The organism is Amycolatopsis sp. NPDC003865, from assembly GCF_053605345.1.
This window is the reverse complement of the sequence record NZ_JBSGJA010000001.1, coordinates 744,886-801,726: the sequence shown is the minus strand read 5'-3', so window position 1 is coordinate 801,726 and position 56,841 is coordinate 744,886. Positions and strand designations below refer to the sequence as shown.

The following is a 56,841-nucleotide window of genomic DNA, read 5'->3' as shown; positions in this document are numbered from 1 at the left end:
GGATGGTTCTGCAGTCCGATCTACCGCGTGAGGTTTTCGACGGCGTCGAGCAGGTTTCATCGGGTACGGCTCCGCTGTCGCCCGACGACGCGGATCGGTTCACGGCCCGCTTCGGCGTGCCGGTGCTGTCGGTCTACGGCGCGACCGAGTTCGCCGGCGCGATCGCGGGGTGGGATCTGGCGTTGCACCAGAGCTGGTGGGCCGCGAAGCGCGGCAGCGCCGGACGCGCGTTCCGCGGCAACTCGTTACGGGTGGTCGACCCTTCGACAGGTGCACCGGTGCCCGCCGGCACGATCGGCATCCTGGAGGCCGAGGGGCCGCAGTTGCCGGTTGAGGGCTGGGTACGCACGACCGACCTGGCGAGCATCGACGAAGACGGGTTCCTGTTCATCCACGGCCGGGCGGACGACGCGATCAACCGCGGCGGGTTCAAGATCGTGCCGAGCGTGATCGAGGAAGCGCTCCGGGCACACCCGGCGGTGCGCGACGCGTCCGCCGTGGGGATTTCCGACGAGCGACTCGGCGAGGTTCCGGTGGCCGCCGTGACACTTCGAGGTGAGTGTGGGGTGGCCGAGCTGCGGGAGTGGCTCGTTCAGCGGCTGGCTCGGTATCAGGTGCCCACGGAGGTCAAGGTCGTCGAGGAGCTGCCCCGGACGCCGTCGATGAAGGTCAGCAGGCCGGACGTGCGCGCGCTCTTCGGCGCAACTGACTGAGACCGCCGTTTCCGGCGTCGCATCCGTAACAGTAGAGGAACACCACCCGATTATTGGCGTTATTGATGCTGCACGCCGGGCCGGATGAGTCTCGGCGGCCCTGCCTCATTCGTCACGGAGTTCCCAGTGGATTCGATTCCCAAGACGACCGGTTGGAGAAGTCCGATCTGGCCGTGGATGGCGGCAAGATATCTCTTCGGACCTCAACCTCCGCATGGTGCGGACGAAAGTGATCCGGTGGCACGTGCGCGGTCGATCCTGGGCTTCGCGATCACGGTATGGGCTTTCACGGGCTTCGGCGCCAAGAAGAACCTCGTCCTGACGGACGAGCTGACCAGCAATGCTGAAGTGGCCCTCGGCCCATCGGTCGGAGCGACTGTCATCGTCGGCAGTATTCTGCTGATCCATCAGCGCTGCTTTTCGCTCGAGTCTTGTTGGCCAGTGTTTCGTGCCTTGGCGGCACTGGAAACGATGCTGTTCGCCATCGTCGACGATAAATTCTACGCGACCCCGGGGTTGATCGGTTTCGCGGCCACCCTCGCCGCGGTGTGGTGCCGACCGTTCGAGCTGTCCTGTCTGGTCTTCTGGTACTGGTACCCGTTCGGCTCATCGCGCCACGTGCCGTTGCTGAGTCCCGTGGTCACCGGCATAACCGTTGAGATCGGAGTGACGGTTTCGCTGCTCGGGGGCACGAAGCAGCCGGTGCCCTATCTCCTTTGGCTGGTGGTTACCGTCAGCGGCGCGGTGAGCTCGCTCGCGCTCGTCGGATGGGAGGTAATCCGCTTACCCGACCACCATGCGTAGACAGGGGCTTGCCTCAACGCGGTGCCATCCGGATGGCCCCGTCCAGCCGCACGGTCTGGCCGTTCAGATAAGGGTTCTCCAGCATCTCGACCGCCAGTCTCGCGTAGTCGTCCGGGTCGCCGAGACGCTTCGGATGCGGCACCGAGGCGGCCAGGCTCTCCCGGATGTCCTCCCGGAGCCTGCCCAGCATCGGGGTGTCCATGATCCCCGGCGCGATCGTGTTCACCCGGATCTGCTGGCTCGCCAGGTCGCGTGCCGCCACCAGCGTCATCCCATGCACCCCAGCCTTGGCCGCGCTGTAGGACGTCTGGCCGATCTGGCCGTCGAACGCTGCCACCGAGGCCGTGAGCACGATCGCGCCGCGATCGCCGTTGACCGGCGGGTTCTTCGCGATCTCCGCCGCCGCCAGGCGCAGCACGTTGTACGTTCCGATCAGGTTCACGCGCACCACTTCGGCGAACGTGGCCAGGTCGGCCGGGGCGCCGTCCTTGCCGAGGATCCGGGTGCGGTCGCCGCCGCGGCCGGCGCAGTGGACGACGAACCGCAGCGGGCCGGCTGCCGCCATCGCGGACGCCATCGCCTCCGGATCCGTGACGTCCGCCCGCACGAAACGCGCACCGAGGTCCGCGGCCGCTTTGGTGCCCATTTCCTCGGAGAGGTCGGCCAGCACCACCTGGCCACCGCGTTCCACGATGCGGCGGGCCGTGGCCAGCCCGAGCCCGGACGCGCCCCCGGTGACCAGCGCCGACGATCCCTCGATCTGCATGCGAAACCCCTTACAGGTCCATGGATTTGCTGATGATGGTCTTCATGACCTCGCTGGTGCCGCCGTAGATCCGGCTGACCCGTGCGTCGGCGTACAGCCGGGCGATCGGGTACTCGAGGATGTAACCGTAGCCGCCGTGCAACTGCAGGCACCGGTCGACCGTGCGCCCCTGCGCCTCGGTGCAGAACAACTTGACTTTGGCCGCGTCGACCGGCGTCAGTTCACCGGCCACGTGCGCGGTGATCGCCGTGTCGAGCATCGCCTGCGCCGCCTCCAGCTCGGTCGCCATCGCGGCCAGCTCGAACTTCGTGTTCTGGAAGAACGACACCGGCTTGCCGAACACCTTCCGCGCGCGCACGTAAGCGGTCGTGACGTCGATCGCCGCGCGGGTCTGGGCGACCGCTCCGACGGCGATCGCGAGCCGTTCCTGGGCCAGGTTGCGCCCCAGCGCCGCGAACGCGTCGCCTTCCTCGCCGAGCAGGTTCGCCACCGGCACCCGCACGTCGGCGAACGACAGCTCGACCGTGTCCTGCACGGACAACCCCAGCTTGTCCAGCTTGCGCCCGACCGTGAACCCGGGCATCCCCTTCTCCAGCACCAGCAAGGAGAGGCCCCGGCGCCGGTCGCCGGGGTCTGCCGACGTCCGGGCGACGACGATGACGAGGTCGGCGTGGTAGCCGCCGGTGATGAACGTTTTCGCGCCGTTGACGACGTAGTGGTCGCCGCGGCGGAGTGCTTTCGTCGTGACGCCGGCGAGGTCGGAGCCCGTTCCGGGCTCGCTCATGGCGATCGCGGTGTAGAGCTCGCCCGTGGCCAGCCCGGGGAACCACCGGGCGCGCTGCCCGTCGTTGGCGAGACCGAGGAAGTACGGCAGTACGACGTCCAGATGAGTGCGCAACCCGCCGAGCGTGACGGTCACGCGCGCGCACTCCTCCTGCAGGACGACGTTGAAGCGGTAGTCGTCGAGGCCGCCACCGCCGTACTCCTCCGGGACCGCGGTGCCGAGCACGCCGAGCTTGCCCAGCGAGGTGAACAGCTCGCGGGGCACCAGGCCCGCCTGCCGCCAGTCGTCGTAGACCGGAACCACTTCGCGGGCCAGGAAGTCACGAACCAGGAGGCGGAAGTCTTCGTGGTCCCGGTCGAAGAGCGTGCGGCGCATGAATTGAGTATACGCATTAGGATGCCGTGGACACAGCAGAGATGTGAGGAGTGAACGTGCCGGACGAAGTCCTCGTCGAGCGCCGCGGCGCCGTGCAGGTCATCACGATCAATCGGCCCGCGGCGAAGAACGCGCTGACCGCGAAGGTTGCCGGAACCGTGGCCGCGGCCGTTGACGAGCTGGACGCGACCGGCGAACTGCGGGTAGGCGTGTTGACCGGCGCCGGCGGCACGTTCTCCGCCGGGATGGACCTCAAAGCGTTCCTGGTGGGGGAGAGCCCGTCGATCGAGGGGCGCGGTCTCTGCGGAATCACGATGACACCGCCGAAGAAGCCGCTGATCGCCGCGGTCGAAGGGTGGGCGCTCGCCGGCGGGTTCGAGCTGCTCCTCGCCTGCGACCTGGTGGTCGCCGCGCGAACGGCGAAGTTCGGCCTGCCGGAGGTCAAGCGGGCGCTCGTGGCCCGGGCCGGCGGGGCGTTGCTGTTGCCTCAGCGCGTCCCGCCGGCTGTCGCGTTGGAACTGCTGCTGACCGGCGATCCGGTCGACGCTTCCCGGGCCGCGGAGATCGGTCTGGTCAACCGGCTCGTCGAGGAGGGTGGTGCGCTGGCCGGCGCGCTCGAACTCGCGGAGAAGATCGCGGCCAACGGGCCGCTGGCCGTGGCTGCCACGAAGCGGGTCGCGCGGGCCGCCTGGTCTCCGGAGGAGGCGTGGCGGAACCAGGCCGCGGTCGTCGAACCCGTTTTCGCTTCCGAAGACGCGCGCGAAGGCGCCACAGCGTTCCGTGAGAAGCGGGCACCCGTGTGGCAGGGGCGATGAGCATCACCCAAAAAGAGTGTCAGCTATTGCTAACTTGAACCAGTCGCCGTCATGAGGAGGTCCCAGGATGACCACAGGCCCGTTGGCGGGGTGCCGGGTGCTGGAACTCGGTGGCATCGGCCCCGGGCCGTTCGCCGGGATGATGCTCGCCGACCTCGGCGCCGAGGTCGTGCGGATCGACCGGCCCGGCCATGACGAACCCGGCCGCGGCGGACCGGCGGACGTGCTCAACCGCGGCAAGCGTTCGATCGTGCTCGACCTCAAGCGTGACTCGGGCCGAGCCACCGCTCTCGATCTGGCCGAACGCGCCGACGTGCTGATCGAGGGGTTCCGGCCGGGCGTCACCGAGCGTCTGGGCATCGGCCCGGACGCGTGCCTCGCGCGCAACCCGCGGCTGGTCTACGGGCGGATGACCGGTTGGGGGCAGGACGGTCCGCTCGCTGCGGTCGCCGGGCACGACATCACCTACATCGCCCTCACCGGCGCACTGGGGGCCATCGGGCCGGCCGGTGGGCCGCCACAGATCCCGCTGAACCTCGTCGGCGACTTCGGTGGTGGCGGCTGCTACCTCGTCATCGGCGTCTTGGCCGCGCTGCACGCCGCCGAGCACTGTGGCCGGGGCCAGGTCGTCGATGCTGCCATCGTCGACGGCACCACGAACCTGCTGGCCAGCACGTTCGGCAAGCTCGGCCGTGGCGCCTGGACAGACGAACGCGGGGTCAACCAATTCGACGGCGGAGCCCCTTTCTACGCGGTCTACGAGACGCGGGACGGCGGACACGTCGCCGTCGGCGCGCTGGAACCGAAGTTCTACCGGCGGCTGCTCGACCTGCTCGAACTCGACGTCGATCCGGAACGCCAGCACGATCGCGAGACGTGGCCGGAGCTGCGCGAGGTGCTGGCGAAGCGGTTTGCCGAACGCACCCGCGACGAATGGGCGACGGTGTTCGAAGGCACCGACGCATGTGTCGCCCCGGTGCTGAGCCTCAGCGAATCCGCCCGGCATCCACACCTGGCCGCGCGGGGCAGTGTGGTGCTCCAGGACGGCATCGTGCAGCCTGCCGCGGCTCCGCGGTTCTCCCTGACCCCGTCGAATTCCGGCGCGGCGGCTTCGACCGTCGGCGCCGACACCCAAGCTGTCCTCCGCGACTGGGGACTCACCCCGCCGCCGAGCGAAAGGAACCGACCATGAGGGACGCGGTCATCATCGATGCCGTCCGCACGCCGATCGGCAAGCGTGACGGCACCTTGTCCGGGGTGCATGCTGCCGACCTGTCGGCTCGGGTACTCACCGCGCTGGTCGAGCGGACCGGAATCGATCCGGCCGCCGTCGACGATGTGCTGTGGGGCTGCGTCACGCAGGTCGGCGACCAGTCGAGCAACATCGGCCGGTTCGCCGTGCTCGCCGCCGGCTGGCCCGAGCAGGTGCCGGGCGTGACGATCAACCGGGCGTGCGGCTCCAGCCAGCAAGCGGTCGATTCGGCCGCGCACGCGGTCATGGCGGGTCAGTACGACCTGGTGGTCGCGGGCGGCGTGGAGACGATGAGCCGGGTACCGCTCGGGGCGCACCGCACCACCGGGCAGCCGTACGGGCCCGCGGTCCTGGCGCGGTACGACGGCTTCGAGTTCAACCAGGGCATCGGTGCCGAACTGATCGCCGAGCGCTGGGGGTTCACCCGGGAGCGCCTCGACGAGTTCGCCGCCGGGTCGCACGCCAAGGCCGCCGCCGCGATCGACGCGGGCGTGTTCGACGACCACGTCATATCGATCGACGTCGACGGTGTGAAGTTCGCGGTGGACGAGGGCTTGCGGCGCGGCACCTCGGTCGAGACCCTGGCTCGCCTCAAGCCTTCGTTCAAACCCGGCGGCGTCATCCACGCGGGCAACGCGTCACAGATCTCCGACGGCGCGGCCGCCCTGCTCATCACGACCTCCGAACGGGCCGCCGAACTGGGTCTGAAGCCGATTGCCCGCTACCACTCGGGAGCGGTCAGCGGCGCGGACCCGATCACGATGCTGCTCGGCCCGATTCCGGCCACGGAGAAGGTCTTGCGCCGAGCCGGGCTCTCGATCGGCGAGATCGGCGCGTTCGAGGTCAACGAGGCCTTCGCCCCGGTGCCGCTGGCTTGGCTGGCCGAGACCGGTGCGGATCCGGAACGTCTCAACCCGCTGGGTGGGGCGATCGCGGTCGGCCATCCGCTGGGCGGCTCGGGGGCGATCCTGATGACGCGCTTGCTGGCCCGGATGCGCGGGGAAGGCTTGCGGTACGGGCTGCAGACGATGTGCGAAGGCGGCGGAACGGCCAACGCGACGATCATCGAGCTGATGGCCTGAAATTGTCCATAATTCGGTCGCTTGACAAAGCGAACCGAACATGAGGATGGTATTAGTGCAGCACCTGACGACTATCGCCGGATGCCGGGTCCCCAGACGTAATCGCCACATCCACGTGGAGGGAAAGCACGATGTCTTGGCATCTCGTCGAATCTCGGGAAGTTCAGGTAGCCGAAAGGGACGCGGCAATCGACACGCACATGCAGGTGCGGGCGGGCGACACCCTGATCTTCCACGCCTGGGGGACGATCTGGGCCGGTGTCTGGTTCACGGGTAACAACGGCCCGGAGGGCTGGAACTGGATCGACAACGATCCGAAGTTCCCCCTCAAGGGTTCTCATCCGTTCTGCCTCATCGGCCGACTCGATTCCGGTCCGTTCTACATCGGCGCGGATCGTCGGCTGGACGAAACTCCCGACCAGGGAACCCTCTTCCTCGAGATCAACGACGACGTGCATGGAAACGGCAACGGCGCATTCCACTGCCAGATCCAGCACTATCGCAACGACTGACCTTCCGGGCCGGCGACCGGGACGTCGCCGGCCCGGAAAATCAGAACTGCGGTTGCGGCAGCCGTTTGTTGACGATCACCCCGCCGTCGACGCGCAGTTGCGTGCCGCTGATGTACCGGGACTCGTCGGACACCAGGAACAGCACCGCTTCGGCGACGTCGCCCGGCTCGACGTACGGCAGTCCCATCGCCGTCATCGACTCGAACGCCGGCAGCGCGTCCTCGCGGGTCGGGTTCTCCAGGTCGGGCCGGAACACCCGGTACATCGGCTCGCTGTTGAGCATGTCCGTGTTGGTGTTCGTCGGGTGCACCGCATTCACCCGGATCCGGCGCGGCGCGAGCACGATCGCCAGGTCGTTCACGAACGCTGCCACCGAACGCTTGGCGAACGAGTAGCCCAGCTTGCCCGCATCCGGCGTACCGCTGTGGGTCGGCGGCAACAGAGCCGCCGCCGATCCGGTCGCGACGATCGCGGCCCCGTCCGGCAGGAACGGCAGCGCCGCCTCGACCGCGTGCACCACGCCGTTGAAGTCGACCGTGACCGCGTCGACGAACGCCTGCGCATCATCGTTGCCGATCGGCGCGATGCCGGCTTGAGCCACGACGGCGTCGAGCCGCCCCAGTTCCGCCACGCCCGAAGCCACCGCGGTCTTCAGCGCGCCGGCGTCGCGGACGTCCACGGTGGTGGTTACGATCCGGCGGTCCAGCTTCTCCACCTGCCGCGCCGTTTCCTCCAGGTCAGCCGGTACGGCCAGGGGATAGCCGACGCTGTCGATCTGCGTGCAGAGGTCGACCGCGATGATGTGCGCGCCCTCCTCGGCCAGCCGCAGTGCGTGCGCCCGTCCCTGCCCGCGGGCCGCTCCGGTGATGAAGACGACCTTGTCCTGTACCCGGCCCATCCGGGCCTCCTTTCCGATGGCTCACCAGCCGACGAGCCGGTCCAGCACGAGCGAGGTGGCGGAGAAGTAGTCGCCGTAGCCGCCGCGGAAGAACAGCAGCGGCGTCTTCGGCGACTCGACGTGCAGGTCGTGAACGCGCCCCACGAGCAGGAAGTGGTCGCCGAGTTCCACTTCCTGCTCGATGGTGCAGTCGACCCACGCGACGATGCCGTCGAGCACGGGGTTCCCGAGCGGGGATGGTGCCCAGGAGACCGTGTCGAACTTGGCGGTACCGCTGACCGCCATCTGCCGGCAGACCGCTTCCTGGTCGGCCGCCAGCACGTTCGCGCAGTACCGGCCCGCGGCGCGGATCCGCGGGAGCGTGCGTGACGAGCGGGCGGCCAGGAACGACACCAGCGGCGGGTCGAGCGACACCGAGTGGAACGTGCCGACGACCATCCCGGCCGGCCGGCCGTCCGGTTCCGTCGCGGTGACGGCGACGACCGCGGTCGGGAGGTTGCCGAGCACGTCCCGGAACTGCCGGCCGTCGAAGGCGGCGGCCATCAGACCAGGATCCGCATCGGGGGTGGCAGCTCGAGCCCCATCTGGGTCAGCGCGTTGGCGTGGTAGGCGACTCCCGGCACGTGGATCATGTGGGAGAGCCCGGCGTGCGCGTCGCGCCAGAACCGCTGGATGGGGTTGCTCCGCCGGATGGCGTTCCCGCCCGAGCGGGCGAAGATCTCGTCGACGGCGGCGACTGCCCGCCAAGCGCAGCGCACCTGGTTGCGTCGTACGTCCGACCTTGCCTCCAGCGAAATCGGCTTGCCGGACTCGAGGGTGTCGAAGAGCCGGCTGATGCCGTCGAGCAGCTGGATGCGGGACGCCTGGATCTCGGATGCCGCTTCCCCGGAGGCGTAGAGGACGTAGGGGTCGTCGCGCACCTGGACGCCGGTGACCGCGACGCGGTCGCGCTGCTGGGCTACGTGGGCTGCCAAGGCGCCTTCGCAGATGCCGATCACGGCAGCGGTGATCCCGAGCGGGAACATCGCGGCGAAGGGCAGCTGGTACAGGCTGTCGGTGACGCCGTGTTCCTCGGCAGCTCGTCCTTCCTGGACGGCGACCTGATCGAGGGTCCGGTAACCGGGCACGAAGGCGCCCTCCACCACGACGTCCTTGCTGCCGGTGCCGGCCAGGCCGACCACGTCCCAGGTGTCGTCCAGGATCCGGTAGTCCGACCGGGGCAGGATCACGTGCCGGACGGACGGGGGCATCACCGGCTTTCCCTTGCCGTCCCCGACCATCGCGCCGAGGAAATCCCACTCGCAGTGGTCGGCGCCCGAGGAGAACGGCCATCGTCCATTGAGGACGTAGCCGCCTTCGGCGGGTTCCGCGATCCCGTTCGGCATGTAGGGCGACGCGATCCAGGTGTCGGGGTTGGTGCCCCAGATCTCCTGCCCGAGCCGCGGGTCCATCTGGGCGACTTCCCAGGGGTGGACTCCGACGACGCCGCAGACCCAGCCGGCCGCGCCGTCGTGCCGCGCGACCGCCATCACGGCCTCCGCGAAGTCGCGGGGATGAGCTGCGTAACCGCCGAACTTCCGCGGCTGCAGCAGCCGCATGACCCCCGCGGCGCGGAGCAGGGCGGCGGTCTCGTCGCTCAGCTTGCCCAGGGTTTCGTTTTCTTCGGCGAGTGCCGCCAGCTTGGGACCGGACTCCTCGATCCGGCTCACCACGTCGTGGGCCATGTCGCCACCTCCTACTCGGACGCTTTGCGGGTGAGGAACTCCGTCACGACCCGCTCGAAATCGGTTTTGCGCTCCACTTGCACCCAGTGCCCGCAGCGGGCGAAGGTGTGCAGTTCGACGTCGGGCAGCCAGCGGGTCGCGAAGTGCGCCTGGTCATAGGGCAGCATCCGGTCGTCGCGGCCCCAGAGCAGCAGGGTGGGCGTGCGCACGGTGGCGGCGCGCGTCCACAAGGGCGGGTGCTCGGCTTGGCGGCGGGGATCGAACATCGACCCGAAGATGATCTTCATCCGCTGGATGGCGTCCCCGGTGGTGGCGTTGCGCAGCCGCTCGTCGACCAGGTCGTCGGTCACCCGGCTCTGGTCGAACACCATCGTCCGGATCCATTCGCTCATCCGGTCGCGAGTGGGATCCTCCAGGAACTCGAACAGCCGCTTGAAGCCTTCGCTCGGTTCGGCCTGGAAGAGTCCGGTCGACAATCCGCCGGAGCCCATGAGGGCCATCCGCCGCACGCGGTCGGGGGCCTGCACCGCCAGTTCGGCGGCGACCGCGCCGCCCATGGAGTTGCCGACGAAGACCGCGGACTCGATGCCCAGCTCGTCCAGCAGCCGCAGGATCCACCTGGCCGCGACGACGGGGTAGGGCGCGTCGAGTTCGGGCAGCCCGGTCCCGCCGAAGCCGGGCAGGTCCGGAGCGATGGTGCGGAACCGCTCGGCGAACACCGGCAGGTTGTCCCGGAAGTTCGACCAGGCGGTGACGCCCGGGCCCGAACCGTGGAGCAGCAGCAGAGGCTCGCCGTCCCCGGCTTCATGGTAGGCGAAGGTGAGCCCCTCGATCACCTTCGTGGCGGGGGCGCTCACGGGACCAGCCCGGCCGACGGGGACGTGGACAGGAACGCGCCGCCCGGGCCGACGTCGAGGATGTCGCCGTACCAGGTCTGCCCGTACTGCAGCTCGGGCAGCTTCCACTCGAGCGCTTCCCACGCCGGGTCGAAGATCAGGTAGCCGCCCGAGTACAGCTCGATCCGGTGTCCCGAGCCGGGGTCGTGGATGTAGAGGTACATCGCCTGGCCGATGCCGTGCTTTCCGGGGCCGTGGCCGTAGGCGACGTCGAGGTCGCGGATCTGGTCGGCCGCGGTGAGGATGTCGTGGAAGTTCTCGACGTTGAACGCGACGTGGTGGAACTGACCGGGCTGGTCCTCGGCGGCGACGCCGATCGCGACGTCGTGGACCTGCGGGGTCACCGACAGCCAGGAGGCCAGGATGATGTCCGGCGCCTGGGGCAGCCGGGCGAACTCGCGGCGCTTGAAGCCCAGCCCCGTCTGCAGCCAGCTTTCGGCCTCGTTCACGGTCGCGGCGCTGGTCTGCAGGTTGATGTGGTCGAGCCGGCGCACGCCGAGACCGCGCCGGCGGGAGCTGTTGCTGAGGATCTTCGACCGGATGGACTCGTCGGCCACCGGCTTCTCGATGTCGTAGTACAGCTCGAACGGGTGCTCGCTGCCGGGAACGAGGAACCGGACGGCCTCGCCCCGGCCGGTCTCGTGGCCCGCGGCCAGCTCGACCGTCTGCAGCCCCTCGTTCTCCAGCTGCTTCTGGAACAGCTCGACGTCCTGCTTGCGCTTGACCCGGAAGCCGTAGGAGTTGACCCGGGCTTCCTCCTGCTGGGTCAGCACCAGGGAGTGGTGCACCAGCTCCTGGTAGCCGCGCAGGTAGGCGACGCCGTCGGCCTGCGCGACGACCTCCATGCCGAGCAGGTCGCGGAAGAACCAGAGCGAGCGGTCGAGGTCGGGGGTGCCGAGGTCGATGGTGCCCGCGTGGGCGATCTGCGGCCCCGGGTCGTAGTCGGGCTGGGCCATGGGGACTCTCCTTCGAGCCGGTGGGTGCGCCGAGCGCCATTATGGGCAACCTTACCCGAGAAGAGTATCCCCAAATGAGCATTGACAGTGTCACCGTGACAGCGCACGATCCCTCTGCTGGCTGGGAAAAGGCCTTTGTCACGGAATGACAATCCGAGCCGGTTGAGGCTATCGCTCAATGAGGACACCTAATTTGCCGAGCGGATCAGGAGGTGGTCGATGACCGCGAACGAAGACACCTACGACATCGTCGTCGTCGGGTCTGGAGGTGGCGGCCTCGTCGGCGCCTATGTGGCGGCATCACGCGGGCTGCGCACGCTCGTGCTCGAGAAGACCGGGCTCGTCGGCGGCACCACCGCCTACTCGGGAGCCGGGCTGTGGTTCCCGGGTTCCGCCCCGATCACCCGCGCCGGCATCGAGGACGACGTCGAGAAAGCGCGCACGTACCTGCGCGCCGTCGTCGGCGACAGCTCGCGGGAAGGGCTTCAGGACGCTTACCTCAAAGCCGGCGCGCAGCTCGTCGACGAGCTGGAGAAGAACCAGTGGTTCCAGTCGTTCGTGCACGGGCCGGTGCCGGACTACTTCCCCGATGCTCCGGGCGCATCGGTGTACGGCCGGACGATCTTCCCGCCCGAGGTCGCCGTCGCCGAGCTCGGTGAGCACGCCCCGCTGGTGCGGGGTCCGATCCCCGCCGAGCGGTGGGGTGTCGACCAGGGGCCCGTCCTCAATGGCGGCCGGGCGCTGATCGCCCGCGCGCTGGCGGCGTTCCTGGAAACCGGCAACGGCGTCCTGCACGTCGAAACGGCGTTGGAGAGCCTGCTGCTCGACGGCGACCGGGTCGTCGGTGTGGTGGCGACCCGGGGCGGGGAGCGGCGGACGTTCCGGGCCACCCGAGGCGTCCTCCTGGCGGCCGGCGGCTTCGAGCGCAACGCCGACCTGCGTGCCCAGCACCAGCCGATCCCGCTGACCGGCGAATGGTCCAACGGCGCGCCCGGCAACACCGGCGACGCGCTCCTGGCGGGCATCGCGGCCGGGGCGGACACCGATCTCCTCGACGAGTCGTGGTACGTCCCCGGTCTGGTGCAGCCGGACGGGCTCCCGGTGTTCCAGAGCGGCTTGCGCGGCGGGATCTGGGTGAACGCCGCGGGGGAGCGGTTCATGAACGAGGCCCGTCCGTACGACCAGGCGGGCCACGAGATGGCCCGCCTGCACGTCGAGTCGGGCGTCCCGCACGTTCCCGCGCACTGGATCCTTGATCAGAGGCAAGTCGACCGGGACAGTTTCGGCGGTCCGCCCGACCAGCCGATCGCCCCGGAGTGGTTCTCGTCGGGGGCACTGAAGAAGGCCGACACCCTTGAGGAACTGGCGGAGCTGGCCGGCGTCCCGTTCGGGGCGCTCAGCCGGGCCGTCGAGAAGTTCAACGGCTACGCGCGCGCCGGTGTCGATGAGCAGTTCCATCGCGGGGAGACGCCGTGGGACCGGATGTTCCACCACATCGTGCCGTTCCCGTTCCGGCCTGAACAGGCCTACCCGGCGAAGCCGTCCCCGGACTGGCCCAACCCGATTCTGCTGCCCCTGGACACGCCGCCGTTCTACCTCGCGACGATCGTGCTGTCCGACATCGGCACCAAGGGTGGCCTGAAGACGGACGAGAACGCGCGGGTCCTGCGGCCGAACGGTTCGCCGATCGAGGGTCTCTACGCCGCGGGCAACACGGCTGCGCCGATGTCGGGCCGCGTCTACCCCGGTGCGGGCACACCCATCGGCTCGGGCCTCGCGTTCGCCTATCGGGCCGTGCTGGACATCGTTTCCGCCTGACCCGACGGATCAAAGGAGATCCTCTGTGGACGACAAAGTGAAATTCCGGCTCTACCGGCTTTCGGTGTGGTGCGGGGTGATCGTCCTGGTGGCGTTCACCGTCGCGTTCACCGTGGTGGGCCGGCTGACGCCGCCCATCCCGCCGACGGCCACCGCGGAGCAGGTGACGGGATACCTGGCGATGAACCGCACCGGCGTGCTGTGGTCGGTGGTCATCATGGGGATCTGCGCTCCGCTGTTCTACCCGTTCGCCGTGGTCACCAGCCTGCAGATGCGGCGCATCGAAGGTGGCTGGGGACTGCTGTCGATGGTGCAGCTGACGACCGCGGTGGTCGCCCCGACCGGCTGGCTCTACCCGCTCGCGGTCTACGCCACGGCGGCCTTCCGGCCCAACCGCGACCCGCAGCTGGTGCTGCTGCTGAGCGATCAGTTCTGGCTCACCTACGTCGGGGTGGCGGTGATCTTCGTGGTCAATGTGGCGGTGATCGGCTTGTCGGCGTTCGTCGGCCCCCGGCCGAACCCGGTGTTTCCGCGCTGGTTCGGCTGGCTCAACTTCGTCGCGGCGGTCTGCCTGCTGCCCGGGGTCTTCGTGTACGTGTCGCCGGACGGTCCGTTCGCGTGGAACGGCCTGTTCGCGATGATCATCCCGGCAGTGGCGTTCCTGGTGTGGAAGATCGCCATGATCGTGGTGCTGTTCCGCGCGGTGAAATCCGAGGAGCGGGAAAGCCTGGCGGCGGCCGTGCCCGTGCCCGCCTAAGCACCGCGCAGGAGGAGGGCGCCGGACGGCACTCCGCCGCCGGCGGTGACGACCGCTGTCCGGGCGCCCTTCACCTGACGTTCGCGCGCCTCACCCCGCAACTGCAGCATCGCTTCGCGGACGAACCCGTACCCGTGCAGCCGGCCGGCGGAGAGCTGGCCGCCGTGCGGGTTGAGGGGCAAGGCGCCGTCCAGGGCGATCGTGCGGCCGCCGTCGATGAAGCCAGTCGCTTCGCCGGGGCCGCAGAAGCCAAGGCCTTCCAGCCACGACAACGCGTTGAACGTGAACCCGTCGTAGAGCAGTGCGACGTCGACGTCGGCCGGGGTCATGTCAGTGCGGGTCCACAGGTGGGCCGCCGGGCCCAGGGACTGGGGCAGGTGGGTGAGCGTGTCCTGGTCCCAGCTGAGCCGCTCCAGGATCGCCGTACCGGCCGCCTCGACCAGCACGGGCGGCTTCGGACGGTCGGCCGCCGTCTCGATCGCGGAGACGACCACGGCCACCGCGCCGTCGCACGGCACGTCGCAGTCGTAGAGCCCGAAGGGCGTCGTGATCGTGCGTGCGTCGAAGTAGTCGTTCATGGTCAGCGGATCCCGGTACAGGGCCTCGGGATTGCGGGCGGCACCGGCCCGCGAGGTGACGGCGATCGCGCCGAGCACTTCGCGGCCGACGCCGTAGCGGTGCAGGTAGTGGGAGGCGTGGCAGCCGATCCACTGCGCGGCCGAGACCGCGCCGAACGGCGCGCGCCACTCCAGCATCCCGGTGGCCCGGCCGCGGTCGGGCAGCCAGTCGCCGCTGCGGAGCAGCGCCGCGTGCGAGGACTCCCACACCGTGCGGAAGCACAGCACGTGCCGGCAGAGGCCTGCCGCGACCGCGAGCATCGCGGCGGTGATCGAGCCGATCTGGCCCGGCACTTCACTGCCGCCGTTGACCCAGGTGGGCCGTAGCTGCAGGGCTTCGGTCAACGCCGTGATCCCGCCTTCGCTGAACCCGGTCGGGGTCGGTCCGGGGTAGGTGGACAGCCCGTCTATCTCGTCGAGATCCAGCCCGGCGTCCGCCACGGCGGCCCGGCAGGCCTCGACGGTCAGCGCGACCGGCGGGATCATCAGCCGACGTCCGACCCGCGACTGTCCGACGCCGGTCAGGGCGACCGCGTCCTCGAACTTGCGTGGGGAGGCCATCGGGCGCAGCGCCGCGCGGACGTCCCGCGGCTCGGGCAACGGTCCCGGTTTGCCGTCGTCCGGCTCGAACAGGGGGAGGTGGACGTCGCTGTGCTGTTCGAACCGCACTCGCACCGGCATCCCGACGTACACGTCGGCGGGCTCGCAGCCGACGATGTTGGTCGTCAGCCGGGCCCGATCGTCCTCGGCCAGTGCGACGATCGCGACGACATACGGCGGCGGGAACTCGGGCAGCCAGCTTTGCTCGGTGATGCTGAAGCCCACGACGAACGCTTTCCCTGATGTGGCGGCCAAAGCGACGGTCTCACCGTGACACCCGGGGCACACCGGGCCGGGCGGGTGGAAGAACCTGCCGCAGTCCTCGCATCGCGACATCCGCAGCACGCCGTCGGCGCCCGATCGCCAGAAGGCAGCGCTTGCGAGGGTCGGTTGTGGAAGGGGGCGCGAGATCGTCGAGTTCACCTAAAGAGGATACTCAATATGACCGTCGGATGGCCGTTTGGGCTTGATTAGCGGAGCAGTCCCGGTGCATGCTGGACATCGGGTATACACAATGCGCCGCACAACGAGGAGCGCGACGATGCCGTTGCAGCCGTGGATGAAGTTGCTGTCGACCGACGACCACCTGATCGAACCGCCCCGTCTTTGGGCCGATCGGTTGCCGGCCAAGTTCCGCGAGGCGGGACCCCGCAGCGTGGAGCAACCGCGGCGGGACGGTGCCAAGCCCGCCGAGGTCTGGTGCTACGAGGACCGGATCTACCCCTATATCGGGCTGAACGCCGTCGCGGGCAAGAAGCCCGAGGAGTTCGGCATGGAGCCGACCCGCTACGACGAGATGATCCCGGGGTGCTACGACCCGAAGGCGCGGTTGCGCGACATGGACATCGACGGCGTGTGGGGTGCGCTGTGCTTCCCGTCGTTCCCTCGGTTCGCTGGCACGGTCTTCCTGGAGGGGCAGGACAAAGAGCTCGCTCTCCTGTGCGTGCGGGCGTGGAACGACTTCGTGTTCGACGAATGGTGCGCGCCCGCGCCGGACCGGTTGATCCCGCTGGTAATCCTGCCTCTGTGGGACGTGCAAGCGTGCGTCGCCGAAATCCACCGGACCGCGGCACGCGGTGCCAAGGCGATCTCCTTCCCGGAAAACCCGGTCCCGCTGGGTCTCCCGTCGTTCCACACCGACCACTGGGACCCGGTCTTCTCTGCCGCCGAAGAGGCCGATCTGCCGATCTGCCTGCACTTCGGCACCTCGGGCAGCGCGCCGAAGACCGCACCGGAAGCTCCCTTCGCGGTGACGATCGCGTTGTTCGGCTGCAATTCGATGTACGCGGCGGCGGACCTGCTCTTCTCGCCGGTGCTGCACAAGCACCCGCGACTGAAGATCGGGCTCTCCGAAGGCGGTATCGGCTGGGTGCCCTACCTGCTGGAGCGGATCGACACCACCTGGGAGCGGCACCGCTTCTACCAGAACGTCAACCAGGAGGTCCGCCCGTCGGAGCTGTTCCGCGAGCACTTCCACGGCTGCTTCATCGACGACCGGTTCGGGGTGAAGTCGCGCCACGACATCGGCGTCGACCTGATCACCTGGGAGTGCGACTACCCGCATTCCGACTCCTACTGGCCGAAGAGCCGCGCCTACGCCGCCGAGGTACTGGCCGACGTCCCGGACGACGAAGTGCACCGGATCGTCGAGCTGAACACCCGCCGCCTCTACAACTTCCCCGCCGCATGAGCCGCCGCCCCGAATCCGAGCGGTCCGACTGGACCGACCTGGACCTGCTGACCCGCGACGAAGCCGCCGAGCGCCTCGAGGAGGAGATCGCCGACATCGAGAGCAAGCTCGGCGACGCCGGTGCGGCCGAGCGGGAAGTGCTCGAGGTGCGGTTGCACGCGTTGCGCGACGCGGTCGCCGAGCTGGCGGGCTCATGAGCACCGGAAGAGTCGCGGGCAAGGTCGCCCTCGTCACCGGTGCGGCCCGCGGCCAGGGCCGCTCGCACGCGGTCCGGCTGGCCGAGGAAGGCGCCGACGTCGTCGTCACCGACGTGTGCCACGACATCTCCAGCGCCGTGCGGTACCCGCTCGGGTCGAAGGACCAGCTCGAAGAAACGGCCGAGCTCGTCCGGGCCACGGGCCGCCGATGCGTCGTTCTCCAAGCCGATGTCCGCGCCATCGCCGAGGTCCGGGCGGCCGTCGACGCCGCCCACGCCGAACTCGGCCGGCTCGACGTCGTCGTCGCCAACGCCGGGGCCACCAGCATCGGCAGCGCCTGGGAACTGTCCGAAGAGGACTGGGACGTCGTGATCGACGTCAACCTCAAAGGCGCGTGGAACACCGCGCGCGCGGCGATCCCCCGGATGATCGAGGCAGGCGCCGGCGGCTCGATCGTGCTGACCAGCTCGGCCGCGGGCATCCGCGGCCACGTTCCCTACGCGCACTACGTGGCCAGCAAGCACGGAGTCGTCGGCCTGATGAAGGCACTGTCGAACGAGCTCGCGAAGCACTCCATCCGGGTGAACAGCGTCCACCCCACCGGGGTCAGCGGCACGGGGATGGCGCCCACCACGGCTTTCGAGGACCTCGCCGGTCGCGAGCCGCTGTTCGGCATGGGCGCGATGAACCCCCTCGCCCCGTTCGTCGAACCGCGTGACGTCTCGAATGCCGTGCTGTTCCTGGCCTCGGACGAAGCCCGATACGTCACCGGCCTGCAGTTCACCGTCGACGCGGGCGGGACGAACAAACCGTGATCGGGTTCGTCGGTGCGGGGCACCTCGGCGAGCCGATGGTGGAGCGGCTCCTGGGCGCCGGGCACGAGGTCCGCGTGTACGCGCGGCGGGAGGAAGTCCGTGAAAGGCTCGCGGCCGCCGGGGCCGAACCAGCCGACAGCGCGCGCGGGCTCCGTGGCTGCGACATCGTCGTCAGCTGCCTGTACAGCGATGCGCAGGCGCTCGAAGTGCTCCCCGAGATCATGGCCCGGCACATGCTGGTCGTCTCGCACACGACCGGGCGGCCGGAAACCCTCGCCGCGCTCGCCGGACACGGTGCCGCGATCGTCGACGCGGCCTTCAGCGGGACAGCGGAGGCGGTCCGCGCCGGGCGCCTCACCGTGTACCTCGGCGGCGAACCGGACCACGTCGCCAGCGCCCGCGAAGTCGTCAGCGCGTACGCCGACCCGGTCATCGAGACGGGACCGCGCGGGTCGGCGATGCGCGTGAAGCTGCTCAACAACCTGCTTTTCGCCGCGATTTCCCAGGTGACACTGCGCGGGCTCGAGACGGCGCGGGCAGCGGGCATCGACGAGAACGTGCTGCTGGACGTCTTGGCGGTCAGCAGCGGTGGCAGCAGAGCGGCGCAGTACATCGCCGCACGTGGCGGAGCCGAGAAGTACGCCGCCGCGGTGACGCCGTTCCTGCGCAAGGACCTGGCCGCTTGTCAGGACACCGGCGCCGGCCTCGCGGAGCTGTTGACCGTCGCCCACATGGGTCCGCTGGACCTGCACGAAGAGAACGGAGTTCCCCGATGAACGTCACAGTCGACACCCGGCTGTGCTCCGGCCACGCCCGATGCGCGGCGACCGCGCCGGAGGTGTTCGCACTCGACGACGACGGCTACGCACTACCGCTCGAGAACGACGTGCCCGCCGACAAGCTCACCCAAGCGCGTGAAGGCGCGTACGCGTGCCCTGAGCGCGCGATCACCGTCGACTGAACGAGGAGGTGACCCGGGTGCACCGGCCGATGGAAGGCGTGCGCGTCCTGGAAGTCGCGCAGTTCACCTTCGTTCCCGCCGCGGGCGCGGTGCTCGCGGACTGGGGTGCCGACGTCATCAAGATCGAGCACGCCGAGCGCGGCGACGCGCAGCGTGGGCTGTCCCGCGTACTCGGCCAAGCGACAGCGACCGAAGGCTCGACGTTCCTGCCGCTCATGGAGGGCCCGAACCGGGGGAAGCGCAGCGTGGGGCTGGCTCTGGAGAAACCGTCGTCGAGGCGGGTGTTCGAGGAGCTGGTCAGGTCGAGCGACGTCTTCCTCACCAACTTCCTCCCGGATGCTCGCGCCAAGCTCAAGATCGAGCTGGACGACGTGCGCGCGCTGAACCCGGACATCGTCTACGTCCGCGGCAGTGGATTCGGCCAGCGGGGGCCGGAAGCCGGCAAGGGCGGCTACGACAGCACGGCATTCTGGGCCCGTGGCGGCAGTGCAGCAGGCGTGACCGCGCCTGGGGCCGACCGGACGCCGCGGATGCCGTCCGGGGCTTACGGCGACGTGATCGGCGGGATGACGATCGCGGGTGGCATCGCGGCCGCGTTGTACGCGCGCCAGGTCACCGGCGAGCCGTCCACAGTGGACGTCTCGTTGCTCGGTGTCGGCGCGTGGGCCACCCAGTACACGGTCAACCAAGCGCTGCTCAAGGGCGGCCCGTTGCCACCGCGGGAACACCCCAAGCACGGCTCGGCGACCAATCCGCTGATCGGCGGCTACCGGACCGCCGACGGGAAGTGGCTGGAGCTGGCGATGCTCCAGCCCGGCCGCTACTGGCCGGAGTTCTGCCGCCTTGCTGGTCGGGAGGACCTCGTGACCGACGAGCGCTTCGCGGACGTCGAGAAGATCATGGCCAACGCCGTCGAGGCCGCGGAAGTCATCGCGGACATCATCGGCGAGCGGACGTTCGCCGAGTGGACCGACGTCCTGTCCCGGGGGGAAGGCCAGTGGGCCGCCGTGCAGGGCCCGTGGGAGGTCGCCCAGGACCCGTCGCTGCGCGCGAACGGCCTCATCGTTCCCGTCGTCGACGCCGAAGGCCGCGAGCGGGAGCTGGTCGCCAGTCCGGTCCAGTTCGAGCAGACCCCGGTGGCACTCACGCGGGCGCCCCAGTTCGCGGAGCACACCGACGAGGTCCTGCGGGAGCTCGGGCTCACCGACGATGAGCTCATCCAGCTGAAGATCGACGGCGCCGTCACCTGAGAGGACCCAGTCTTGAGCACGACGTTCGAACCCGAGGGCACCTACGAAGGTGTACCCGTCTACCACTACGACAACACCGCAGGCGGTGCGGTCTTGAGCCACCATGAGCGCTGGGACGCCGTCGCCGCGACCCACTCGGGTTTCCGCAGTGACGTCTCCAAGGGGTACTGGGTCGTCACCGACGGCACGGCGGTCCAAGAGTCGCTGCAGGACTGGCGCACATTCTCCAGTAAGTCGGTGACGGCACTCGATCCCGACCCGAAGTTTCTGTGGATCCCGGAGATGCTCGACCCGCCGGTGCACACCCAGTGGCGGCGGTTGCTCGGCCGAGAGTTCTCGCCCAAGGCGGTCGCCGCGCGAGAGCCGGAGATCCGGCAGGTCGCCGTCGAGACGATCGAACGGTTCGCCAGGCTCGGGACCGCCGACGTGCTCGACGAGTTCGCCCGTCGCTTTCCCACCGTCATCTTCCTGCGCCTGATGGGACTTCCCGAGCAGGACCTCGACGTGTTCCTGGGCTGGGTGCACGAGATGCTGCACCTGTCCTACGAGCAGGACCCTGACCGCAGCCGCCAGCTGGCCGCCATCACCGAGGTCTCGGCTTACTTCGACGAGCAGATTGCGGCGCGCCGTGCCGCACCCCGCGCCGACCTGCTGTCCCGGGCGATGACGTGGGACATCGACGGTGAGCCGGTCAGCGACCGGGACCTGCACGCCTTCTGCCTGCTCATGTTCTCGGCCGGCCTGGACACCGTGCCGATCTCGGTCGGCTGGGCGCTGTACCACTTCGCTACCCACCCGGACCACCGCCGGGCGATCCTGGCCGACGGCTCGGCCATCCCCACCAGCGTCGAGGAGATCCTCCGTGTGTACTCATTCGTGATCCCGGCTCGCAAGGCCACCAAGGATGTCGAAGTCGGCGGCTGCCCGGTCAAGGCCGGCGAGATGGTGATGCTGCCGCTCGTGGTCACCAACCGCGACCCGGACCGCTACGACAACCCGGCGGCGGTGGACCTCGACCGCAAGACCAGCAACCACATCGCGTTCGGGTCGGGCCCGCACCGCTGTCTCGGGTCGCACCTGGCCCGGCTCGAACTGAACGTTGCGATCGAGGAGTGGCACGCCCGCATCCCGGACTACCGGATCGCGCCCGGACAGGAACTCGAGCAGACCGGCAACATGTACGGCATCAAGTCGCTGCGTCTCGAATGGTGAACGAGCACGACGAACTGCGCGCCTCGGTCCGCCGGTTCCTGACCGACAAGTCACCGGGCGAGGCCGTGCGCCACTGGATGGCGTCCGAGGACGGCTTCGACCCGGCGGTGTGGCGGGTGACGGCGGAGCAGCTCGGACTAACCGGCCTCGCGGTGCCCGAGGATTACGGCGGCGCGGGCGGCGGTCCGGCCGAGCTGGGTGTCGTGCTGGAGGAGACCGGGCGGGCGCTGCTGCCGTCGCCGTTCTTCGCGACGGTGGCACTCGCCGGGCAAGCGCTGGCCGAAGCCGGGCCGGACGCGGCGAGGTGGCTGCCCGGGATCGCCGACGGCTCGCTGACCGCGACTCTCGCCATCGCCGAGGAAAGTGGCTCGTGGCGACCGGAGGACGTCAGCGCGACGGTGACCGCCGGGAGGCTGTCCGGCACGAAGATGTTCGTGATCGACGGCGACTCGGCCGCACTGGTGCTTGTCGTCGCACGCGACGAGACGGGTCTCGGCCTGTTCGCCGTCGAGGGTGTCGCATCGCAGGTGACCCGCTGCCGCCTCGACACCCTCGACCCGACGCGGCGGCTGGGCCGGCTCGACTTCGACAGCGCCCCTGCCGTGCGTATCGGGCCGGCGGACGAGGCCTTCGTACATCGCGCGCTTGATCTCGCGGTGGTCGCCCTGGCCGCCGAACAAGTCGGCGGCGCCCAAGCCTGCCTGGACGCCGCGGTCGAGTACGCGAAGGTCCGCGTCCAGTTCGGCCGGCCGATCGGCACCTTCCAGGCGATCAAGCACAAGTGCGCAGACATGCTGCTGCGCGTCGAATCCGCCCGCTCGGCGGCCCGTCACGCGGCGGCCGTGGCGGTCGGGGCCCCGGCCGAACTCCCGGTGGCCGCCGCACTGGCCGCGGCGTACTGCGCCGAGACCTACACGCACGCCGCCAAGGAGAACATCCAAATCCACGGTGGTACCGGCTACACCTGGGAGCACGACGCGCACCTGCACCTGCGGCGCGCCAAGTCCTCGGAGCAGTTGTTCGGCACACCGACGGCGCACCGGGCCAGGCTCGCGACCCTGACCCGGATCGGAGGGCCGACGTGACCGACGAGTTCCGGGCAGGCTTGCGGAAATTCCTCGTCAGCAACCACCCCGGCCGCCGCCCGAAGGACCCGGTCGAACGGCTCGCCTGGCAGAAGCAGTGGCTGGCGACTCTGTTCGATGCCGGGTACGCGGGTCCGAGCTGGCCGCGCGCCTACGGCGGAATGGAGCTGAGTTTCGCCGAGCAGGTGGTCTACCAGGAGGAGTACGCCAGAGCGCGGGTACCGGGGCCGCTCGGCACCGGCGTGGGGATCGCGGCTCCGACGATCGTCAAGTACGGCACGGCCGAGCAGAAGGAGCGGTACCTGCGGCCGATGCTCCGCGGAGACACGGTGTGGGCGCAGGGGTATTCCGAGCCGGACGCCGGCTCGGATCTGCCTGCGCTGCGCACCACGGCACGCCGGAACGGCGAGCACTACGTCGTCAACGGCCAGAAGGTGTGGAACAGCGCCGCCGACATCGCGGACATCCTGTTCACCCTGGTCCGCACCGGAACGCCGGAATCGCGCCAGGACGGCATCAGCTACCTGCTGATCGACGCCCACGCCCCGGGCGTGGTGGTCCGTCCGTTGCGTGATCTGACCGGGGACGCACACTTCTGCGAGATCTTCTTCACCGACGTGCATGTCCCCGTGAGCGACCGCGTCGGGGAGGAGAACGGCGGCTGGCCGCTGGTCCGCACCAGCCTGGGCCACGAGCGAGCGGCCGGGGCGATGAACCAGGCGGCTCGCTACCGCCGGGTGCTGGACGAGCTGGTCGAGCTGGCCCGGGACCGGGGAGCTTTGGCGGACCCGCTCGTGCGCGACCGGCTGGCCGACTTCGAAGTCCGGGTGCGGATCATGCGCTACACCGGGATGCGCACCATCACCGACATTCTGGAGCGGGGCGAGCCGGGGCCGGCGTCGTCGACGTCGAGGCTGTTCATCGTCACCTTCGAACAGGATCTGCACGAGTTCGCCCTCGACCTGCTCGGGCCGTACGGAGTGCTCGGGCGGGACGACTCGCACGCGGTCCAGAGAGGACGGTGGGTGTGGGGATTCCTGCGCACCCGCGCTTCGACGATCGGCGCGGGAACCGCCGAAATCCAGCGCAACACGATCGCCGAACAGGTGCTGGGCCTGCCGCGTGATCCCGCGATGCCCGGCAAGGAGCCGCGTTGACGACCACCGAATACGGCGTGCTGACCGACGAGGCCATCGAGCGGTCCCGGCAGCGGCTGGGCGTCCCGCGGCCCCAGCGCACGCCACCGCACAACTTCGAGGTGACCTGGGACGGCGTCCGGCACTTCGCGTATGGCTACGGCGACGACAACCCGCTGTACTGCGATCCGGACCATCGTTCCCGCTGGGGGTCGCTGATCGCGCCCCCGACGTTCCTCTACACGATGGGCGAGGACGCCGCCCCGCCGCCGGATGACGAGACCCGGCGGCTACTGAAGGGCGATCCGTTCGCCGGTCTGGGCTCCTACCAGGCGGTCATGGAGTTCGAGTGGTGGCGGCCGCTGCGGCTGGGTGACCGGTGCCGGGTGCTGCAGACGCAGGTCGGCGTCCAGCCCAAGCCGAGCAGTTTCGGTGGCCGGACCGCGCACGTGACCCAGGACTACCTGTACACGAACGGCGCGGGGGAGATGCACGGCGTCCGCCGGGGCACGTGGATCAACGCCGAACGACACACGTCGAAGAAACGGGCGAAGGAAACGCTGGTCCAGGAGCCTTACACGCCCGCGCAGATAGCCGAGATCGACGCTGCCTACGCGGCCGAAGCCCGGCGAGGAGCCGTCCCGCGGTATTGGGAAGACGTTTCACCAGGAGACGTGTTGCCGCCCAAGGTGAAGGGGCCGCTGACGACGACCGATGTGATCGTCTGGCACCTCGGCTGGGGCATGCAGCTCACGCCGCCGGGCGCGTTCAAGATCGCCGCCGGTGTCCGCCGCAAGGCGCCCGGTCTCTACCCGCCGAACGGGCTCGGCATCCCGGACACGGTCCAGCGCCTGCACTGGGAGCCGGCGCGGGCGACCGAACTGGGCCTGCCCGGCCCGTACGACTACGGCGGTATGCGGGAGACGTGGCTGTGTCATCTGCTCACCGACTGGATCGGCGACGACGGCTGGCTGTGGAAGCTGCGCTGCGAGCACCGCAGGTTCAACTACCTCGGCGACACGACATGGGTGCGCGGCGAGGTGACTGCCAAGCCTTCGCCCGGCGTGGTGAAAGTCGCGGTCCGCTGCGAGAACCAGCGCGGAGAGGTGACCTCTCCGGGCACGGCGGTCGTGCTGCTGCCGACGCGAGAGCGGGCGGTGGAACTGCCCGAGCCGCCCGCGCCCGACCTGGACGGCATGGTCGCGCACGAACTCGCGCGGTTCGACGTCGGCTAGTGCCACCAGGGGATGAGCGCTTCGAGGTGGCGCCGCATGCGGTGCCGCGCCACGCCCGCGTCCCCCTGGCGGATCGCGTCGAAGATCCGCTGGTGCACGTACTGGACCTCCTCCGCGGCCGCGTCGCCAGGCAGGGGCCGCTCCTGGCCGGACGCGTGCCGCCGGAACAGCTCCGTGATGATCCGCAGGAACAGCGACAGCACCGGGTTGCCGGCCAAGTCGGCCAGCTCGGCGTGGAACAGGTCTGCCTTGCCCGGTTCGTCCGGTGGCCCTTCGGTCGGCCACCGGACGGCGACGTCGAGGCGTTCGGCCACTTCGTCGTCGTAACGCTCGGCGACCCGGCCGACCGTGCCCAGTTCGATCGCGTTGCGGACGATCCGCAGGTCGTCGGACCGCACCCCCTGGTACTCGAGGAACAACGCCATCGTGTCGATGCTGGCCTGCGGCTCGGGTTCGGTGACGACGAGACCGCCGCCCGGGCCCCGGCGCATCCGGGCCACCGAGTGGTACTCGAGCAGCCGCACCGCTTCGCGTAGCACCGCCCGGCTGATGCCGTAGCGTTCCAGCAGGTCGGCTTCCGAACCGAGCGTGGTGCCGATCTCCCAGCCCCGGGCGGCGATGTCATCGTGGATGCGCGCGGCCACGACCTCGGCGAGCTTGGCCCGCGGCCCTTCGACCAGTTCGGGCTCGATCACAGCGTTCGAGGTCCGCGGCCGCTGAACCCGGTGTCCTTCGATCCACGAGCCGACCCACTGGAGGTGTTCGGTCAGCATCGTCTGGGCCCGCGCGGAATCCCCGGCGATCACCGCGTCCGCGACAGTGCGGTGCGCATCGAAGGACTCCTCCCGCGCAGCTTGGAGCTCGACCTTGGTCACGCGCCGGGACGTGTGCGCGTAACGGGCGGTGAGCCGGTTCAGGATGTCGATGAACAGGTACAGCACCGCGTTGCCGGACAGCTCGCCGAGCAGCGGGTGCACGGCGTCCTGGGCCTCGAAGCCGACCGGGCTCTCGCGTGAGTCCTCGTCCGCGATCACCGCCCGCAGGGTTTCGATGCCGTCCTCGGTGATCCGGTCCGCGGCCAGCCCCGCCGCGATCGGTTCCAGCAGCAGGCGCGCTTCGAGCAGGTCTCCGATCGTCGTGCCGACGTACTCGAGGTAGATCACCATCGACCGGGTCGCGGGCCCGGCGTCAGGAGCGCACACGAGCAGTCCACCGTTCGGGCCGCGGCGCATGCGTGCGACCTGGTGGTGTTCGACCAGCCGCACGGCTTCCCGCAGCACCGCGCGGCTCACCCCGAACCGCTCGCGCAGGTCCTGTTCGGACCCCAGGGTCTCGCCGACCGGCCACCCCCGGCGGATGACGTCGGCCTCGATGCGGTGGGCGATCCGCGCGGCGAGGGTGCCGACCTTCGCGTCGGTTTCGTCGCCGGCGGGTTCCAGGTCGACGGCGGGCGCCATACAGCCAACTCCTCAGCAGGACAGTTCCGTACCCTCAGTCTAGTCGGACCGTGGTCGGGGACCGCCGCCACGCCGCGCCGGAAGGTGGTTGGGGATACTGTTCACCGGGGGGCGAACCGCTGCCCCGCGTCAAGACGCAGGCACTGGCCGTTGAGCATCGGGTTGTCGACGATGGCCAGCACGAGCTTCGCGTATTCCTCCGGCCGTCCCATGCGTTTCGGGAACGCGGCATCCTTCACCAGCGCGGACTTCACCTCGGGGTCGATCTTGGCTACCGCTCCGGTTTCGAACAGGCTGGGCGCGATCGCCAGCACCCGGATCCCCAGCGACCCCAGGTCCCGAGCCATTGTCAGGCACATGCCGGCGATCGCCGCCTTCGCCGCGCTGTAGGCGACCTGCCCGATCTGGCCCTCGAACGCCGCGATGGAGGCGGTGTTGACCACGACTCCGCGCTCCCCGTCGGGAGCGTCGGGCTCGTTGCGGCTCATGTGCGCCGCGGCGAGCCGGCTGATGTTGAACGTCGCGACTGCGTTGAGGTCGAGCACCCGCCGGAAGGTCTCGAGGTCGTGTGGCCCCTCCTTCCCGAGCGTGCGGCGCGCGACACCGCCGCCCGCGGTCGTTACCGCGACGTGCAGACCCCCGAGGTCCGCGACCGCGGCGGCCAGGGCTGCCTCGGTACCGGCGAAGTCGGTGACGTCGGTGGCGTGGAACCGGCCACCGATCGCGGTCGCGACGTCGGCTCCGTCCGATTCCGGCCGGTCGAGCACCACGACGTCGGCTCCGCGCGCGGCCAGGAGTTCGGCGCTGGCCCGCCCCATCCCGGACGCGCCGCCGACCACCACGGCCTTCCTGCCCTTGATCTCCATCGTTCGTCCTCCTCACTCAGGCCGGCACACGCCCCGGCCGGATCAGGTCGCACAGCCGGTCCCGGTGCAGCGCGGCGTCCCCGTGGAGCACGGCGTCGGTCTGCGCGCGACGCAGGTACAGGTGCAGATCGTGCTCCCAGGTGAACCCGATCCCGCCGTGCAGCTGCAGGGCCTCCCCGGCAACTTCACCAGCGGCGGCGCTCGAGTACGACGCAGCAACGCACGCCGCTCGCTCCGCGTCCGGGCTGCCGGCGTCCGCGGTCATCGCGGCGTGGTAGGTGGCGGCGCGGATGCCGTGCACGGCCATCGCCATCGTCGCGCACTTGTGCTTGAGGGCCTGGAAGGAGCCGAGAGGGCGGTCGAACTGGACCCGCACCCGCAGGTGGTCGACGGTCATGGCGAGCAGCCGGTCCAGTGCGCCCAGGGTGTCGGCCGCCGTTAAGACGGCCGCGTCGTCCAGAAGGCGCCGCAGGTCGGCCGGCTCCGCGACGAGCCGACGCCGCGACGGCACCCGGACACCGTCCAGCCGTACCTCGTAGAACGCGCGAGTCAGGTCCACCACGTTTTGCCGCCGGACCGAGACCCCGGGTGTGTCGCGGTCGACCAGGAACGAGGCGACTCCGTCGCCCTCGCGCGCGGTGACGAGCAACCAGTGCGCTCCACCGGCGTCCGGTACGGCGGTCTTGACACCGTCGACAACCACGTCGTCCCCGTCGCCGCGGGCGGTGGTGGACCGGACGCCGTCCGGTGTCCACGGCGAGCCGGGTTCGGCGAAGGCCCAAGTGGCCCACGCGGTGCCGGCAGCCAGTGCCGGGAGCGTCTCGGCCCGCAAAGACGGCGAACCGGTTCGGGCGAGCGCGAGCCCGACGAGGGCCGTGGAGACGAAGGGCCCGCGCGTCACGGCGCGGCCGATCTCCTCGGCCAGCAAGGTAAGTTCGACGAGCCCGAGGCCGGAGCCGCCGAACTCGACCGGCACCGCCAGACCGGGCCAGCCTTGCGCGACCGTCAGCGCCCAGAGCACCGGGTCGACGTCGTCCCCCGTCGTCTGCGCACGGGCGGGCGCGTGGTCGGTGAGCAGCTCCCGAGCCGCGTCCCGCACCATCGCTTGCTCTTCGCTGAGCTCGTAGTCCACGTGATTAAGGTATCCTCTTTTAGATTCGCGGTCGAGTATTTGGCTATCGTGAGCCACGGTTACGGTAGTTGAGTCGACTCTTCACGGGAGCATGGATGCGGCTGGAGCCCTCACCCGAACTCGAAGCCTTCCGGCGGAAAGTACGGTCCTTCGTCTCCGAACACGCGCCCGGACGCAAGGCGCACGCCGGGGTTCGCGCCCCCGCACCCGACCTGGTCCCGGCGCTCCGCGCGTGGACCCGCAAGCTGTACGACGCCGGCTTCCTCGGCATCACGTGGCCTGCCGAGTACGGCGGACGCCCGGATGCCCACCCGCTCGAGCCGTTCGTGGTCGCCGAGGAGATCGCCCGCGCGCGGACGTGGCTGCCCATCGGCGCCGCGCCGCTCGCGGCGTCGGCGGTGATCGACTTCGGTACCGACGACCAGCGCGAGCGCTTCCTGCCGCGGATCCGCAGCGGCGCGGACATCTGGTGTCAGCTGTTCAGCGAACCCGGGGCGGGCAGCGACTTGGCCGCCCTGCAAACCCGCGCGCGCCGCGACGGCGACTGCTTCGTCGTCGACGGGCAGAAGGTGTGGACGACCAACGGCCAGTACGCGGATCTCGGCTACCTGCTCGCCCGAACCGACCCCACCGCGCCGAAACACCGTGGCATCACGGCGTTCGCGGTGGACATGCGTGCCCCCGGGGTGGAGGTCCGGCCGCTGCGGGAGATCACCGGGACCACCGACTTCAACGAGGTCTTCCTCGACGGCGTGCGGATCCCGGCGGCCGATGTGATCGGCGAGGAGAACGGCGGCTGGCAGGTCGCGATGAGTAGCCTCGGCCACGAGCGCTCGGGGGTCGCGGCGCGGGGGGTCGAGCTGTTCGCCGCGCTCGACGATTTGCTCGACCTCGCCGGGGAGCGTTCGGTTTTCGGCGATTCCGCGACGCGCCAGACTATCGGGGAACTGGCCACCCGAACCCACGTCAACGCCGCGATGAACGGTCTGGCCCAGTCACGGATGCTGCGTGGGACCGAGCAACCGGTGGACGCTTTGCTCGGCAAGATCTTCTTCAGCGAGCTGAACCACGACCTGACGGCTTGCGGTGTCCGGCTCCAAGGCACTGACGGGCTCGCCGTCGAAGGCGATCCCGGGGCGATCGCGGGTGGCTGGTGGCAGGACGCGCACCTCTACTCGCGGGCCTACACGATCGCCGGCGGCGCCAACGAGGTGCTCCGGACCCAGATCGCCGAGCGCGGCCTCGGACTGCCGAAGCACCCCTGATCCCGACTGGAAGGACGTCGATGTCCCCCACCCTCTCCGGCCGTACCATCCTGATGTCCGGCGGCAGCCGCGGCATCGGCCTGGCGATCGCCGTGCGCGCGGCCCGTGACGGCGCGAACGTGGCGTTCATCGCCAAGACCGACAAGCCCGACCCGCGGCTGCCCGGCACGATCCACACGGCCGCCGCCGAGATCGAAGCGGCCGGCGGACAGGCGCTGCCCGTCGTCGGCGACATCCGTAGCGAAGACGGCGTGGCCGAGGCGGTGGCGCGGACCGTCGACCGGTTCGGCGGCATCGACATCGTCGTCAACAACGCCTCCGCCATCGCGCTCGCCGGCTTCGGCGAGCTCGCGCCGAAGCGGTATGACCTGATGCTCGACATCAATGCCCGTGGCACCTTCGTGCTCATCTCGGCGGCTTTGCCGCACCTGCTCGAATCGCCGGATCCGCGCGTGCTCACGCTGTCGCCTCCGCTGAATCCCGACCCGCGCTGGCTCGGCGCGCATGCGCCGTACACGGTGAGCAAGTACGCGATGACGATGCTGACCCTCGGGCTGGCCGAGCAGTACCGGGACCGGGGGATCGCCGCGAACTGCCTGTGGCCGCGGACCTTGATCGGAACGGCGGCGGTGAAGAACCTCCTCGGCGGCGACGAAGGCGTGCGGGGTGCGAGGTCGCCGGAGATCGTCGCCGACGCCGCGCACCTGGTGCTGACCGGTACCGCGTCGGGAGAGTGCTTCATCGACGACGACGTCCTGCGGGCGCACGGGATCACCGATCTGTCGGGATACCGCGATGGCGACGTCGCCGAAGACCGGCTAACCGGTGATCTGTTCCTGTGAAGGGTTGCCGGGCCAGTCGAGACCGGCTTCGAGTTCGGTGATCACTTCGCCGATCTGAGCGCGGAGCCGGCCCATGAACGGGCTTTCGCCGACCGGCTGGCCGGCGCAGTCCTGCAGCACGAGACGCAGGGCAGTAAGCACCGTCGCGGCGCACAGCACCGGGTAGCGCGTTCCCGGTGCGCCCCGGCCGGGGTGCGGGCAGGCGGCGACGCGTTCCGCGATGGCGGCCGCCAGGGCTTCTTCCTGCGCGGCGAACAACGCCAGCCGCTGCGCGGTCAGCGACGGCGCTTGCACGATGAGCTGCAGCGCTTCCACCGAATCGCGCTCCGCGGTGTCGGCTTGCAGCACCACCAGCGCCGCCTTGCGAAGGGCTTGGAGCACCGACTCGGCGGCCGGCCGGGAACGGAACTCGGCGATGAGCGCTCGGGCGCCGGCGGCCAGTGGGGCGAGGATCGCCTCCTCCCGGCTGGCGAAGTAGTTGAAGAACGTGCGACCGGCGATGTCGGCCTCGGCGGCGATCTGCTCGATGGTGATGCCGTCGACGCCGTCGCGCAGCACCAATCGCCGGGCGCCCGCCAGCAAAGCGGCGTAGGTGGCGGCCTTTTTGCGCTCGCGCCGCCCGGGAACCGCCGGCGTCGCCGCCGCATCCGCGTGAGTCACGGTGGTGGTTCTCCTCTTCGCCGGGGTCGGGTGCCCGGGCGGTCCGGACGGCACGAGAGTCTACGGGCGCAAGCCGTCAGGACCAGGTGACGGGCAGCGCGTGAACACCGAAGATGACCATCTCGTCGCGCAGTGGGACCTGGTCGGCGGGAACGGCCAGCCGCAGGTTCGGCAGCCGGCTGATCAGCTCGTGGAGCCCGACCTTCATCTCCACGCGGGCGAGTTGCTGGCCCATGCACTGGTGGATGCCGTGCCCGAAGGCGAGGTGCGGGACGCGGGGCCGACGCACGTCGAGCCGGTCGGGGGCGTCCCAGTGCCGGGGATCGCGGTTGGCGACCGGTGCCCCGATGACCACGGTGGTGCCGGCAGCGATGTCCACCCCGGCGATCGTGACGTCTTCGGTGGCCACCCGGGTCAACCCGAGCTGGACGATGGTCAGGTATCGCAACAGCTCTTCGATCGCCCCGTCGAGCAGGGACGGATCAGCGCGCAGCGCGGCCAGTTGCTCGGGGTTCTCCAGCAGGGCGAAAGTGCTCAGCGCGAGCATGTTGGCCGTCGTCTCGTGGCCGGCACCCAGCACCAGCATCGCCAGGTCGATCAGCTGGGCGTCGGTCAGCCCTGCCTCGGGATCGTGGACGAGCCCGGAGATGATGTCGTTGCCCGGGTCGGCGCGCTTGGCGTTGATCAGGTCGGTGATGAAGGCGTACAGCCGGATCGCGGCTTGCGCGCGCTCGTCGTCGGAGATGCTGGTGTTCAGCACGGTGGCCGAGCTCTCCTGGAATTGCGCGCGGTCGCCGTAGTCGACGCCGAGCAGCTCGCAGATGACCTGCGACGGGATGGGCTGTGCGTAGGCCGGTACGAGATCGGCTTCGGTGCCCGCTTGCAGCATGGCGTCGATGCGTTCCACGGCGATCTCGCGGATGTGTTCCTCGAGCGCCCGCATCCGGCGCACGGTGAACTGGCCGCTCAACAACCGCCGCAACCGAGTGTGCTCGGGCGGGTCCATGAACAGGAAGGTCCCGTCGGTGCGCTCGGTCGCGGCCAGGTCGGGCACGCCGCCGGCGGCCCGTTCTGCGACCTGCTGCGGGGTCAGGCTGCCGGCGTCCGGGAAGCGGATCCGGTCGGCGCTGAAGCGGGGGTCGGCCATGATCGCGCGGGCTTCGTCGAGGCCGGTGACCAGCCAAGCCGAAGCGCCGTTCATCAGGTCCAGCCGTTGCAGGGCGGCCTGCTCGCGGCGGGCGAGCAGGGCCGGTGGGGGGTCGAACGGGCACTTGCCGCGCTGCACGAAGTCGTCGGGCAAGGCACGCCGCATCGTCACCGAGGCGTCGTTGGGCGGGGCCTCGGCCTGTTCTCGGGGAGTCGTCATCGGCACGTCCTCGTGTCGGGAGTCACGTGGTGGGATGTCGAGACGGTAACTTAAAGTGCAGTCACTGCATAGATGCAGGGAGAGATTTAATGCAGTGCGTGCACTTTTACGGCTGGATGGCGAAGCTCTCGAGCTGTCGCACGTATCGCTCCATGTAAGCCGCGGTCTCCGGGTGTCCCTGGGAGAAGCCGAGGTTCTCCTCCATGGCCATGATCCGGGCGGCCGCGGTCATCATCACAACCAGGGCGGCGGGAGTGCAGACGTCTCGCGGCACCCGGTAGCGCTCCATGGCCGCCGAGGCCACCTCCAGTTGCGCGGTGCGGAACCGCTCGGAGTAACGGCGCACTTCGGTGCGGATCTTCTCGCGGTGGTGGGCGAGGGACGCGATCTCCATGGTGAACGACGTGCTCTCGCTCTCGGTGTTGAACTGCCACAGGGCCTGCAGTGGCCGATCGGAGTCGAGCAACTCTTGCTGGTGCCGCAAGCCTTCCTCGGCGCGCCGGCGGAACATGGCCAGGAACAGATCGTCCATCGTGCGGAAGTAGTAGTGCACCAGCTGCGACTTGAGGCCGGCCTTCTCCGCGACCCGTCGCGAGGTCACGGCCGCGTAGCCCTCTTCGAGCATGAGCCGCTCGGCCGCGTCGAGCAGGACGTCGTGGTTCTTCGCGTCGGGCGCCGCAACCCGGCGCTGTGCTGCCATCCCGGTGTACCTCCACGTGACGGGTGTCCACTGTGCTCCCTGCCCGCCCGATCCTAGTTGCCGGATCCGCGGGGGGATCCTCGTCCGGAACCCGTCGTGTACCGAGGACGTCAGGCACTGTGGCTGACGTAGACCGCCTTGGTGGTGAGGTAGGCCTCGATGCCCTTCCAGCCACGTTCGCCGCCGTACCCGGATTGCTTGTGCGGCGGGATCGGCATCGCCGGGTCGGCGCCCAGCGCGCAGTTGACCCAGATCTGCCCGGCGTCGAGCGCGTTCACGACCCGGTGCGCACGGTTGATGTCCCGGGTCCAGATCGAGCCGGCCAGTCCGTACTCCGTGTCGTTCGCGGCGGCGAGCACTTCGCCTTCGTCGTCGAACGGGATGACGCAACCGACCGGCCCGAAGATCTCTTCCTTGATCAGGCGCATGTCTGGCGTGGTGCCGGTGACGATCGTCGCCTCGACGAAGTAGCCCTTGCGGTCCAGCACTTTGCCCCCGGTCACGACCTGCGCCCCCTCGGCGATGCCGTCGTCGAGGATGCCCAGTACCCGTTGGCGTTGTTTCTCGCTGATCAACGGACCGAGGATCGAGTCGGGCTCGTCGCTGCCCCCCATGGGCAGCATCTGCGCGAAGCCGGCCAACCTCTCGACGACCTGGTCGTAGATGCCGCGCTGGACATACATCCGGGAGGTACAGGAGCAGTTCTGGCCCGACCCGGCGAGCACGCCCATGCCGGCGCCGACGATCGCCTTGTCGAGGTCGGCGTCGTCGAACATGATCAGCGGCGACTTGCCGCCGAGCTCGAGCGTCAGCTTCTTGAGGTTGCCCGCCGACGCCTTGACGATCTGCTTGCCGACTTCGGTCGATCCCGTGAACGAGATCTTGTCGACGTCCGGGTGCGCGGCCAGCGCCGCGCCGGTGGTCTCGCCGTAGCCGGTGATGACGTTGAGGACGCCGTCGGGCAGGCCGGCCTCGCGGAAGATGCCCTCCAGTTCCAGCGCGCTGAGCGGCGTCTCCTCGGCGGGTTTGAGGACGGCGCTGCACCCGGCCGCGAGTGCGGGGGCGACCTTGAGCATCGCGACGAAGAACGGGCCGTTCCAGGGGATGATGAGGCCGACGACGCCGATCGGTTCCAGCTGCGTGTAGTTGTGGTAGTGCTCGTAGGTGCCGAGCAGGCCGTTGGAGACGGTGTCGTAGGACTCTCCGTGAACTTTGCCGACCCAGCCGGCGTAGTACATCAGCATGTCGTAGGACACGGCGATGATGTGGCGCGCGGCGGTGGCGTTCATGCCGTTGTCGCGGGCTTCGATCGCCGCGATTTCGTCGGTGCGTTCCTTGATGATCCGCGCTGCCTTGAACAGCACCTCCGCGCGTTCGGTCGCCGGTAGCTTGCGCCAGACACCGGAGTCGAAAGTCTCCCGTGCGCGAGCGACGGCGACGTCGACGACTGCACGGCCGGAGTCGGCGACCTCACCGATCTGCTCCTCGGTGGACGGATCGAAGACCGGAATGATCGTGTCGCTCAATTTCGGGCATCCTCTCAATGCTTGACGATCATCCCGGCGTCGACCGGGATGACGGTGCCGGTGACGTAGCGGGAGTCGTCCGAGGCCAGCCACACCACGGCGTTCGAGATGTCGCCCGGCTGGACCTTGAACACCGGCATCGCGTTCTCGAGAGCGCTCTTGAGCTCGGGCATCGCCGCCACGACCTCGTCCAAGCCGGTGGTCATGGGCGTGTCGACGGTGGTGGGTGCGATGCTGTTGACCCGGATGAAGTGTGGCGCGCCGATGTTGGCGTAGCTGTGCAGCAGACCGAGAACGCCGTGCTTGGCGGCCGTGTAGGCGATCATGCCCGGCCAGTTCACCGAGTTGCCGATCAGCCCGCCGGTCGAGCTGGTCAGGATGATCGAACCGCCGTTGCCGTTCTCGATCATCGGGTCGAGGGAGACTCGGATGGTGTTCCAGACGCCCTTGAGGTTGATGCCGACAACGTCGTCCCACTGCCGATCGGGCGGGGTGACGCCGCCGGGACCGATGCCGGCGTTCGCGACGACGATCGTCACCGGCCCTAGTTCGGCGACGCCGTCGTCGTAGGCTCGCTGCAAGAGATCGAGGTCGCGGACGTCGACTTTGCGCGCGACGATGCGGCGACCGCGAGCCTCGACCTCCTTGACCGTTTCCTGCAGGCCGGCCTCCGACGGCAGCGGGTAGGGCACCGTCTCGAACTGCTCGCAGCTGTCCACACCGATGATGTCGGCGCCCTCTTCGGCGAGGCGGATCGCGTGGCTACGCCCTTGGCCTTGAGCGATGCCGGTGATGAAAGCGACTTTGCCGGCGAACCTTTCGGCCATCCGGAGCCTCCGATCGTCGTGGTTGTCCGGGTCCGCGGTCTAGCGCTTAAGTCAACGCAAATGCTGTGCACCTGCTTAACAGCCCGATCTGAGTCACGTCAAGGCAGTACGATCTGGTGCTGTGCGATCGACTGACAGCAACACCGCAAAGTGATATAACGTTCAACCACCTGATTGACCGGAGGTTGCCGTGAACGTCGTGCTGTGGATCGTCGCCGGACTGCTGGTGGTCGTGTACCTCGCCGCTGGTGCGATGAAGCTTGCGACGAGGCGGGAAAAGCTGCTGGCGAACCCGAACATGGGCTGGGCGGCGAACTTCTCGGAGGTGGCGGTCAAGGGTATCGGTGCGGCGGAGATCCTCGCCGCCCTCGGTTTGGTCTTGCCGTGGGCGCTCGGCGTCGCGGCCGTGCTGACCCCGTTGGCGGCGACCGGGCTGGTCGTCCTCCAGGCCGGCGCCATCCTCGTGCACGTGAAACGCAAGGAGGCGAAGGTGCTGCCGGTGAACGTCGTGCTGCTGGTCTTGGCCGCGTTCGTTGCCATCGGCCGATTCGCCGGTCTCATCCCGCCGATCGCCACAGCCGAGCAGCTGGCCGCGTCGATCACCTTTCTGCTCAGCGACGACGGCGTGAATGTCAACGGGGCCGTGCTGCCGTCCGACGGTGGCTGGTCGGCCCAATGAAACTCTCCACAGTGGCGCCCGAGCTCCGTGGGGCGGTTCGCCGGATGCCGCGCCTGCCGTTGGAGCGGGCATGGGCGCTGCGGCTCGTCCGCGCCGCAACGACTCGGATGAAACCGGTCGAAGCTCACGACGTCGACGTGGAAGTCGGTCCTGGCCGGCGGGTCTATCGCCTGCGCGAGCAGCGGTCCGACCTGACGCTGGTGTGGGTCCACGGCGGCGGCCTCGTCATCGGGTCCGCGATCCAGGACGAACGGTTCTGCGTGGAGACGGTGCGGGAGTTCGGGGGCACCGTGGTGTCGGTCGAGTACCGCCTGGCACCGGACGCGCCGTACCCGGCGGCGCTCGAAGACTGTTACGCCGCTTGGGCGTGGGCGCGTGACCACGCAGCAGACCCCGAGCGAATCGCTGTCGGCGGACAAAGCGCGGGCGGTGGGCTCGCGGCAGCACTGGTCCAGCGTCTCTGTGACGCGGGAGAATCACCGCTGGCGCAATGGTTGTTCTGTCCGATGCTCGACGATCGCACCGCGGCCCGCCGCGACCTCGACGGGGTGCGCCACCGTGTCTGGGACAACCGCCTGAATCGCTTCGGCTGGCGCTCCTATCTCGGCGTGGAGCCAGGAGCCGACGTAGTGCCGCTCTACTCGGCACCTGGTCGGCGGGAAAGCCTGGCCGGACTGCCGCCGACCTGGATCGGTGTCGGCGACATCGACCTTTTCCACGACGAAGACGTCGAATACGCTCGGCGACTCCGCGCCGCGGGTGTCGAGACAACGGTGCACGTCGTGCCCGGCGCCCCGCACGGATTCGAAGTGTGGGCGACCAACACCGGCCTGGCCCGGCAGTATCTCGCCACCGCGAGGACTTGGCTGAGCGACTTCAGCTAGGAAGCCGGGAAGGCCTTGATCAAGTTTTCTTTGAGCGACGGGAGATCGAGCGGAGGTCGGTAGTGCTCCCGGATGTGCTCGGCCACCGCCGGGACGCCCATCGCGAGAAGCCGGCCCGTTGAGACCAGGAAATGTCGATCGGGGTCGGCGAACGCCGAGTAGTAGTCCCGGAACTTGTACATCCCGCCGATGAACTGGTTGGTGCTCAATCGGAGGTGCCCGTTCGGCACACCCAGTGAGTCGGCCACGATCAGGCCGTGCAAGCTGGACGACAGGACCGTTTCGCAAGAGGCGATCTCTTCGACGACCCGGCGAGGGTCGGCGGTCGCGTCGATGACGCGCACCCCGGCCTGCGCGCGAATCCAGCCCAGTTCGGCGACCTCCGCGTCCAGGAAGTGGGGGACCACGCCCAGCAGGTACTTCTTGGGTGGTGTCGCTTCGAGCAGGGCGTCGGCCAGGAGGCCGGGATCGCCGACCGTCACACCGGCGCGGCCGCTCTCCAGCCGCTCCCGGGACCGGGTGCCGCGCACCGCGGCCACCGCGAAGTCCTGGTCGGTGATGAGGTCGTCCTCTTCGCGCATGAAGCCCGCACCCCACAGCGCAGGCCGGTTGGCGAACTTCGTGCCGAGCGCCAGCTCGATGATCGATCCAGCCGCGACGATCTCGCACGAGTGGGGTGACGCCCATTCGCACGTGCGGCCGAATATCTCCCGCACGAGGTATTGGCTGATCTCGTCGCCGAAGTTCCGCTTCGGACTGTTTTCCAAGCGCCACCAGTACATACGCATCGGCTTGACCGTCATATGCAAGACCCCAAGGCTGTTGTTCAGCGCCGGAAAGGATTGTTTCGGTGCGATAACGGCAGCGGCGGGAAGCGCGGTCTGCGTGAATCCTTCGGAGCTCGGCGATGACTCACGCAGACCGCACCGGCTCAACCGAAGCTGATTGCCGCGCTGGCGTAGTTGAAACTGCTGTCCAGGGCGATCAGGGAGCAGCCCGGCTCCGTCGTGCAGTCGACCGGCCCCGATGAGGCGCCCGTGAGGGGGTTCACGCCGTCGAAGCCGGAGTGGACGGTGTAGCCGGCGACTGCCGTGCCGGTGTCATCGGTGGTGCTGGTGCCTTGGTTCGCCGTGTCGCAGGCGATGTCGGTCTCGCTGTTCGCGCACTGCAATACGGTGACCGCCTCGCCGGCGGGGAAACCGCTTGCGGAAACCGATACGGCTTGGCCGTCGTTCAAGCCGGTGGCCGGGTCGACCGACAGTGCCGGGGACGCCGCGAGGGCCGTGCCCGTGCAGGAGAGAAGGGCGCCGATCGCGATGACCGCCGTTGTGGTGAATCGGAGGGAACTCGTCATGACGTGCTCACCTTTCGTCGCGGGGCCGGTTCAGGTGATTGCATCGAGAGAAATAGTCGCGCTGTGCGCAGTCATATGTTGCCAGCACGTTTCCGGGCTGTCAATTGATTTCCAACCAGGCGTGGATTCCGGTCGTCGACCGGGGGAAAATTGATAATTGATGCCAATTTCGCTGTTCAGCTCTGAAGTATCGCGCGCACGAGGAGGATCGACGCCGCAGCCGGCCACGAGCAGAACAGCCGATCAAGACCGCTCAGCAACCTCGGGACGTCGTGGTAACAGGCTCCGAACACCTCGATTCGGACGAAACCGTTCGCGGCGAGGAACCCGACGAGCGCACGCCGGGTGAACATCCTCAGGTGCCCCACCACCGCACGGCCGGGACGTCCGTGGATCCTTCGCAGACTCACCTCGGAAAACACCGGCTGCACGCCCGCGGCCAGCAACGCGCGGTTGTACCAGGCGGCCAGGTTCGGGGTGGACAGCAGCAGGGTTCCGCCCGGCCGCAGTACTCGGCGGACTTCGTCCAGCGCGAAATCGGTGTCGACCAGGTGCTCGATCAGCTCGCTCATGACGACGACGTCCATCGTGGCCGGGCCGAAGGGGAGGCCTGGAGCGTCGACTCCGGCGCCGACGACGTCGAATCCGTGCCTCCGGGCGAGGCTCAGTGCTCGACGGGACCAATCGGCACCGATCACGTGATGGCCGCGGGCGACAGCGGCGACCAGGGCTGTCGCGGCTCCGTCGCCGCAGCCGACGTCCAGGATCCGTCGCTCGGGCTCGGTGCCGTCGAGGACCTCGGCCAGCAGGCGTGCCTGCCGCCGCGCTCGGTCCGGGCCGGAGCTGATCGGTACGGTGGGCCTCTCGTAAAAGCCGCGCAACGGGCCGGGGAGGCTTTGCTCGCCCGTCACCGTGGAACCGTCCCCGAGATCGCTTCCTCGACGACGGACTCGAACCGGTCGACGGCCGAGCTCCAGCGCAACCTGGAGGCGAAATTCCGGGCTGCGGCGCCCATTCGCTGCCGGCGAGCGGTGTCCAGTGCCAGAGAGGCCCAGGCTGCCGCGAACTCGCCGCCGGTGCGGGTGAGCACTCCCGTCCGCCCGTCGAGAACCGAGTCGCGCAGGCCGGGTACGTCGAATGCGACAGTCGGCGTGGCCTGCGCTGCGGCCTCGGCCACGACAATGCCCCATCCTTCGACGAGCGCGGGATGAACCAGCAACCAGGACGCGGCCAGCAACCGCTGCTTGTCCAGCTCCGGGAGGTAGCCGGTGATGGTGACACCGTCGCCGGCCAGGCGCTCGAGCCGGGCGCGATCGGGACCGTCGCCGGCGATCACCAGTTCGCCGCCGGTCACCAGGCGGACCCGTTCCCACAGCCGCAGCAGCAGGTCCAGCCGCTTGTACTCGGCGAGGCGGCCGAGCGCGAGGAACAGCGGAGTGGGAGAGCGCGGATACCGCCGGCCCGGTGGCTCGACCCCGTTGTGGAGGATGCGGATGCGATCGGGGCGGACACCGATGGCCGTCAGGGCGGCCGAGCTCGACTCGGAGACGGTGAGGAACAGGTTGCCGGCGTGGACGCGCGGCATCAAAACCCCTTCGGCGTACCGGCCGATGGCGGCGAGCGGCGGCGGGTACCGCAACGACCACAGGTCCGTGTGCACGTGGTTGACCAGGCACACCGCCGGCTTGTTCGACCACAGCGGCGTCAGGTAGGGCAGGCCGTTGCAGACTTCGACCACGACGTCGCATCGGTCGGCGAGCCGCCGGTAGGCCAGCGGGGCGACGACGAACTGACTGAGCTTCCCGCCGGCGCGGACCACCCGGTAAGGCCGGGTCTCGGCCGTGCCGCCGCACAGCAACGTCACTTCGTGGCCGCGGGCCGCCATGCCCCGCGCCAGCCGGTCCACGAGCACCTCGGAACCGCCGGCCCGAGAGTGGGACAGGTCCCGGCCGGCGACGATGACCACACGCCGCTGTGTCCGCGGCGACGGCGGTGCGCAGATCGAAGCTGGGCGTCCGACCGTGGGCGATTTGTCCGAATTTGCGACGAGCGCTGACTCGACCATGTGTCCCCATCTATTCACGGAGTCCGGATCGGCGTTGTCATCGAAGCAGTAAAAAGAGTCCGGATCGACGTTGTTCTTCACCGGAAATGCCAATCCGAGCGGTGCTCTGCGGACTCGGTCATAGGCTTCCGTAGGTGAATAGCGGCGCATTCACGGGCTTCGGCGATCCGTTCGCGGACGTCACCACGAGCAGAGATGTTGCCAGTGCCAGCAGGCATCCGAGCAGGGCGGCGAGTACTGCTCGCGTCGGCCATCGCGTCATCGGAACATGATCCTTTCGGGGTGGGTCGTTCTCGAATACCTGCGCGGATTCGCGCTGGCGGTATTTTCGGATCCACCTGAACATCCGCCTTGACATCGTGTCAAGGCGCGACCTAAATTGCATCCACTCAAGCTGTGGCCGCCGAGTCCGATCAGGGCACCGGAATCCCGAGGCGGCAACCGTCCCCGCGACCACGAGGTCGTGCAGCCATGTCAGCGACGACAGGAAGTGCGATGTTGCGCCGTTTCCGACGCGCGGCCGGGCACCCGCGGACCGCCTTCACCCTGGTCCTCCTCGGAGCGTTCTGCCTCGCCATGGCACCCCTCGTGCCCTGGTACGTGCTTCCCCGGCTCGAGCAGTCCCCGGCGGACATCAACGCCACCAGCACCCAGATCGCCACCGGCAGCGTCTTCGACGGCACCGGGCTGAAGGGACCGAGCAAGTTCACCATCACCGTCCGGCTGGTCGGGCAGGTCGACGCCGGCCAGCCGGACGGAGTCGCGGTCTGGGACATCTCGACCCAGGTCGACACCCCGGGCACTGCCGGCTTCCACGACCCCCGGATGGCGATGAACTGGATGGTCGAGCGCTACGTGTTCGACCGGCACACGAACCTGCCAGTGCACTGCTGCGGCGAGACCCCCGCTCACGAAGGCAACGCCTACCTGAAGTTCCCCTTCCACGTCACCAAGGGCACCTACCAGTATTGGAACCCTTTCGTGAAGAAGGCGCACCCGGTCACCTACGCCGGCGACGTGACCCTCGAGGGCCACACGCTGTACAAGTTCGTCGGCAGCGTCCCGCCGACCAAGATCGGCACCCTCGACGTGCCGGGCGCACTCGCCGGTCTGAAGGACCAGCCGGGAATGGTGCACCTGGACACCTACTACCGCGACGACGGCGGCGAGATGCTCGTCGACCCCGTATCGGGCAGCCCGATCTCGGTCACCCAGCGGTCGACGACCACGGCCCGGTTGCCCGGCGGTACCACCGACCTGCTGACACTGTCCACCTTGACGGTCGCGCCGTCCCCCGAGGCCGTGCATGCCACATTGGCTCAGGCTGTCGAAGGTGATCAGTTGCTGGAAGTGGCCGGGACGGACGTGCCCGTGGTCTTGCTGGTGACCGGGATCGTCCTCGCGGCGCTGGGTGTTGTGCAGACCGTCCGCGGTGCACGCCGGACCCGAGCCGCCGACCGCGTCGAGCGGCCGGAACCGGTGGCGGCCAGCTCGTGACGACGCTGCCTGAGCGCATCTCGCGGCAGACCGGTCTGCGGCGCTCACTCTCGTTGTACCGCGCTTTCCGCGAAGAACAGACGCGACCCGAGCGGTTCTACGCTCTGCTCGCGGAAGACACCGCTCACCAACTGTCGGAGTACACGTCGCTCGCGGGGTACACGGTGCTGGACGTGGGCGGCGGCGCCGGCTACTTCGGCACCGCCATGCGGGCACGGGGAGCCGAGTACTACCTCGTCGAGCCCGACCGGCGCGAGCTGGCCGCGGCCGGGACGGCGGCACCGGGCACGATCATCGCCGACGGCTACTGGCTGCCGTTCGGTGACAGCACGGTCGACCTCTGCTTCTCCTCCAACGTACTGGAACACGTGCCGGACGCGGGCGGCTTCCTCGACGAGATGGTCCGGGTCACCAAGCCAGGCGGGATCGTCTACGTCTCGTTCACGAACTGGCTTTCGCCATGGGGCGGTCACGAGACATCGCCGTGGCACTACCTGGGCGGCGGGTACGCCGCGCGGCGCTACACCCGCAGGCGGGGCCGGCCGCCCAAAAACCTTTTCCGGCACACGTTGTTCCCGCTCCACATCGGGCAGGTGCTGAAGCTGGTGTCCGGGCGGCACGACACGGACCTGCTCGACGCGCGGCCGCGGTACCACCCACGGCCGGCCCGGATCCTGCTGCGCGTCCCCGGACTGCGTGAACTGCTCACCTGGAACCTCGTACTGGTCCTCCGAAAGACGAAGTGAGAGCGCGTGCGATGACCATGCCGACTACGCCGCTGAGCGCGGTGATCGAACCCGATGACCCCCCGAAGCGGCCGCCGCGAGCAGACGCGACGGGACCGATTGGCGACGCTTCGCGGGTGGCGAGCCGGTGGTGGCTGATCGGCGTCTGGGCGCTGATGTTCGTCCTGTTCGCGGCGGGCAGCCCCGGGAAGACGACGTTCGACACGAAGCTCGGGGTGAACGTCGACCCGGCCGGGTTCTACGCGCAGCTCGGGCACCTGTGGAATCCCTTGCAGTGGTTCGGGGGTGTCCAGAACCAGGCCATCGGCTACGCGTTTCCGATGGGTGCGTTCTCGTGGCTCGGCCAGGTGGTGCACCTGCCCGTCTGGCTCACCGAACGGTTGTGGATGTCCCTCCTGGTGGCCGCCGGGTTCTGGGGTCTGGTCCGGCTCGCCGAGACGCTGCGGGTCGGGAACCCGGCGACCCGGTTGCTCGCTGGCGCCGTGTTCGCGCTGTGGCCGACCTACACCATCCTGGTCGGCTCGACTTCCGCCGCGGTGCTTCCCGGCCTGCTCGCCGCGTGGGCGGTGCGGCCCCTGGTTCGTGGTGCCCGCGCAGGGTCCGTCCCGCTCGCCGCTTGCCGGTCGGGCGTCGCGGTGCTGTTCATGGGCGGGGTCAACGCCGCGTCCACGATCGCGGCCCTGGTGCTCCCCGTGTGCTTCCTCCTCACACGGAAACGGGACCGGCGGCTGCTGTCGCTCGCGCTCTGGTGGGTGTTCGCGGTGGTGCTGGCCACGGCGTGGTGGGCGCTCCCGCTGGTGCTGCAGGCCGCGTACGGTTTCGACTTCCTGCCGTTCATCGAGCAGGCCGCCAACACCACCCAGACCACGTCGGCGGCCGCCGTCCTGCGTGGTAGCGGCAACTGGGTGGCCTATCTGCACTTCGGCAACGCCTGGCTCGCGGCCGGTTGGGCGGTGGTGTCCACGCCGCTGCTCATCGGCGCGTCCGCCGTCGCGGCGGCCGTGGGACTGGCCGGACTTGCCCGGCGCGATCTGCCGGAGGGCAGGTGGTTGCGGCTGTCCGCCGGTCTCGCCGCGCTCGTGCTGCTGGTCGGGTACGCCGGGCCGGCGGGCGGCTTGTTCGGCACCGCGGTGCAGCACTGGCTCGACGGCGCGCTCGCGCCCTTCCGCAACGTCTACAAGTTCGAGCCGGTGCTCGCGGTGGCTACGGCCCTCGGCATCGCCCACGCCCTGGTCCGGCGGCTGGTGGCCCGACGGGTGCGAGCCCGCCGGGCCGTGGTGGGCCGGGTCTTCGCGGTTCTGGTGGCCGCGGCCGTCCTCATCGGACTCGGCCAGCCGTACCTGACCGGGCGAGTGCTGCAGTCCGGCTCGTTCGCCGCCCTGCCGTCCTACTGGCACGACGCCGCGGACTTCCTGGCCGAGCGTTCCCCGAACTCGCCGGCTCTGGTGACCCCGGCCGATTCCCACGGCACCTACACCTGGGGCACCCCGGTCGACGAGCCCCTCGAAGCCCTGGCGAAGTCGCCGTGGGTCCAGCGCACACTCGTGCCGTACTCCGGTGCGGGCTCGCAGGTGATGGTGCGGGCCGCCGAAGACGCCTTGGAATCAGGCAGTCCGCAACCGGGACTCGCGGCCTACCTCGCGCGCGCCGGCGTGCACTACGTCGTCGTCCGCAACGACCTGGACCCGACCCAGCTGGACTACGTCTCGCCGGACGTGATCCACGAAACGCTGCTGCTGTCCGGCTTCACGCGCGCTGCCTCGTTCGGGCCGGAGACCACCGGCGGCTACGCCGGCTCCGGGGAGCCGGCGACCGTGGCCGCGCTGCTGCGCCAGTACCCGGCTGTCGAAGTCTTCGAGGCTCGAGGCGCGGCGGCCGGCGGCCCGGTGGTGGCGCGCTCGGCGGAGTCCGCGGTGCAGGTCGACGGTGATCCGGGTTCGCTGCTGCAGCTGGCCAACCAGGGGGTCCTCGGCGACCGGGCGGTGGTCATGAACGGCGATGCCGGTCCGGTGGATCGGCCGGCCACCGAGGTGCTCACCGACGGGATGCGGCGGCGGGACACGGCGTTCGGCCTGATCCGGGACAACCTGTCCTACACCTACACCGCCGGGGAGACCAATCCGCCGGACGATCCGCACGGCGCGGGCGGTGCGGAACCCCGGCAGCTGGTACCGGACTACGCGGACGGGCATCAGACCGTCGCCGAGCTGGGCGGTGCCGCCGCGGTGACCGCGTCGTCCTACGGGTCGTGGCTGTGGCGGACGCCCCAGTACGACCCGGTGAACGCCTTCGATGGCGACCCGGCGACGGCGTGGACGTCGGGAACACCCGCCGGGGCGACGGGGCAGTGGCTGCGGATCGACTTCCAACACCCCACGGACCTCCCGGCCGCGGTGCCGGTCCGGCTGCTCGACGACAGCACGCTCCGACCGCTGATCCAGCGCGCCGTCGTCACCACCGACAGCGGGAGCGCCACGACCGAGTTGGCCGCCACCGGGGCCTCGCAACCGCTCCGCGTGCCCGCCGGACGCGCGTCGTGGCTGCGCATCACCATCGACCGCACCGCCGGCGGCGTGGCCGGACTGGGTGCGGGCATCCGGGACATCGCGATTGCGGGGGTGAAGGTGACCCGGTACCTGCACGCCGCGGGGGCCGGTACCCCCGCCGTCATCTCCTTCCACCGGGACGCGACATCGCCGTGGCCGCTCGGCGGTGGCCAGCCGGAGCCGCAGCTCGCGCGGACGTTCGACACGGGCTCGGCCGAGAACGTGGTCGCGACGGCGACAGCGGTCGCCACCCCTGGAGCCGCCCTGGACGCGCTGCTCGAACGCACCCCCGCGGCGAAGCCGGCGGTACAGGCCTCGGCCAGCTCGAGCTGGGGCGCGCTGCCCCAGTTCCGCGCGGCGAACCTAGTCGACGGCAACTGGCGGACGCCGTGGGTGGCCGGAGGCCCGGACCCGGTCGTCCACCTGAGCTGGTCCGGGGCGCGGAGAATCGACGAACTGGCGATCGTGCCCGCGAGCGGCGTCACCGCGACACCGACCAAGATCCGGATCGCCGGTACCGACGGCACCCGCGAGGTCGCCGTACCCAACACCAGCACGACGCCCGTCCCGTCCACCGGCGACGTGAAGTTCCCGGCGCTGACGACGGACCACCTGGACATCAGCTTCCCGGAGCTGTCAGCGGCCTCGACGGGCGGCGCAGCTCTCGGCCCGGTCGCGCCGCCGGCGGTGGGCGTGGCGGAGCTGTACGTCCCGGCGCTGGCCGACCTGATCAGCGCGCGCCAGGACACCGGCACACCGGTCGACCTGCCCTGCGGCCAGGGCCCGGACCTGGTGGTCGACGGCCACACCTACCCGACCTCGGCGAAGACCACGACCACGGACCTGACGGACTTCCGGCCGATCGTCCTCGGCGTCTGCGCGGACGAGGGCACTCTCCCGCTTGCCGCCGGGCGGCACGTGCTGTCGTCGGCGGGCGGGCCCGGGCCACTGGTGATGACGGACCTGACCCTCAGCACCGTCGCGGCGGCGGCCGGAAAGGACGCCTCCGAGTCCGCTGGACGCAGTGTGGGTGTGCTCTCTTGGGGACCGGAGCGCCGTCAGGTCGCCGTCAGCGCGGGCACGACGTCGTACCTGCAGGTGCACGAGGCGTTCAACAGCGGGTGGACGGCGAGCCTCGACGGCAAGCCGCTCACCCCGGTGGAACTCGACGGGTGGCAGCAGGGCTTCGTCCTGCCGGAGGGATCCGGCGGAACCGTGACGCTGTCCTTCCCGCCCGGCACGGTGTACCGCGTGGCCCTCGTGGTCGCGGGCGCCGCGGTGGTGGGGCTGATCCTGGCCGCGCTGGTCGAGGGTATCCGGCGCCGCCGGCAGGCTCCGGCACGGATCGTGGACACCGAAGCCGGGGCGGGCCGGAGTGGTGTGTGGGCGGCTCTCGTCGCCGTGACCGCGTTGCTCGTCGTGGTCGGCGGTTTCGCCGCCGTTCTCGTGCCGATCCTCGCCGCTCTGGCGTATGTCAAGCCGCGGTGGATGCCGATCGTCGCCGCTGTCGCGATGCTCGGTGCGGGCGCGTTCGCCGTCGCCGGCGTCGCGTGGCACGGAGTGGCACTCGGCGACGGCTCGTTCGGCGGTCCGGCCCAGGTACTCGCGCTCGCCGCGCTCGCGGCCGCCCTCACGCCGCACTTGCCTCGCCGTGGGAGCGTGCGGTCTTGAGCGGTGGCGCGGTCCGGGTGCCGTTCACGCTCGTCGACGAGCTCGGGTGCTGGCTGGACCGGCCGGACGAGCCGAACTGCGTCCTCCTCGAGGCGGAAGTCGCCGGCCGGCTGGACTCGGCGCGGCTGCGCGAGGCGGTGGCAGCGGCACTCGCTGCCCATCCGCTCGCCCGGGCTCGCCGGGCTCGGCATCGCAGCTGGCACCGCCGGCTGGAGTGGGAGATCCTGGACCGGCCGGACACGGCGCTCCGGCTGATCCGATGGCGGACGCCGGAGGAGCTGGCCGGGCTGCGGGAATCGATCTTGTCCGGTGCGCCGCCGCTGGAGTCCACCGTGGTCGAAGTCCGGCACGCCGTGGGCCCGAGCCGGGACGTCGTGTTCCTCAGCGCGCACCACGCGGCACTGGACGGCATGTCGTGCCTGCGCCTGCTGCGGTCGGTGGCGCGCCGGTACGCCGGCCGGCCGGACCCGGTGCCAGCCGACCCATTGGCCGTGCGCCTGCCGCAGTCCGGCGGTGACCGGTCGCCGACGAGCCAGCTGCGGCGCCCGGCGCGGATCGCGGCCGATCGCGACCGGTCGCGGCCCGGGTACGGGTGCGCACACGTCGTCGTACCTTGCCGTTCCTCCACCGCGCCGGGGCCGCAAACAGTCAACGACGTCCTGATCGTCGCACTGGCCATGACGATCGCCGCGTGGAACCAAGCACACGCCGTCGCGGGCGGGAAGCTGCGCATCACGATGCCGATCAACGCCCGGGAGCTGGGGCCGGACGACGAGCCGCTGGGCAACCTCTGTCGGCTGGCCGGCATCGACGTCGACGTCCGCGACGGTCCACAGCAGACACTTCGCGACGTCGCCAGTCAGACCGTGCGGGCCAAGAATCGCGGCGGGCCGCAGCTCGACCCGGTGACGTCGGCGTTGGCCTCGGCCTGGGGCCCGGTCGATGTGCGGTCGCGGGTGGTACGCCTCTCTCACCGGCTGGGCGCTCGTCGGCTCAGCGATACCTCGCTGGTGTCGAACCTCGGCATCTCCCGCGAGCCGCTCGATTTCGGCCCCGGTGCCCGGATCGCCGGTTTGTGGTTCTCGACGCCAGCGCCGATGCCTCGCGGGTTGTCCCTCGGCGCGATCACCGTGCGGCGCGAGCTGCACCTCTGCTTCCGCTACCGGCTCGCGTTGTTCGACGAAGCAGCGGCGAATCGCTTCGTGCGTTTGTTCGGCACGGCTTTGACGACCATCGGTGACTCGCGCCTGGGCGCACTGTCCACGAAGGAACCTCGGTGACCCTCGACGAACGCCTCCTCCGCGTGCTGGCCTGCCCGATCGACAAGGGTGCTCTGCTCTATTTCGCGGCCGATGAACTCCTGTACAACCCTCGGATCCGTCGTCTCTACCACGTGGAGTCGGGCATCCCGTTGATGCGCGCCGACCAGGCCCAGCCCGTTGACGAAGACCGGCACCTTCAGCTGTTGTCACGGGCCCGCGCAGAGGCTCTGGTGTCGTTGGATGTGCCGATCACGCAGTTCGGCTGGGCGGAGTGATTGGGATGGCTGCACAAGAACTCACGGCGAGGCGACGTCCGGCCATCTGCTGGTGGTGATGGTCGTGGCGAAGCCGGAGATCAACTTGACCGACGGTTCGCTGCGTGACTGGGGCAGCTGAGGATCGCCGGCTACAAGATCCCGGCTCGGCTCGTGGTCGTCGACCGGCTGCCGACCGCGGCGACTGGAAAGCTCTCCCCGGCAGCGGCGAGGGAACAGTACTCGTCAGGTGCCGAATGACCGGAATCGCCGAATTGGTCGACCGGGCGCGTGGGGCGGCGTCACGCGATCGCGAAGCTGTTGTCGGTGGTGGGGGCGACAGCGTGTCGCGCCGCTCTCGCGCTGGGAGGTGCCCAGCCGCTGTGGGTCTGCTGCACAACCACTAACTCCGGCAGGTTGGGCACGCGCCAAGCCCCGACAACGAGGTCTTCTCGCCCGGGATGAGACATCGACATCTCATAGTGAGTCGCCTGCAACTCGCTGATCGTGTACCGTTGCGCCTATCTGGTAGTTGACTAACAGATAGTGCTCGGCGTTGCCGATGTGAAGGGAGGAAGGGGCCTGCCCCTGGGAGGGCATCGCGCCCCTGACTGGCGATGAAAGCGATCTGGTTGACCGAGTTCGGGGATCCGTCGGTGCTGGTCGCCGGGGATGCCCCGGATCCGGAGCCTGGTGAAGACCAGGTTCTGGTGGAGGTGGAAGCGGCGAGCGTGCTGTTCGCAGAGACTCAGGCACGAGCCGGGCGCTCGATGGCCCCGTTCCCGCTGCCGGCCCCGCCGTTCGTGCCCGGCAACAGCGTCGGCGGCGTGGTCACCGCGGCCGGTCCGCACGTCGAGCCGGGCCTGGTGGGACAGCGGGTGGTCGGTTCGACGGGCGGGATGGGCGGCTACGCGGAGAAGGCGGTGCTGGCCGCGACCGGGGTGATCTTGGTTCCGGTGGGAGTTTCCACCAGAGACGCTGTGGCGTTGCTGGACGACGGCCGCACGGCGATGGGCTTCTTCCGGCTCGTCGAACCGAAGCCGGGGGAGTGGGTGCTGGTCGAGGCCGCGGCCGGCGGGCTCGGCAGCCTGCTGGTGCAGCTCGCCGTGAACGCCGGTGCTCGCGTCATCGGTGCCGTCGGCAGCGAGACCAAGCTGGACACGGTCCGGGCGGCGGGCGTGGAGGCGGTGAACTATACGCAGCCCGGCTGGATCGAGCGGGTGCGCGAGCTGACGGGCGGTGCGGCGGTGGACGTGGTGTTCGACGGCGTGGGTGGTGAGATCGGCGCGGCGGCGACGTCGCTGGTCTCCTCCGGCGGGCGGTTCATGGTGCACGGCGCGGCCAGCGGCGTGTACACGGACGTCACGGAACTCGAGGCGCGGGGTGTCACGGTCCTCGGGATCCCGCAGATGGTGGCCGAACTCGGTCCGATCATGGGCGAGCTGGGGACGGCCACGCTGGAGGAAGCTGCGGCCGGGCGGCTGCGGCCGGTGATCGGCCAGACCTTCCCGCTGGAGCGCGCCGCCGATGCCCACGCCGCCATCGAGGCCAGGACCACGGTTGGCAAGACGCTGCTTCTGGTACGGGACAAGGAGTCGGAATGACGGAGACACCGCAGCTGCCGCTGGAGATGCGGCGCAACGGTTTGACCCCGGTCGAGGAGCTGGGCCGGGTGCGGGAAGAGGAGGGTGTGCTGCGGCAGCCGACGGTGTTCGGGGAGTCCGCGTACCTGATCCTTCGGTACGAGGACGTCCGGGAGGTGTTCTCGGACGCCGACCGGTTCAGCAGCGCCTTCGACGGGCCTCCTGACACCGCGGATCTGGGCGCGGAGGAGCAGGCCAGGCTCCAGGCCGGACAGTTGATCGGGTTCGATCCGCCCGAGCACACGCGGTTGCGGCGGATGCTGACTCCGGAGTTCACGGTGCGGCGGATGCGCCGGCTGGAGCCGCGGATCACCGAGATCGTGGAGTCCGCTTTGGACGATCTCGAGAAGGCGGGGAAGCCGGCGGACCTGGTGGCGCACTTCGCGTTGCCGGTGCCGTCGCTGGTGATTTGCGAGCTGCTGGGCGTGCCGTATGCCGACCGGGCCGAGTTCCAGGACCGTTCCGCGCGCATGCTCGACCTCTCAGCCCCCGTCGCGGACCGCAATGCGGCGAGGCTGGAGGACCGGGCCTACATGGCAAGGCTGGTCGCCCGCGCACAGGCCGACCCGGGCGAGGACATGCTGGGAATGCTGGTGCGCGAGCACGGCCACGACCTGTCCACCGACGAGCTGATCGGCATCGCGAGCCTGCTCCTGCTGGCCGGGCACGAGACGACGTCGAACATGCTCGGCGTGGGCACCTTGACCCTGTTGCAGCACCCGGATCAGCTGGCGCTGATGCGCGACGACCCGGCGCTGGTCGAGCCCGCGGTGGAGGAGCTGTTGCGCTGGTTGTCCATCGTGCCGTCGCTGATCCGCACGACGACCACCGACGTGCAGATCGGTGGGCACACCATCCCCGCGGGCTCGCTAGTGGCTCCCTCGCCGCTGGCCGCCAACCGCGACCGCGCCTTCATCGACGATCCCGACGTCCTTGACATCACCCGTGGCGGCGCCGGTCATGTCGCTTTCGGTCACGGAGTGCACCACTGCCTGGGGGCGCCACTGGCGCGGATGGAGCTGCGCGTCGCGTTTCCGGCGTTGCTCAAGCGTTTTCCCGGGCTCGCACTAGCCGAGCCGGACACCGCGCCTCCGTTCCGGATCTTCAACCCGGTGTACGGAGTGGCCTCGCTGCGCGTGACCTGGTGAGAGGCGGGGCCACGGCACTAGCCGGGTTTCCGGGCGCCGTCGAGGAAAATGTTCACGGCTGCCTCGGTGGCTTCCTCAGGTGTCGTGGCCTCGTCGACGGTGAGCCAGAAGGCACGCTCCACGATCGCGGAGAACAACGCGAACAGGACGTCTTCGCGCAGGTCGCTGCGGAGGACCTGGTCCCGGACGCCGCGGGCGAGGACTTCGCGGACGGGCTTGGCCGTGCGTTCGACGTCGGCTCGGTCGCAGTACCCGTCGGCCTGTCTGAGTACGGCCGCGTATTTGCCGCCGTTGCGCAGGAAGACCGCGATGATCCGGGTCAGCGCTCGGGCGGCCGGCAGCTCGTCGAGGTTCGCGGCGGCGAAGGCCGCGTCGAGTTCGGCGATCCCGGCCTCGGCGAGACTGCGCAGCAGCGAATCCCGCGTGGGGAAGTGGCGGTAGAGCGTCGCGCGTCCCACACCGGCCTCGTCGGCGATTTCCGCGATCCCCGCGTCCGGCCGTCGGCCCAATGCTCGGGCCGCGGCCTCGAGGATCGCCGACCGGGTGCGCTGCATGCCCGCGTCCGATTTCGCCATCTAACCATGCTAACGCCTCACGACGAGACATAGAAATCTCATAAGGGAGTACATGGATCTCATGGCTTCGCGACAGCTCGGGCGCACCGACATCCGCGTCTCGCCCATCGGCCTGGGCGGTTCCCAGTTCTCCGCCGGTGGCATCAGCACGTTCTACGTGACGCTGGCTCAGGCGGAGGTCGACGCCATCGTCAAGGCGGCCCTGGATGGCGGTGTTTCCTGGTTCGACACGGCCGAGGGCTACGGGGCGGGCCGGTCGGAACGCAGTCTCGCCGCTGGCCTTCGCCACGCCGGGATGACACCGGACGAAGTCACCGTCTCCACCAAGTGGACGCCGCTTGGCCGGGCCGCGTCCAACCTCGAGCGCACCATCGGCGACCGGACCGGCAATCTGGCGCCCTTCCGCGTCGACCTGCACCAGATCCACACCGGCTACGGCAGCCTCTCCCCGATCCGCGCCCAGATGCAGGCCATGGCGCGGCTGGCCGACTCGGGCAAGATCCGCTCGGTCGGCGTCAGCAACTTCTCCGCTCGGCAGCTGAAGATCGCGCACGGGGAGCTGGCGAAACACGGAATACCGCTGGCGAGCAACCAGGTCCAGATCAACCTGCTGCACCGCAAGATCGAGACCAACGGCGTCCTCGAGACCGCCCGCGAACTCGGCATCACGCTGATCGCCTATGTCCCGCTGCGCAGCGGGATGCTGACCGGGAAGTTCCACGCCGACCGCGAACTGGCCGCCGGGCTGCCGCGCCTGCGCCGGATGATGGCCGGGATCTCGCCGAAAAGCCTGGACCGCACCACGCCGTTGATCGACGGGCTGCGCGAGATCGCCGGCACGCACCAGGCCACGGTCGGCCAGGTCGCGCTGGCCTGGCTGATCACCCACTACGGCGACACTGTTGTCGCCACGCCCGGCGCCTCCCGGCCGCGCCATGCCGAAGAGGCTGCCGGAGCCATGAAAGTCGCCCTGAGCGAGGACGAGACCGGGCTGCTGGCCGAACTGTCCACAAGAGTCACCCGCTGACCTGACCACAAAGGATTTCCCATGACGACCTCCGACCAACGGTCCGGGAGAGGCGCACAAGCCGAGCCGGGATCCGATCTCTCCCACCGGCAGATCGTGACGATCCTGTCCGGGCTGATGGTGGGCATGTTCCTCGGCTCGCTGGACCAGACCATCGTCTCCACCGCGATCGTGCGCATCGCCAACGACCTCAACGGCTACGACCTGCAGGCGTGGGCCACGACCGCGTACCTGATCACCGCAACGATCGCGACGCCCTTGTACGGCAAGCTCTCCGACATCTACGGGCGCAAACCGATCTACCTGATCTCCATCGGCATCTTCGTGCTCGGCTCGCTGGCCGCCATGTTCTCCAACTCCATGTACCTGCTGGCCGTCTGGCGGGCGGTACAGGGCCTCGGTGGGGGTGGCCTGATGTCGCTGGGCATGACCATTCTCGCCGACATCGTGCCGCCCCGGCAGCTCGGCCGCTACCAGGGCTACTTCATGGCCGTCTTCGGCGTCTCCACCGTGCTCGGCCCGGTGCTGGGCGGATTCTTCTCCGGCCTGGACAGCCTCGCCGGCGTCGACGGCTGGCGCTGGATCTTCCTGATCAACGTCCCACTGGGCGCCGTCGCGATGGTCGTCGTGGCCAAAGTCCTCAACCTCCCGCGCCAGCAGCAGGAGCACCGCATCGACTGGTGGGGGTCACTCGCGCTCGCGATCTGCGTCGTCCCGCTGCTGCTGGTCGCCCAGCAAGGCCGTGGCTGGGGCTGGGGATCGGCCGAAGCCATTCTTTGCTACGCGATCGCCGGCACGGGCCTGATCCTCTTCCTGGTCATCGAACACCGGATGAAGGACGCCGCGGTCATCCCGCTGCGGCTGTTCAAGAGCGGCACCTTCAGCGTCGCGATCGGCGGCGGCGTGATCCTCGGCGTGTCGATGTTCGGCGGCATCACCCTCATCCCGCAGTACCTGCAGGTCGTGCGGGAGTATTCGCCCACCGCGTCCGGGCTGCTCATGGTGCCGATGATGCTCGGCATCATGATCGGCACGATGATCTCCGGACGGATCACCGACCGGACCGGCCGCTACAAGGTCCTGCCGCTGGCCGGCACCTTGATCGTCGCGCTCGGGATGCTGCTGTTCGCGCAGGTGCACTACGACAGCCCGCTCTGGCAGGTCATGCTCGCCATGCTGGTGGTCGGGGTCGGTCTCGGCGGCTGCATGCAGACGCTGGTCATCGCCGTGCAGAACGCGGTGCCCCGGCGCGACATGGGCGCCTCGACGGCGTCGGCGAACTTCTTCCGCCAGATCGGCGGCACCCTCGGCGTCACGTTCTTCCTGACCATCCTGCTCAACACCCTGCCCGGCAAGATCACCGAGGCCTTCGGCGGGAACCTCCCACCGGGCATGGCCGGTGGACAGCTCGCCGGCCTGCAGTCCAACACCAGTGTCATCGGTTCCCTGCCCGAGGCGGTCAAGGTGCCGATCCTGACCGGCTTCACAAACTCGCTGCACGTCGTCTTCTACGTCGCCGCCGGCGCCGCGGTACTGGCCTTCATCGTCCTGCTGTTCATGCGCGAAATCCCGCTGGCCGGTGCACCCTTGCCGCCTCCGATCGAAGGCGGCGAAGCCTTGCTCGTCGACGACCGGGAAACCGGCGGCCCCGAGCCGGATCAGACCGAACGGCAACCGGAACCCGGCACGGCGACGACCACGACAGGAGACAACGGCCCGCAGCGACTTCCATGAGCCTCATTCCGTCGCGCGTCAGGCACGGTCGCGACCCGTGACCGTGCCCAGGACCGGGACTAGGAACAGGATCGCCAACTTGCGCGGACTCGAGTCCGGGCGGCAACACCGCTCGCGGCCGTCGCCTGGCCTCTTTGAGCGCCTTCCCGTCCACAGTGATCAGCGCAGGTGGGCAGGGGGAGGGGAGAAGTCGTGGGGTGAGGGCTGGGGAAGAGTGGTAGGTGCGGGGCGGAGTCCGTCGATGAGCAGGGTGAGGTAGCGGCGGCGATCCGCGCCGCCGGGGTCGGCGGGGTGTGTAGTGGCCATCGCCATGATGATCACCGCGGTCACGTCGCGGACCTGCAGTTCGGGGCGGACCACGCCGGCGTCGATGGCGCGGCGGAGCACGGGCTCGACGGAGTTCAGGAAGCGTTGCGCACTGTCGGAGGCGAACGCCGTGAACTCGAAGGCGAGGGAGTTGATCACCGGGCGCCGGGCGATCACCTCGATGACGGCTTCGAGCACGCCGGCGAGATCGCGGAACGGGTCGTCGGTGTGCACCGCCGCCTTGGGTTCGATCTCGGTGGCGAGGACGTGGTCGAAGACGGCCTGCACGAGGTGGTCGCGCGTGCGGAAGCGCCGGTAGAGCGTCATCGCGCTCACGTCCGCGCGGGTGGCGATTTCCTCGAGGGTCACCTCGGGCCCGACCTCTTCGAACGCTTCGACCGCGGCGCCGACGATCCGTTCGTAGTTGCGGACGGCGTCAGCTCGCACAGTGACCTCTCACCAGGTGGTACTTTCGAGCAGGAGGCTTGCCTTGTCGCTTGACTCGGCGTATCCCATATTCACAGGTTTTCACAGCTATGGAGGCTCAGCCGCGTCGGGCGGTCATCGGCCGATCGAGCCGACCAGGTCTGCGGTCGCCCTGTGCAGGCGCTCGGCGTTCGCGGGATCGAAGGCAGGACCGGCGATCGGAAACGGCTTGTCCTGGTTGAACACCGTCAGGGCCGCGGCGGGGCGGTTGTCGATCAGCTTGATCATCGGGGCGATCGCCTTGGCGACCGGAGCGGCGAACAGCCGGGTCAGTCCCTTGTAGAGGGTGCGCATGGGCTGGGTCATCGATTCGCCCATCCCGGTGGCGACGAAGCCCGGGCCGTAGACGACGTAGCGGGTGCGAGCGTCCGGATGGATCTGGGTGAAAGACCTACCCAGGAGGTCGTTGCGGCGTGCCGTCTGCGTCGCGGCGCGCATGCTGCTGTAGCCCGTGCGCATTTGCAGGTCGTCCCAGCGCATCTTCCCCGGGGCGCCGGGGGCGGCGATGTTCAGTACCAGGGGTGCGTCCGCCCTCTCCAACCGGTCGAACAGGTGATGGCCGAGCAGGTATCGGCTGAGGTAGCCGAGTGCGAAGGTGGACTCCAGTCCGTCCGCGGTCTCGACGCGTTCACTCCGGAACCGCTGGGCGGCGAGGACCAGAACGTCGATCACCTCAGGCATCCGGTCGACGACCTCGCGTACGCCTGCCGTGGTGCTGAGATCGGCCTGTACAAAAGTAGCGCGCTCGGCCGCGCCGAGGTCGGCCGCCGCCGCGAGGAACCGGGCGCCCTTGCTGTCGCTGCTGCCCACTGCGATCACCCGGTCACCTCGCTCCAGGTAGTGCAGGCCCAGCCCACGGCCCATGCCGTCGGTGCCTCCCGTGATGACGAATGTGCGCATGGTTCTCCTGGTGATTGTCGATCGACCTCAGGCTCGGCGGGCAACTCCGACGCTACCAGATAAGTGAAAGACTACTAACACTTATCCTCATCGAACAACGTTTCGTTCCAGCCGTGTCCAGCCGGCCTGTCTCACCGTCCGGCTTGAGATCAGCGGATCGACGAGCCGATGGAGATGCCGCCGTCGACGTCCAGGACGACGCCGGTGATGTAGCCGGCAGCGTCGCTGGCGAGGAATGCCGCGGCTTCCGCGATGTCCTCGGGCCGGCCGGTGTGACGCATCGGGATCTTGCCCGTGAGTTTTTCGCGGGCGGGGCCGTTCATCGAGGCGAGCATCGGGGTCTCGATGAGGCCGGGCGCGATGGCGTTCGCGGTGATGCCGTGGCGGGCGCCTTCGAGGGCGAGGGTGCGGGTCAGGCCGACGATGCCGGCCTTGGCGGCGACGTAGTTGGCCTGCCCGAAGTTGCCGCGCCA

General features: G+C 69.4%; 53 protein-coding genes and 2 pseudogenes (2 of these 55 cut by a window edge). 31 read left to right on the top strand and 24 right to left on the bottom strand.

Features of this window, described 5'->3' with window-relative positions:
- Positions 1-713 carry the 3' portion of a class I adenylate-forming enzyme family protein gene (locus tag ACWEVP_RS03520; protein ID WP_452061051.1) on the top strand. The gene continues 778 nt to the left of window position 1, outside the view, so 713 of the gene's 1,491 nt are visible here — the last part of the coding sequence; the start codon falls outside the window, past its left edge; the stop codon is at positions 711-713.
- Between the two features lie 126 nt (positions 714-839).
- Positions 840-1,517 carry a hypothetical protein gene (locus ACWEVP_RS03515; RefSeq protein ID WP_452061050.1) on the top strand — a complete coding sequence of 226 codons (678 nt, stop codon included), beginning with the start codon at positions 840-842 and terminating at the stop codon, positions 1,515-1,517.
- Positions 1,518-1,530: 13 nt separating this feature from the next.
- Here ACWEVP_RS03515 and ACWEVP_RS03510 read toward each other — a convergent pair whose 3' ends face one another.
- Positions 1,531-2,283, bottom strand: a complete 753-nt coding sequence (locus tag ACWEVP_RS03510) for an SDR family NAD(P)-dependent oxidoreductase (RefSeq protein WP_452061049.1) — start codon at positions 2,281-2,283, stop codon at positions 1,531-1,533.
- Positions 2,284-2,293: 10 nt separating this feature from the next.
- The gene (locus ACWEVP_RS03505; protein WP_452061048.1) at positions 2,294-3,442 is read right to left on the bottom strand and encodes an acyl-CoA dehydrogenase family protein; all 1,149 of its coding nucleotides are present in this window, start codon (positions 3,440-3,442) and stop codon (positions 2,294-2,296) included.
- Positions 3,443-3,498: 56 nt separating this feature from the next.
- Here ACWEVP_RS03505 and ACWEVP_RS03500 point away from each other — a divergent pair, with 56 nt between their 5' ends.
- The 4 genes from ACWEVP_RS03500 (at position 3,499) to ACWEVP_RS03485 (ending at position 7,103) form a co-directional block, all read left to right on the top strand.
- Complete coding sequence (locus ACWEVP_RS03500) at positions 3,499-4,257, top strand: crotonase/enoyl-CoA hydratase family protein (RefSeq protein ID WP_452061047.1); 759 nt, start codon at positions 3,499-3,501, stop codon at positions 4,255-4,257.
- Between the two features lie 67 nt (positions 4,258-4,324).
- Positions 4,325-5,449, top strand: coding sequence for a CaiB/BaiF CoA transferase family protein (locus ACWEVP_RS03495; RefSeq protein ID WP_452061046.1), 1,125 nt, complete (start codon positions 4,325-4,327; stop codon positions 5,447-5,449).
- Entirely contained in the window at positions 5,446-6,591 is a 1,146-nt protein-coding gene (locus ACWEVP_RS03490) for a thiolase family protein (protein WP_452061045.1), read from the top strand. Before ACWEVP_RS03495 ends, ACWEVP_RS03490 begins: the two co-directional genes overlap by 4 nt.
- A gap of 131 nt (positions 6,592-6,722) precedes the next feature.
- Positions 6,723-7,103: a hypothetical protein gene (locus tag ACWEVP_RS03485; protein WP_452061044.1), complete on the top strand. Its 381-nt coding sequence runs from the start codon at positions 6,723-6,725 to the stop codon at positions 7,101-7,103.
- Between the two features lie 40 nt (positions 7,104-7,143).
- On the opposite strand, the gene ACWEVP_RS03480 is transcribed toward ACWEVP_RS03485, so the two are convergent.
- Genes ACWEVP_RS03480 through ACWEVP_RS03460 form a run of 5 tightly spaced genes read right to left on the bottom strand, consistent with a single transcriptional unit; the run spans position 7,144 to position 11,577 of the window.
- Positions 7,144-8,001: a mycofactocin-coupled SDR family oxidoreductase gene (locus ACWEVP_RS03480; RefSeq protein ID WP_452061043.1), complete on the bottom strand. Its 858-nt coding sequence runs from the start codon at positions 7,999-8,001 to the stop codon at positions 7,144-7,146.
- Between the two features lie 21 nt (positions 8,002-8,022).
- The gene (locus ACWEVP_RS03475; RefSeq protein WP_452061042.1) at positions 8,023-8,544 is read right to left on the bottom strand and encodes a flavin reductase family protein; all 522 of its coding nucleotides are present in this window, start codon (positions 8,542-8,544) and stop codon (positions 8,023-8,025) included.
- Complete coding sequence (locus tag ACWEVP_RS03470) at positions 8,544-9,725, bottom strand: hydroxylase (protein ID WP_452061041.1); 1,182 nt, start codon at positions 9,723-9,725, stop codon at positions 8,544-8,546. The genes ACWEVP_RS03475 and ACWEVP_RS03470 overlap by 1 nt, the downstream gene beginning before the upstream one ends.
- An 11-nt stretch (positions 9,726-9,736) precedes the next feature.
- Positions 9,737-10,582: an alpha/beta fold hydrolase gene (locus tag ACWEVP_RS03465; RefSeq protein ID WP_452061040.1), complete on the bottom strand. Its 846-nt coding sequence runs from the start codon at positions 10,580-10,582 to the stop codon at positions 9,737-9,739.
- The gene (locus ACWEVP_RS03460) at positions 10,579-11,577 is read right to left on the bottom strand and encodes a VOC family protein (protein ID WP_452061039.1); all 999 of its coding nucleotides are present in this window, start codon (positions 11,575-11,577) and stop codon (positions 10,579-10,581) included. Before ACWEVP_RS03460 ends, ACWEVP_RS03465 begins: the two co-directional genes overlap by 4 nt.
- A 219-nt stretch (positions 11,578-11,796) precedes the next feature.
- Between ACWEVP_RS03460 and ACWEVP_RS03455 the strand changes: the two genes are divergently transcribed.
- On the top strand, positions 11,797-13,395 hold the full coding sequence (locus tag ACWEVP_RS03455; RefSeq protein WP_452061038.1) for an FAD-dependent oxidoreductase: 1,599 nt from the start codon (positions 11,797-11,799) through the stop codon (positions 13,393-13,395).
- A 25-nt stretch (positions 13,396-13,420) separates the two neighbouring features.
- Positions 13,421-14,152 (top strand): hypothetical protein, encoded by a 732-nt coding sequence (locus tag ACWEVP_RS03450; protein ID WP_452061037.1) that lies wholly within the window; start codon positions 13,421-13,423, stop codon positions 14,150-14,152.
- On the opposite strand, the gene ACWEVP_RS03445 is transcribed toward ACWEVP_RS03450, so the two are convergent.
- The gene (locus ACWEVP_RS03445) at positions 14,149-15,792 is read right to left on the bottom strand and encodes a thiolase C-terminal domain-containing protein (RefSeq protein ID WP_452061036.1); all 1,644 of its coding nucleotides are present in this window, start codon (positions 15,790-15,792) and stop codon (positions 14,149-14,151) included. The two genes, ACWEVP_RS03450 and ACWEVP_RS03445, sit on opposite strands and share 4 nt — an antisense overlap.
- A gap of 118 nt (positions 15,793-15,910) precedes the next feature.
- Between ACWEVP_RS03445 and ACWEVP_RS03440 the strand changes: the two genes are divergently transcribed.
- The 10 genes from ACWEVP_RS03440 to ACWEVP_RS03395 are packed head-to-tail and all read left to right on the top strand — an operon-like array spanning position 15,911 to position 24,950.
- Positions 15,911-17,059, top strand: coding sequence for an amidohydrolase family protein (locus tag ACWEVP_RS03440; RefSeq protein WP_452061035.1), 1,149 nt, complete (start codon positions 15,911-15,913; stop codon positions 17,057-17,059).
- Complete coding sequence (locus ACWEVP_RS03435) at positions 17,056-17,256, top strand: hypothetical protein (RefSeq protein ID WP_452061034.1); 201 nt, start codon at positions 17,056-17,058, stop codon at positions 17,254-17,256. Before ACWEVP_RS03440 ends, ACWEVP_RS03435 begins: the two co-directional genes overlap by 4 nt.
- Entirely contained in the window at positions 17,253-18,071 is an 819-nt protein-coding gene (locus tag ACWEVP_RS03430; protein ID WP_452061033.1) for a mycofactocin-coupled SDR family oxidoreductase, read from the top strand. Before ACWEVP_RS03435 ends, ACWEVP_RS03430 begins: the two co-directional genes overlap by 4 nt.
- Positions 18,068-18,847: an NAD(P)-dependent oxidoreductase gene (locus ACWEVP_RS03425; RefSeq protein ID WP_452061032.1), complete on the top strand. Its 780-nt coding sequence runs from the start codon at positions 18,068-18,070 to the stop codon at positions 18,845-18,847. Before ACWEVP_RS03430 ends, ACWEVP_RS03425 begins: the two co-directional genes overlap by 4 nt.
- Positions 18,844-19,032 (top strand): ferredoxin, encoded by a 189-nt coding sequence (locus ACWEVP_RS03420; RefSeq protein WP_452061031.1) that lies wholly within the window; start codon positions 18,844-18,846, stop codon positions 19,030-19,032. The genes ACWEVP_RS03425 and ACWEVP_RS03420 overlap by 4 nt, the downstream gene beginning before the upstream one ends.
- A 17-nt stretch (positions 19,033-19,049) precedes the next feature.
- A complete protein-coding gene (locus ACWEVP_RS03415; protein ID WP_452061030.1) occupies positions 19,050-20,282 on the top strand; it encodes a CaiB/BaiF CoA transferase family protein in 1,233 nt (410 codons plus the stop codon).
- Between the two features lie 12 nt (positions 20,283-20,294).
- The gene (locus ACWEVP_RS03410; protein ID WP_452061029.1) at positions 20,295-21,494 is read left to right on the top strand and encodes a cytochrome P450; all 1,200 of its coding nucleotides are present in this window, start codon (positions 20,295-20,297) and stop codon (positions 21,492-21,494) included.
- The gene (locus ACWEVP_RS03405; protein WP_452061028.1) at positions 21,488-22,579 is read left to right on the top strand and encodes an acyl-CoA dehydrogenase family protein; all 1,092 of its coding nucleotides are present in this window, start codon (positions 21,488-21,490) and stop codon (positions 22,577-22,579) included. The genes ACWEVP_RS03410 and ACWEVP_RS03405 overlap by 7 nt, the downstream gene beginning before the upstream one ends.
- Positions 22,576-23,736, top strand: a complete 1,161-nt coding sequence (locus ACWEVP_RS03400; protein ID WP_452061027.1) for an acyl-CoA dehydrogenase family protein — start codon at positions 22,576-22,578, stop codon at positions 23,734-23,736. Before ACWEVP_RS03405 ends, ACWEVP_RS03400 begins: the two co-directional genes overlap by 4 nt.
- Positions 23,733-24,950: an FAS1-like dehydratase domain-containing protein gene (locus ACWEVP_RS03395; protein WP_452061026.1), complete on the top strand. Its 1,218-nt coding sequence runs from the start codon at positions 23,733-23,735 to the stop codon at positions 24,948-24,950. Before ACWEVP_RS03400 ends, ACWEVP_RS03395 begins: the two co-directional genes overlap by 4 nt.
- On the opposite strand, the gene ACWEVP_RS03390 is transcribed toward ACWEVP_RS03395, so the two are convergent.
- The 3 genes from ACWEVP_RS03390 to ACWEVP_RS03380 form a co-directional block, all read right to left on the bottom strand.
- Positions 24,947-26,407 (bottom strand): FadR/GntR family transcriptional regulator, encoded by a 1,461-nt coding sequence (locus ACWEVP_RS03390; protein WP_452061025.1) that lies wholly within the window; start codon positions 26,405-26,407, stop codon positions 24,947-24,949. The two genes, ACWEVP_RS03395 and ACWEVP_RS03390, sit on opposite strands and share 4 nt — an antisense overlap.
- Positions 26,408-26,508: 101 nt before the next feature.
- Complete coding sequence (locus ACWEVP_RS03385; RefSeq protein WP_452061024.1) at positions 26,509-27,273, bottom strand: SDR family NAD(P)-dependent oxidoreductase; 765 nt, start codon at positions 27,271-27,273, stop codon at positions 26,509-26,511.
- Positions 27,274-27,289: 16 nt separating this feature from the next.
- On the bottom strand, positions 27,290-28,405 hold the full coding sequence (locus tag ACWEVP_RS03380; protein WP_452061023.1) for an acyl-CoA dehydrogenase family protein: 1,116 nt from the start codon (positions 28,403-28,405) through the stop codon (positions 27,290-27,292).
- Positions 28,406-28,500: 95 nt separating this feature from the next.
- Here ACWEVP_RS03380 and ACWEVP_RS03375 point away from each other — a divergent pair, with 95 nt between their 5' ends.
- Both ACWEVP_RS03375 and ACWEVP_RS03370 read left to right on the top strand, forming a co-directional pair.
- Positions 28,501-29,670 carry an acyl-CoA dehydrogenase family protein gene (locus tag ACWEVP_RS03375; RefSeq protein WP_452061022.1) on the top strand — a complete coding sequence of 390 codons (1,170 nt, stop codon included), beginning with the start codon at positions 28,501-28,503 and terminating at the stop codon, positions 29,668-29,670.
- A gap of 20 nt (positions 29,671-29,690) precedes the next feature.
- Positions 29,691-30,512 carry an SDR family oxidoreductase gene (locus tag ACWEVP_RS03370; protein WP_452061021.1) on the top strand — a complete coding sequence of 274 codons (822 nt, stop codon included), beginning with the start codon at positions 29,691-29,693 and terminating at the stop codon, positions 30,510-30,512.
- On the opposite strand, the gene ACWEVP_RS03365 is transcribed toward ACWEVP_RS03370, so the two are convergent.
- The 5 genes from ACWEVP_RS03365 to ACWEVP_RS03345 all read right to left on the bottom strand — a co-directional run bounded on the left by ACWEVP_RS03365 (position 30,489) and on the right by ACWEVP_RS03345 (position 35,591).
- The gene (locus ACWEVP_RS03365; RefSeq protein WP_452061020.1) at positions 30,489-31,172 is read right to left on the bottom strand and encodes a TetR/AcrR family transcriptional regulator; all 684 of its coding nucleotides are present in this window, start codon (positions 31,170-31,172) and stop codon (positions 30,489-30,491) included. The two genes, ACWEVP_RS03370 and ACWEVP_RS03365, sit on opposite strands and share 24 nt — an antisense overlap.
- A gap of 76 nt (positions 31,173-31,248) precedes the next feature.
- The gene (locus tag ACWEVP_RS03360; RefSeq protein ID WP_452061019.1) at positions 31,249-32,538 is read right to left on the bottom strand and encodes a cytochrome P450; all 1,290 of its coding nucleotides are present in this window, start codon (positions 32,536-32,538) and stop codon (positions 31,249-31,251) included.
- A gap of 106 nt (positions 32,539-32,644) precedes the next feature.
- Positions 32,645-33,238: a TetR/AcrR family transcriptional regulator gene (locus ACWEVP_RS03355; RefSeq protein WP_452061018.1), complete on the bottom strand. Its 594-nt coding sequence runs from the start codon at positions 33,236-33,238 to the stop codon at positions 32,645-32,647.
- A gap of 110 nt (positions 33,239-33,348) precedes the next feature.
- Positions 33,349-34,764, bottom strand: coding sequence for an aldehyde dehydrogenase family protein (locus ACWEVP_RS03350; protein WP_452061017.1), 1,416 nt, complete (start codon positions 34,762-34,764; stop codon positions 33,349-33,351).
- Between the two features lie 14 nt (positions 34,765-34,778).
- Positions 34,779-35,591, bottom strand: coding sequence for a mycofactocin-coupled SDR family oxidoreductase (locus ACWEVP_RS03345; RefSeq protein WP_452061016.1), 813 nt, complete (start codon positions 35,589-35,591; stop codon positions 34,779-34,781).
- 190 nt (positions 35,592-35,781) lie between these two features.
- Between ACWEVP_RS03345 and ACWEVP_RS03340 the strand changes: the two are divergent.
- Positions 35,782-36,147 (top strand): annotated as a pseudogene (locus ACWEVP_RS03340) (DoxX family protein); the annotation flags it as partial.
- Positions 36,148-36,281: 134 nt separating this feature from the next.
- Positions 36,282-37,154: an alpha/beta hydrolase gene (locus ACWEVP_RS03335; RefSeq protein ID WP_452061015.1), complete on the top strand. Its 873-nt coding sequence runs from the start codon at positions 36,282-36,284 to the stop codon at positions 37,152-37,154.
- On the opposite strand, the gene ACWEVP_RS03330 is transcribed toward ACWEVP_RS03335, so the two are convergent.
- The 4 genes from ACWEVP_RS03330 to ACWEVP_RS03315 all read right to left on the bottom strand — a co-directional run bounded on the left by ACWEVP_RS03330 (position 37,151) and on the right by ACWEVP_RS03315 (position 40,654).
- A complete protein-coding gene (locus ACWEVP_RS03330; protein WP_452061014.1) occupies positions 37,151-38,089 on the bottom strand; it encodes a polysaccharide pyruvyl transferase family protein in 939 nt (312 codons plus the stop codon). The genes ACWEVP_RS03335 and ACWEVP_RS03330 overlap by 4 nt on opposite strands.
- Positions 38,086-38,508: an enediyne antibiotic chromoprotein gene (locus tag ACWEVP_RS03325; RefSeq protein ID WP_452061013.1), complete on the bottom strand. Its 423-nt coding sequence runs from the start codon at positions 38,506-38,508 to the stop codon at positions 38,086-38,088. The genes ACWEVP_RS03330 and ACWEVP_RS03325 overlap by 4 nt, the downstream gene beginning before the upstream one ends.
- Positions 38,509-38,684: 176 nt before the next feature.
- Positions 38,685-39,419, bottom strand: a complete 735-nt coding sequence (locus ACWEVP_RS03320) for a methyltransferase domain-containing protein (RefSeq protein WP_452061012.1) — start codon at positions 39,417-39,419, stop codon at positions 38,685-38,687.
- Positions 39,416-40,654, bottom strand: coding sequence for a glycosyltransferase family 4 protein (locus tag ACWEVP_RS03315; protein WP_452061011.1), 1,239 nt, complete (start codon positions 40,652-40,654; stop codon positions 39,416-39,418). The genes ACWEVP_RS03320 and ACWEVP_RS03315 overlap by 4 nt, the downstream gene beginning before the upstream one ends.
- Positions 40,655-41,068: 414 nt before the next feature.
- Between ACWEVP_RS03315 and ACWEVP_RS03310 the strand changes: the two genes are divergently transcribed.
- The 7 genes from ACWEVP_RS03310 to ACWEVP_RS03280 all read left to right on the top strand — a co-directional run bounded on the left by ACWEVP_RS03310 (position 41,069) and on the right by ACWEVP_RS03280 (position 51,340).
- Positions 41,069-42,070, top strand: a complete 1,002-nt coding sequence (locus ACWEVP_RS03310; protein ID WP_452061010.1) for a DUF3068 domain-containing protein — start codon at positions 41,069-41,071, stop codon at positions 42,068-42,070.
- Positions 42,067-42,816, top strand: a complete 750-nt coding sequence (locus tag ACWEVP_RS03305) for a class I SAM-dependent methyltransferase (RefSeq protein WP_452061009.1) — start codon at positions 42,067-42,069, stop codon at positions 42,814-42,816. The genes ACWEVP_RS03310 and ACWEVP_RS03305 overlap by 4 nt, the downstream gene beginning before the upstream one ends.
- A 116-nt stretch (positions 42,817-42,932) precedes the next feature.
- Complete coding sequence (locus ACWEVP_RS03300) at positions 42,933-47,033, top strand: alpha-(1->3)-arabinofuranosyltransferase domain-containing protein (RefSeq protein ID WP_452061008.1); 4,101 nt, start codon at positions 42,933-42,935, stop codon at positions 47,031-47,033.
- The gene (locus tag ACWEVP_RS03295) at positions 47,030-48,313 is read left to right on the top strand and encodes a hypothetical protein (RefSeq protein ID WP_452061007.1); all 1,284 of its coding nucleotides are present in this window, start codon (positions 47,030-47,032) and stop codon (positions 48,311-48,313) included. The genes ACWEVP_RS03300 and ACWEVP_RS03295 overlap by 4 nt, the downstream gene beginning before the upstream one ends.
- A complete protein-coding gene (locus ACWEVP_RS03290; protein WP_452061006.1) occupies positions 48,310-48,570 on the top strand; it encodes a Trm112 family protein in 261 nt (86 codons plus the stop codon). The genes ACWEVP_RS03295 and ACWEVP_RS03290 overlap by 4 nt, the downstream gene beginning before the upstream one ends.
- Positions 48,571-49,166: 596 nt before the next feature.
- Complete coding sequence (locus tag ACWEVP_RS03285) at positions 49,167-50,153, top strand: zinc-binding dehydrogenase (protein ID WP_452061005.1); 987 nt, start codon at positions 49,167-49,169, stop codon at positions 50,151-50,153.
- The gene (locus tag ACWEVP_RS03280; RefSeq protein ID WP_452061004.1) at positions 50,150-51,340 is read left to right on the top strand and encodes a cytochrome P450; all 1,191 of its coding nucleotides are present in this window, start codon (positions 50,150-50,152) and stop codon (positions 51,338-51,340) included. Before ACWEVP_RS03285 ends, ACWEVP_RS03280 begins: the two co-directional genes overlap by 4 nt.
- A 17-nt stretch (positions 51,341-51,357) precedes the next feature.
- Here ACWEVP_RS03280 and ACWEVP_RS03275 read toward each other — a convergent pair whose 3' ends face one another.
- Complete coding sequence (locus tag ACWEVP_RS03275) at positions 51,358-51,915, bottom strand: TetR/AcrR family transcriptional regulator (RefSeq protein WP_452061003.1); 558 nt, start codon at positions 51,913-51,915, stop codon at positions 51,358-51,360.
- A 61-nt stretch (positions 51,916-51,976) separates the two neighbouring features.
- Here ACWEVP_RS03275 and ACWEVP_RS03270 point away from each other — a divergent pair, with 61 nt between their 5' ends.
- Together ACWEVP_RS03270 and ACWEVP_RS03265 are read left to right on the top strand one after the other, a co-directional pair.
- The gene (locus ACWEVP_RS03270; RefSeq protein WP_452061002.1) at positions 51,977-52,942 is read left to right on the top strand and encodes an aldo/keto reductase; all 966 of its coding nucleotides are present in this window, start codon (positions 51,977-51,979) and stop codon (positions 52,940-52,942) included.
- A gap of 21 nt (positions 52,943-52,963) precedes the next feature.
- Positions 52,964-54,583: pseudogene (locus ACWEVP_RS03265) on the top strand (MDR family MFS transporter); the annotation flags it as partial.
- 252 nt (positions 54,584-54,835) lie between these two features.
- Here ACWEVP_RS03265 and ACWEVP_RS03260 read toward each other — a convergent pair.
- The 3 genes from ACWEVP_RS03260 to ACWEVP_RS03250 form a co-directional block, all read right to left on the bottom strand.
- A complete protein-coding gene (locus ACWEVP_RS03260; RefSeq protein ID WP_452061001.1) occupies positions 54,836-55,429 on the bottom strand; it encodes a TetR/AcrR family transcriptional regulator in 594 nt (197 codons plus the stop codon).
- A 114-nt stretch (positions 55,430-55,543) separates the two neighbouring features.
- Positions 55,544-56,368, bottom strand: a complete 825-nt coding sequence (locus ACWEVP_RS03255) for an SDR family NAD(P)-dependent oxidoreductase (protein WP_452061000.1) — start codon at positions 56,366-56,368, stop codon at positions 55,544-55,546.
- 149 nt (positions 56,369-56,517) lie between these two features.
- Positions 56,518-56,841, bottom strand: the 3' portion of a protein-coding gene (locus ACWEVP_RS03250; RefSeq protein WP_452060999.1) for an SDR family oxidoreductase. The gene runs 405 nt beyond the window's last position; only the last 324 of its 729 coding nucleotides appear in the window; the start codon falls outside the window, past its right edge; its stop codon occupies positions 56,518-56,520.

Coding starts and splice junctions, on each gene's coding strand:
- ACWEVP_RS03405 (WP_452061028.1), top strand. CDS start 21,488: ATGGTGAACGAGCACGACGAACTGCGCGCCTCGGTCCGCCGGTTCCTG.
- ACWEVP_RS03480 (WP_452061043.1), bottom strand. CDS start 8,001: ATGGGCCGGGTACAGGACAAGGTCGTCTTCATCACCGGAGCGGCCCGC.
- ACWEVP_RS03430 (WP_452061033.1), top strand. CDS start 17,253: ATGAGCACCGGAAGAGTCGCGGGCAAGGTCGCCCTCGTCACCGGTGCG.
- ACWEVP_RS03390 (WP_452061025.1), bottom strand. CDS start 26,407: ATGGCGCCCGCCGTCGACCTGGAACCCGCCGGCGACGAAACCGACGCG.
- ACWEVP_RS03285 (WP_452061005.1), top strand. CDS start 49,167: ATGAAAGCGATCTGGTTGACCGAGTTCGGGGATCCGTCGGTGCTGGTC.
- ACWEVP_RS03275 (WP_452061003.1), bottom strand. CDS start 51,915: ATGGCGAAATCGGACGCGGGCATGCAGCGCACCCGGTCGGCGATCCTC.
- ACWEVP_RS03460 (WP_452061039.1), bottom strand. CDS start 11,577: ATGGCCCAGCCCGACTACGACCCGGGGCCGCAGATCGCCCACGCGGGC.
- ACWEVP_RS03255 (WP_452061000.1), bottom strand. CDS start 56,368: ATGCGCACATTCGTCATCACGGGAGGCACCGACGGCATGGGCCGTGGG.
- ACWEVP_RS03325 (WP_452061013.1), bottom strand. CDS start 38,508: ATGACGAGTTCCCTCCGATTCACCACAACGGCGGTCATCGCGATCGGC.
- ACWEVP_RS03360 (WP_452061019.1), bottom strand. CDS start 32,538: ATGACGACTCCCCGAGAACAGGCCGAGGCCCCGCCCAACGACGCCTCG.
- ACWEVP_RS03455 (WP_452061038.1), top strand. CDS start 11,797: ATGACCGCGAACGAAGACACCTACGACATCGTCGTCGTCGGGTCTGGA.
- ACWEVP_RS03485 (WP_452061044.1), top strand. CDS start 6,723: ATGTCTTGGCATCTCGTCGAATCTCGGGAAGTTCAGGTAGCCGAAAGG.
- ACWEVP_RS03475 (WP_452061042.1), bottom strand. CDS start 8,544: ATGGCCGCCGCCTTCGACGGCCGGCAGTTCCGGGACGTGCTCGGCAAC.
- ACWEVP_RS03435 (WP_452061034.1), top strand. CDS start 17,056: ATGAGCCGCCGCCCCGAATCCGAGCGGTCCGACTGGACCGACCTGGAC.
- ACWEVP_RS03420 (WP_452061031.1), top strand. CDS start 18,844: ATGAACGTCACAGTCGACACCCGGCTGTGCTCCGGCCACGCCCGATGC.
- ACWEVP_RS03385 (WP_452061024.1), bottom strand. CDS start 27,273: ATGGAGATCAAGGGCAGGAAGGCCGTGGTGGTCGGCGGCGCGTCCGGG.
- ACWEVP_RS03370 (WP_452061021.1), top strand. CDS start 29,691: ATGTCCCCCACCCTCTCCGGCCGTACCATCCTGATGTCCGGCGGCAGC.
- ACWEVP_RS03495 (WP_452061046.1), top strand. CDS start 4,325: ATGACCACAGGCCCGTTGGCGGGGTGCCGGGTGCTGGAACTCGGTGGC.
- ACWEVP_RS03490 (WP_452061045.1), top strand. CDS start 5,446: ATGAGGGACGCGGTCATCATCGATGCCGTCCGCACGCCGATCGGCAAG.
- ACWEVP_RS03440 (WP_452061035.1), top strand. CDS start 15,911: ATGCCGTTGCAGCCGTGGATGAAGTTGCTGTCGACCGACGACCACCTG.
- ACWEVP_RS03355 (WP_452061018.1), bottom strand. CDS start 33,238: ATGGCAGCACAGCGCCGGGTTGCGGCGCCCGACGCGAAGAACCACGAC.
- ACWEVP_RS03345 (WP_452061016.1), bottom strand. CDS start 35,591: ATGGCCGAAAGGTTCGCCGGCAAAGTCGCTTTCATCACCGGCATCGCT.
- ACWEVP_RS03270 (WP_452061002.1), top strand. CDS start 51,977: ATGGCTTCGCGACAGCTCGGGCGCACCGACATCCGCGTCTCGCCCATC.
- ACWEVP_RS03310 (WP_452061010.1), top strand. CDS start 41,069: ATGTTGCGCCGTTTCCGACGCGCGGCCGGGCACCCGCGGACCGCCTTC.
- ACWEVP_RS03505 (WP_452061048.1), bottom strand. CDS start 3,442: ATGCGCCGCACGCTCTTCGACCGGGACCACGAAGACTTCCGCCTCCTG.
- ACWEVP_RS03470 (WP_452061041.1), bottom strand. CDS start 9,725: ATGGCCCACGACGTGGTGAGCCGGATCGAGGAGTCCGGTCCCAAGCTG.
- ACWEVP_RS03510 (WP_452061049.1), bottom strand. CDS start 2,283: ATGCAGATCGAGGGATCGTCGGCGCTGGTCACCGGGGGCGCGTCCGGG.
- ACWEVP_RS03280 (WP_452061004.1), top strand. CDS start 50,150: ATGACGGAGACACCGCAGCTGCCGCTGGAGATGCGGCGCAACGGTTTG.
- ACWEVP_RS03375 (WP_452061022.1), top strand. CDS start 28,501: ATGCGGCTGGAGCCCTCACCCGAACTCGAAGCCTTCCGGCGGAAAGTA.